The organism is Psychrobacter pacificensis (assembly GCF_900101915.1).
In the GTDB taxonomy this organism is placed as follows: Bacteria; Pseudomonadota; Gammaproteobacteria; order Pseudomonadales; family Moraxellaceae; genus Psychrobacter; species Psychrobacter pacificensis.
In genome coordinates, this window is record NZ_FNAL01000006.1 from 115,344 (window position 1) to 164,525 (window position 49,182).

44 protein-coding genes (1 of these 44 cut by a window edge) are annotated in these 49,182 nt (G+C 44.1%); 31 read left to right on the forward strand and 13 right to left on the reverse strand.

Annotated elements, in window-relative coordinates:
• Nucleotides 1-65: the end of a nitroreductase family protein gene (locus BLR43_RS05375; protein ID WP_071003022.1), read on the forward strand. It extends 547 nt beyond the left edge of the window; only the last 65 of its 612 coding nucleotides appear in the window; the start codon falls outside the window, past its left edge; the stop codon is at nucleotides 63-65.
• Between the two features lie 173 nt (nucleotides 66-238).
• Here the strand turns inward: BLR43_RS05375 and BLR43_RS05380 are convergent, their stop codons facing one another.
• The 3 genes from BLR43_RS05380 to nadR form a co-directional block, all read right to left on the reverse strand.
• Entirely contained in the window at nucleotides 239-673 is a 435-nt protein-coding gene (locus BLR43_RS05380; RefSeq protein WP_071003023.1) for an Mpo1 family 2-hydroxy fatty acid dioxygenase, read from the reverse strand.
• A 212-nt stretch (nucleotides 674-885) separates the two neighbouring features.
• On the reverse strand, nucleotides 886-1,617 hold the full coding sequence (gene pnuC, locus BLR43_RS05385; protein WP_071003024.1) for a nicotinamide riboside transporter PnuC: 732 nt from the start codon (nucleotides 1,615-1,617) through the stop codon (nucleotides 886-888).
• Between the two features lie 115 nt (nucleotides 1,618-1,732).
• On the reverse strand, nucleotides 1,733-2,800 hold the full coding sequence (gene nadR / locus BLR43_RS05390) for a multifunctional transcriptional regulator/nicotinamide-nucleotide adenylyltransferase/ribosylnicotinamide kinase NadR (RefSeq protein WP_093069367.1): 1,068 nt from the start codon (nucleotides 2,798-2,800) through the stop codon (nucleotides 1,733-1,735).
• A gap of 581 nt (nucleotides 2,801-3,381) precedes the next feature.
• Here nadR and BLR43_RS05395 point away from each other — a divergent pair.
• The 4 genes from BLR43_RS05395 to BLR43_RS05410 all read left to right on the forward strand — a co-directional run bounded on the left by BLR43_RS05395 (nucleotide 3,382) and on the right by BLR43_RS05410 (nucleotide 7,696).
• Nucleotides 3,382-3,594 (forward strand): PspC domain-containing protein, encoded by a 213-nt coding sequence (locus BLR43_RS05395; protein WP_093069369.1) that lies wholly within the window; start codon nucleotides 3,382-3,384, stop codon nucleotides 3,592-3,594.
• A 451-nt stretch (nucleotides 3,595-4,045) separates the two neighbouring features.
• Nucleotides 4,046-5,047, forward strand: a complete 1,002-nt coding sequence (glyQ, locus tag BLR43_RS05400) for a glycine--tRNA ligase subunit alpha (protein WP_227674152.1) — start codon at nucleotides 4,046-4,048, stop codon at nucleotides 5,045-5,047.
• A gap of 9 nt (nucleotides 5,048-5,056) precedes the next feature.
• Nucleotides 5,057-7,150 carry a glycine--tRNA ligase subunit beta gene (glyS, locus tag BLR43_RS05405; RefSeq protein ID WP_093069372.1) on the forward strand — a complete coding sequence of 698 codons (2,094 nt, stop codon included), beginning with the start codon at nucleotides 5,057-5,059 and terminating at the stop codon, nucleotides 7,148-7,150.
• A 249-nt stretch (nucleotides 7,151-7,399) separates the two neighbouring features.
• Nucleotides 7,400-7,696: a hypothetical protein gene (locus BLR43_RS05410; RefSeq protein ID WP_227674130.1), complete on the forward strand. Its 297-nt coding sequence runs from the start codon at nucleotides 7,400-7,402 to the stop codon at nucleotides 7,694-7,696.
• Between the two features lie 146 nt (nucleotides 7,697-7,842).
• Here BLR43_RS05410 and BLR43_RS05415 read toward each other — a convergent pair whose 3' ends face one another.
• Nucleotides 7,843-8,295, reverse strand: coding sequence for a cell division protein ZapA (locus BLR43_RS05415; RefSeq protein WP_093069374.1), 453 nt, complete (start codon nucleotides 8,293-8,295; stop codon nucleotides 7,843-7,845).
• 107 nt (nucleotides 8,296-8,402) lie between these two features.
• Nucleotides 8,403-8,843 (reverse strand): hypothetical protein, encoded by a 441-nt coding sequence (locus BLR43_RS05420; RefSeq protein WP_093069376.1) that lies wholly within the window; start codon nucleotides 8,841-8,843, stop codon nucleotides 8,403-8,405.
• Nucleotides 8,844-9,055: 212 nt separating this feature from the next.
• Between BLR43_RS05420 and BLR43_RS05425 the strand changes: the two genes are divergently transcribed.
• The 5 genes from BLR43_RS05425 to BLR43_RS05445 all read left to right on the forward strand — a co-directional run bounded on the left by BLR43_RS05425 (nucleotide 9,056) and on the right by BLR43_RS05445 (nucleotide 14,394).
• Nucleotides 9,056-9,709 (forward strand): UPF0149 family protein, encoded by a 654-nt coding sequence (locus tag BLR43_RS05425; protein ID WP_093069378.1) that lies wholly within the window; start codon nucleotides 9,056-9,058, stop codon nucleotides 9,707-9,709.
• Between the two features lie 105 nt (nucleotides 9,710-9,814).
• Complete coding sequence (gene argE, locus BLR43_RS05430; RefSeq protein ID WP_093069381.1) at nucleotides 9,815-11,053, forward strand: acetylornithine deacetylase; 1,239 nt, start codon at nucleotides 9,815-9,817, stop codon at nucleotides 11,051-11,053.
• 154 nt (nucleotides 11,054-11,207) lie between these two features.
• Nucleotides 11,208-11,936: a LysE family translocator gene (locus BLR43_RS05435; RefSeq protein ID WP_093069383.1), complete on the forward strand. Its 729-nt coding sequence runs from the start codon at nucleotides 11,208-11,210 to the stop codon at nucleotides 11,934-11,936.
• Between the two features lie 874 nt (nucleotides 11,937-12,810).
• Nucleotides 12,811-14,025 (forward strand): RtcB family protein, encoded by a 1,215-nt coding sequence (locus BLR43_RS05440; RefSeq protein ID WP_093069386.1) that lies wholly within the window; start codon nucleotides 12,811-12,813, stop codon nucleotides 14,023-14,025.
• A gap of 132 nt (nucleotides 14,026-14,157) precedes the next feature.
• Nucleotides 14,158-14,394, forward strand: a complete 237-nt coding sequence (locus BLR43_RS05445) for a hypothetical protein (RefSeq protein ID WP_167669384.1) — start codon at nucleotides 14,158-14,160, stop codon at nucleotides 14,392-14,394.
• Nucleotides 14,395-14,495: 101 nt separating this feature from the next.
• On the opposite strand, the gene miaB is transcribed toward BLR43_RS05445, so the two are convergent.
• Nucleotides 14,496-15,989 (reverse strand): tRNA (N6-isopentenyl adenosine(37)-C2)-methylthiotransferase MiaB, encoded by a 1,494-nt coding sequence (gene miaB / locus BLR43_RS05450; protein ID WP_093069388.1) that lies wholly within the window; start codon nucleotides 15,987-15,989, stop codon nucleotides 14,496-14,498.
• Nucleotides 15,990-16,336: 347 nt separating this feature from the next.
• Between miaB and BLR43_RS05455 the strand changes: the two genes are divergently transcribed.
• From BLR43_RS05455 to BLR43_RS05470, 4 genes are all read left to right on the forward strand, one after another.
• Entirely contained in the window at nucleotides 16,337-18,469 is a 2,133-nt protein-coding gene (locus BLR43_RS05455; RefSeq protein ID WP_093069391.1) for a lytic transglycosylase domain-containing protein, read from the forward strand.
• A gap of 464 nt (nucleotides 18,470-18,933) precedes the next feature.
• Entirely contained in the window at nucleotides 18,934-19,575 is a 642-nt protein-coding gene (locus BLR43_RS05460) for a T2 family ribonuclease (RefSeq protein ID WP_058025029.1), read from the forward strand.
• Between the two features lie 406 nt (nucleotides 19,576-19,981).
• Nucleotides 19,982-20,971 (forward strand): malate dehydrogenase, encoded by a 990-nt coding sequence (locus tag BLR43_RS05465; RefSeq protein WP_178379285.1) that lies wholly within the window; start codon nucleotides 19,982-19,984, stop codon nucleotides 20,969-20,971.
• A gap of 298 nt (nucleotides 20,972-21,269) precedes the next feature.
• Nucleotides 21,270-21,509, forward strand: coding sequence for a DUF2789 domain-containing protein (locus tag BLR43_RS05470; RefSeq protein ID WP_093069393.1), 240 nt, complete (start codon nucleotides 21,270-21,272; stop codon nucleotides 21,507-21,509).
• 186 nt (nucleotides 21,510-21,695) lie between these two features.
• Here the strand turns inward: BLR43_RS05470 and ribF are convergent, their stop codons facing one another.
• Nucleotides 21,696-22,763: a riboflavin biosynthesis protein RibF gene (ribF, locus tag BLR43_RS05480; RefSeq protein ID WP_093069396.1), complete on the reverse strand. Its 1,068-nt coding sequence runs from the start codon at nucleotides 22,761-22,763 to the stop codon at nucleotides 21,696-21,698.
• Nucleotides 22,764-23,008: 245 nt separating this feature from the next.
• On the opposite strand from ribF, the gene BLR43_RS05485 reads away from it, so the two are divergent.
• Nucleotides 23,009-23,620 carry a GNAT family N-acetyltransferase gene (locus tag BLR43_RS05485; protein ID WP_071003037.1) on the forward strand — a complete coding sequence of 204 codons (612 nt, stop codon included), beginning with the start codon at nucleotides 23,009-23,011 and terminating at the stop codon, nucleotides 23,618-23,620.
• 11 nt (nucleotides 23,621-23,631) lie between these two features.
• Here the strand turns inward: BLR43_RS05485 and BLR43_RS05490 are convergent, their stop codons facing one another.
• The 3 genes from BLR43_RS05490 to ampD all read right to left on the reverse strand — a co-directional run bounded on the left by BLR43_RS05490 (nucleotide 23,632) and on the right by ampD (nucleotide 26,674).
• A complete protein-coding gene (locus tag BLR43_RS05490) occupies nucleotides 23,632-24,246 on the reverse strand; it encodes a hypothetical protein (protein WP_071003038.1) in 615 nt (204 codons plus the stop codon).
• A gap of 129 nt (nucleotides 24,247-24,375) precedes the next feature.
• The gene (gene murJ / locus BLR43_RS05495; protein WP_093069399.1) at nucleotides 24,376-25,926 is read right to left on the reverse strand and encodes a murein biosynthesis integral membrane protein MurJ; all 1,551 of its coding nucleotides are present in this window, start codon (nucleotides 25,924-25,926) and stop codon (nucleotides 24,376-24,378) included.
• Nucleotides 25,927-26,050: 124 nt separating this feature from the next.
• On the reverse strand, nucleotides 26,051-26,674 hold the full coding sequence (ampD, locus tag BLR43_RS05500; RefSeq protein ID WP_093069401.1) for a 1,6-anhydro-N-acetylmuramyl-L-alanine amidase AmpD: 624 nt from the start codon (nucleotides 26,672-26,674) through the stop codon (nucleotides 26,051-26,053).
• Nucleotides 26,675-26,831: 157 nt separating this feature from the next.
• Between ampD and BLR43_RS05505 the strand changes: the two genes are divergently transcribed.
• From BLR43_RS05505 to lpxC, 12 genes are all read left to right on the forward strand, one after another.
• Complete coding sequence (locus tag BLR43_RS05505; RefSeq protein ID WP_093069404.1) at nucleotides 26,832-28,988, forward strand: Lnb N-terminal periplasmic domain-containing protein; 2,157 nt, start codon at nucleotides 26,832-26,834, stop codon at nucleotides 28,986-28,988.
• A gap of 60 nt (nucleotides 28,989-29,048) precedes the next feature.
• Nucleotides 29,049-29,888: an SDR family oxidoreductase gene (locus tag BLR43_RS05510; protein ID WP_093069406.1), complete on the forward strand. Its 840-nt coding sequence runs from the start codon at nucleotides 29,049-29,051 to the stop codon at nucleotides 29,886-29,888.
• 73 nt (nucleotides 29,889-29,961) lie between these two features.
• Entirely contained in the window at nucleotides 29,962-30,960 is a 999-nt protein-coding gene (locus BLR43_RS05515) for a hypothetical protein (RefSeq protein ID WP_071003041.1), read from the forward strand.
• Nucleotides 30,961-31,022: 62 nt separating this feature from the next.
• Entirely contained in the window at nucleotides 31,023-31,739 is a 717-nt protein-coding gene (pyrE, locus tag BLR43_RS05520; RefSeq protein WP_071003042.1) for an orotate phosphoribosyltransferase, read from the forward strand.
• 64 nt (nucleotides 31,740-31,803) lie between these two features.
• Complete coding sequence (gshB, locus tag BLR43_RS05525) at nucleotides 31,804-32,775, forward strand: glutathione synthase (protein WP_093069408.1); 972 nt, start codon at nucleotides 31,804-31,806, stop codon at nucleotides 32,773-32,775.
• Between the two features lie 277 nt (nucleotides 32,776-33,052).
• A complete protein-coding gene (murG, locus tag BLR43_RS05530) occupies nucleotides 33,053-34,138 on the forward strand; it encodes an undecaprenyldiphospho-muramoylpentapeptide beta-N-acetylglucosaminyltransferase (RefSeq protein WP_093069410.1) in 1,086 nt (361 codons plus the stop codon).
• A gap of 86 nt (nucleotides 34,139-34,224) precedes the next feature.
• Complete coding sequence (gene murC / locus BLR43_RS05535) at nucleotides 34,225-35,664, forward strand: UDP-N-acetylmuramate--L-alanine ligase (protein ID WP_093069412.1); 1,440 nt, start codon at nucleotides 34,225-34,227, stop codon at nucleotides 35,662-35,664.
• 23 nt (nucleotides 35,665-35,687) lie between these two features.
• Nucleotides 35,688-36,788 (forward strand): D-alanine--D-alanine ligase, encoded by a 1,101-nt coding sequence (locus BLR43_RS05540; protein WP_379542898.1) that lies wholly within the window; start codon nucleotides 35,688-35,690, stop codon nucleotides 36,786-36,788.
• 513 nt (nucleotides 36,789-37,301) lie between these two features.
• Nucleotides 37,302-38,096, forward strand: coding sequence for a cell division protein FtsQ/DivIB (locus tag BLR43_RS05545; RefSeq protein WP_071003045.1), 795 nt, complete (start codon nucleotides 37,302-37,304; stop codon nucleotides 38,094-38,096).
• A 112-nt stretch (nucleotides 38,097-38,208) separates the two neighbouring features.
• On the forward strand, nucleotides 38,209-39,546 hold the full coding sequence (gene ftsA, locus BLR43_RS05550; RefSeq protein ID WP_058024576.1) for a cell division protein FtsA: 1,338 nt from the start codon (nucleotides 38,209-38,211) through the stop codon (nucleotides 39,544-39,546).
• Between the two features lie 270 nt (nucleotides 39,547-39,816).
• Complete coding sequence (gene ftsZ / locus BLR43_RS05555; RefSeq protein WP_071003768.1) at nucleotides 39,817-41,022, forward strand: cell division protein FtsZ; 1,206 nt, start codon at nucleotides 39,817-39,819, stop codon at nucleotides 41,020-41,022.
• A 317-nt stretch (nucleotides 41,023-41,339) separates the two neighbouring features.
• Nucleotides 41,340-42,257 carry a UDP-3-O-acyl-N-acetylglucosamine deacetylase gene (gene lpxC / locus BLR43_RS05560; protein WP_071003046.1) on the forward strand — a complete coding sequence of 306 codons (918 nt, stop codon included), beginning with the start codon at nucleotides 41,340-41,342 and terminating at the stop codon, nucleotides 42,255-42,257.
• Between the two features lie 245 nt (nucleotides 42,258-42,502).
• On the opposite strand, the gene BLR43_RS05565 is transcribed toward lpxC, so the two are convergent.
• Nucleotides 42,503-43,018 (reverse strand): hypothetical protein, encoded by a 516-nt coding sequence (locus BLR43_RS05565; protein ID WP_071003047.1) that lies wholly within the window; start codon nucleotides 43,016-43,018, stop codon nucleotides 42,503-42,505.
• A gap of 244 nt (nucleotides 43,019-43,262) precedes the next feature.
• Here BLR43_RS05565 and BLR43_RS05570 point away from each other — a divergent pair, with 244 nt between their 5' ends.
• Nucleotides 43,263-43,991, forward strand: a complete 729-nt coding sequence (locus tag BLR43_RS05570) for a CHAP domain-containing protein (RefSeq protein ID WP_071003048.1) — start codon at nucleotides 43,263-43,265, stop codon at nucleotides 43,989-43,991.
• 136 nt (nucleotides 43,992-44,127) lie between these two features.
• Here BLR43_RS05570 and BLR43_RS05575 read toward each other — a convergent pair whose 3' ends face one another.
• Both BLR43_RS05575 and BLR43_RS05580 read right to left on the reverse strand, forming a co-directional pair.
• Nucleotides 44,128-44,853, reverse strand: coding sequence for a DOMON domain-containing protein (locus BLR43_RS05575; RefSeq protein ID WP_071003049.1), 726 nt, complete (start codon nucleotides 44,851-44,853; stop codon nucleotides 44,128-44,130).
• 259 nt (nucleotides 44,854-45,112) lie between these two features.
• Nucleotides 45,113-45,424, reverse strand: coding sequence for a YhbY family RNA-binding protein (locus BLR43_RS05580; protein ID WP_071003050.1), 312 nt, complete (start codon nucleotides 45,422-45,424; stop codon nucleotides 45,113-45,115).
• Nucleotides 45,425-45,758: 334 nt separating this feature from the next.
• Between BLR43_RS05580 and BLR43_RS05585 the strand changes: the two genes are divergently transcribed.
• The 3 genes from BLR43_RS05585 to BLR43_RS14020 form a co-directional block, all read left to right on the forward strand.
• The gene (locus BLR43_RS05585) at nucleotides 45,759-46,391 is read left to right on the forward strand and encodes an RlmE family RNA methyltransferase (RefSeq protein ID WP_058024583.1); all 633 of its coding nucleotides are present in this window, start codon (nucleotides 45,759-45,761) and stop codon (nucleotides 46,389-46,391) included.
• A 401-nt stretch (nucleotides 46,392-46,792) separates the two neighbouring features.
• Nucleotides 46,793-48,688: an ATP-dependent zinc metalloprotease FtsH gene (gene ftsH, locus BLR43_RS05590; protein WP_093069415.1), complete on the forward strand. Its 1,896-nt coding sequence runs from the start codon at nucleotides 46,793-46,795 to the stop codon at nucleotides 48,686-48,688.
• Between the two features lie 248 nt (nucleotides 48,689-48,936).
• Nucleotides 48,937-49,182: helix-turn-helix domain-containing protein (locus tag BLR43_RS14020; protein WP_143007413.1), on the forward strand; the 246-nt coding region annotated here is incomplete at its 3' end.

Consider the following 49,182-nt stretch of genomic DNA (forward strand, 5'->3'; position numbering starts at 1 on the left):
AGCAGCCAGCAGGCGACAAAGAATTCAAGCCACTTGATGAGCGTATGAAAGTGTTTGGTGCTTAATGTTGTTGTTTGAGAATAGACAACCTATGGCCTTGCTTAGGAAGTTTGCTAAATAAACTACAGAGCACGTAAAAAACGCCACCCAAGCATCGGGTGGCGTTTTTTTATGAATAAAGGGTAAAGACAGTACAGCTACATTGGATATTTGCAGAACTGATGCGACAATTTAATGATTATTTACGTTGCATCAAACTGTTGGCGACCCATGCTGGACCGATTAATAAAAACTGTAAATCTTCAAAAAACGAGGGTTTTTTGCCTTCGATTTTATGACCAATAAACTGACCAATCCAAGCAACAACAAATACTGCCGCCCACGCTTTGAATCCCCATGGCATAGCCGCCATAACCGACAGACAAATCAGAATAAACAGCCCCATTGCCAAAAATAGCGGGGTCGATAAGCGTATATAAAATAATAAGACTAATGCGCTCAGTACGAGAGTAAACCATACAGACAGCGACATTCCCATCCCCAACAAACTCACAAAAATCGTCGGCACACATAGCCAATGGATTTTCTTATTAATCAGGTTTTGGTGACTGACCGCATACTCACTGAGCCACTGCTCAAGCGTGCGTTTGGACATTTTGGGTTGACGAGACATACTAACCTCCTTGTTAGTAAATGAAATAAGACGCCGACATGCGCTATCAATTTAAATATTAACATGCGCAATTAGTACCAGTTGTAGCACTAATTGCGCGTGTCCACCATGTTATCTGTTAGACGGCACAGTCAATTTCGCTCGTATTGCCAATGCGATATTGGTAAGACTTATCTCAATATCTCAAACGCTTTTTTCTACAGATGTTGCTATTAACCTCGTTCGCTGCGATGCCACTCATAGAGACCGACAAAGGCGTTTACCTGATACACCATGGTTTGAATCGCAAAAATATAGTTGCCAGACATGAGATTGACGATCAGCCAGACAAAGTTGACGATGATCCATAACCACCAGTTAAAGGAATAACGCAGAATCATGGCTGCCTGAGCGGTAATAGACAGCACAAAGGCAATGACGTTGATCCAAAAGAAAGAGATAAATCCCAAAAACAGACTATTATCATCCTCGACGACCGCATAACCGTAGCTCGCCAGTAGATCATTGACGGTTGGGAAAAGGGCAAGACCGATGATGATAAATGCGGCAGTGATCAACCACACCGCTTTGCTCGCTGATTTTGGGATCATGTCGCCATCAGGGTCGGTGTGTTTTGACCAATAAAAAATGCCATAGACATGGGTAAAAAAGTTAAATAGAGGCGCGAGCATCAGACCTACGGCGCCAGATGTGGCCTGTACAATGACTTCTCCTGCGGTTGCGCCCATACCAAAGCCATTGCCCATGACGTTTTTTCGAAAAGATAGTGACACCACACAAATCAGACCAATAAACGAGACAGCCAAGTAAAACCAATCAAGCGTGGTATGGTCGGTTGTGAGCCAAAAACCTGCGGACAGAGCAATGACCCCGCAAATAAACCAAACGATGATCCATTGCATTGACCATTCTCCGGTGATGTTATCCAGTAGCTGAATACGCATAAATTTTTCCTCTAAAATTGATACTGATTTCAATATAGTGCTAACGACAACATAATGTTAACTGCAACGCGCTAGCTGAATAAATGATGATAAATAGGGCACTCTTTGATGCCTCTTATAATGTTTTGCCATAGATATGCTGATCGATAAATTGCAGTGCTTGCTGATAACGAGCATCGTAATCGGGCTGGTCAATCATATACGGCGCGATATCGTGACGAGCAAAAATGTCTAGCAAGCGCTGCTCGAACCGTCCACGTGCTTCAGGCGTACCTAAAGAGCGCATGCCGTCATCAACCCATGGCGTATTGTTATCGAGCATGATGGTGTGGTCTAAGCGAAACTCATCAACGCAAGCAGCGACAAAAGGATGCGTGCGACCTTCGTACTCTTCACAAAACGCTTGCGTGGTCACAAAATCCGTATCAACGATCGTAACCGGAGCCGTTGCATTGGCTTTAGCATCGCGTATCGCTTGCGCATGGTCGAGGCAAATAGGGGCGTAATCGCTGTACTGTAGCCCAACTTCGCTACCGCCCAAATCTGTGCCCACATACAGACGTCCCATCTCCAGCGCAAAGCTGGCACCATAGTAATTAGCCAGCTTATGCACCAGTGTTGTCTTGCCAGAGCTTTCACCGCCGACGATCGCAACGGTCTTGGTATAGTTAGCGCGGGCCTCTGGATGGATTGCTGACCAATGGGCGACTGGGTCGCGAGCAATGGCGTACGAGTCGAACTCAGGCTGTAGCGTAGTAGTGACCACTTGTAGGATAAGTTGCTCTTGTACATCACTCTGCGTCAGTGGGTGGTTCTCCGCCATAAACAATGCTGTCTCTGCAGGGAGTGCTAATGCCTTTATCAAGCGCTGCAATTTGGCATTACTAGTCGCCACATCGATCCTGACATTTTCGCTACTATCATTACTATCATAAAGATGCTCATGAAGCGGTAACTCGATCTCATCAGTAGTATGAATATGAATAAATGGCAAATCCGCACAGGCCATCTGTAGCCAACGCGCTTTGTCTTGTAAGGTGATCGTAAAATCTGGATGCGGTGATGGATGCGTCATAATGACGATATGCAGGGTCTTTGCTTGTCCTGCTGCTTCTAGTATGCTGCGCATTTGCCCCAAATGTAAGGGCTCAAAGTGTCCAATCATCAATCCGTTGTCGTACATAGCCATCCTTATTCTGTTTTGGGCTTATATTTGTTTCAGGTTTAAGGATAAATTCTCTAAAACCTGAGTTACTTATGAGCATGGTATAAAGGTTTTGGAGGATTTACAGGTAGGTTATTGTAAATCTGACTTATATTTGACTCTTACGCAGATTATTATGTTTTTCATCAGCGGTTTTTGTGTGAATCTAAAAATAAAAAGCGAGTGATGATTTTTTGACAATTGAAGATTTGAGCATTCATTACCACTATCAAGTCGCTATAAAAACACCACTTATCTCTTTGATTCATTTAAAAAATAATGAACTGTGTAAATAGCTAAAGCAAGGTTTTAGCAACAAAGTAAATTCTGAAACATTTTGAAATAACTATTTAAAATCAGGGGCTTGCGTGGTGATATGACAGGTTAGGGCAAGCTTACGTATCATAAACTCACAAAGTACGTCTATACCTTCAACAGATAAATTCTCAAGAATCGATATACTTATTTATAAGTTGGCAAGGCAAGGTAGCCTTGAGACTAAAAAAGCAAGAAAAAATAAAAAATACATTATAAAAATAGATAACAGAGAGGTATTTAGTTTGGCTAAATTAGCAAAATTACATCGCTCACAAAGTAATCGCATGATAGCGGGCGTGATGGGCGGTATTGCAGAATATGTCGGCTGGTCACCTACGTGGGTCAGATTACTATTTGTAATTGTTTCGTCGCTAAGCGCTGCTGTACCGGGTATTTTGATCTATATCGTATTATGGATAGTCATGCCAAAAGCCAATAGCGATTCCTATCAGTAACCAAGCTTGATATTTAGGCATTAATACCCGTTAAAAGAAATAAATCTGTACCACAAGCAGTTGTCCAACAAGCAGTCTCCAAAAATAAAAAGCCTGAATCATCAGGATGCCCAAGATACAATTTTCCTCCTGCCCGAATGCTCACGCATTTGGGTATTTTTTTGTTTTCAAGATCAGTCGCCGGTCAGGCTTCTTTTATGATAGTTCGGTCGTAAATCAGGGATATAGTCGCGTGTTTTTATCGACAACGCAAATTTAGTTAACGTAAATATGGATAAAATAGTCAATTTTTAGTAAGGTGAGCAGGCAAATAGCGTCGTTGCCAAATAGGTGATGAGTACTATCAGAGATTTATTTAATCATACCCATTTCACAGTGACTTACTATGAAAACCCAAACTATGACATCCGAAGCGACAACCCCGATGACACAAGACCAAACTCCTCAACCGATGACTTTTCAGGACTTAATCCTAACCTTACAGAATTATTGGGCTGACAAAGGCTGCGTGGTATTGCAACCTTACGATATGGAAGTCGGCGCGGGCACGTTTCATACCGCCACGTTTTTGCGCTCGTTAGGTCCTGAGCGTTGGAACGCTGCGTATGTACAGCCATCGCGTCGCCCGACTGATGGTCGCTACGGTGACAATCCAAACCGTTTACAACACTACTATCAGTTCCAAGTCGTACTAAAGCCGAACCCACCTAACATTCAAGAGCTATATCTGGACTCGCTACGCGCTATTGGTATCGATCCATTGGTGCATGATGTACGTTTTGTGGAAGACAACTGGGAATCACCAACGCTTGGCGCGTGGGGACTTGGCTGGGAGATTTGGCTCAACGGTATGGAAGTGACCCAGTTTACCTATTTCCAGCAAGTCGGCGGTATTGAGTGCTTCCCAGTCACTGGCGAGATCACTTACGGTCTTGAGCGCTTGGCGATGTATGTGCAGGGCGTTGATAGCGTCTATGACTTGGTCTGGGCAGATGGCGAGTTTGGCCGCGTCACCTATGGCGATGTGTTCCATCAAAACGAAGTTGAGCAATCGACCTATAACTTTGAGCACGCTGATGTGCCAATGATGGGTGAGATGTTTGATTTTTATGAGCAGCAAGCAGATAAGTTGGTTGAAGCAGGCCTGCCATTGCCAGCCTATGAGATGGTATTAAAAGCCTCTCATGCGTTTAACTTGCTTGATGCCCGCGGTGCGATTTCGGTCACTGAGCGTCAACGCTTTATTCTGCGTGTACGTACGCTTGCGCGTAAGGTTGCGTTTGGTTATGTCGAAGCTCGTGCCAAGTTAGGCTTCCCATTGGCTGATGACGCGCACCGTGCCGAAGCTCTTGAGAAGTATTTGCCAAAAGAAGACGCGGCAACAGAAGGCTCATCAACAGACAGCTTAGCAAAAGAAACCACTGACAACAATCAACCGACGAACAAGCAATAGGAGCATCCCATGAGTACTATTCTATTTGAACTGGGGTGTGAAGAGCTACCTCCAAAAAGCCTAAAACCATTGCGTGATGCGCTGCAAACTAGTGTCACTGAGCAATTATCTGCAGCTGAGATCACCTTTGATAGCATCAAAGCCTTTGCCACACCGCGCCGTTTGGCGATTCAAATTGAAGGCATTAGCGATAAGCAGCCTGACCGCACTGAGCAAAAACGCGGACCAGCTATCAAAGCGGCATTTGATAGCGATGGCAATCCAACCCGCGCGGCGATGGGTTTTGCTAAAGGCTTAGGTATCGAAGCGAGCGAGCTTACGACCATTAACACCGATAAAGGTGACTATGTCGGCTTTGAGCAAACGATCAGTGGTCAAGCGACTACCGAGCTACTGCCAGCTATTTTTCAAACAGCGTTAGATAGCCTACCGATTGCCAAACGTATGCGCTCAGGTGCCAGTCGCAACGAGTTTGTTCGTCCCGTCCAGTGGGTAGTATTGATGCAGGATGACACTGTTATTGATGCCACTATCCAAGGGCATGAGACAGGCTCGCAAACTCGTGGGCACCGTTTCCACAGCCCTGACTACCATGATATTGCTCATGCCAATGACTATGAGCAACTGTTAGATGGTCTAAAAGTCGTGGCAGATTTTGATAAGCGCCAAATGCTGATCAAAAACCAAGTCAAAGCATTGGCAGATGAAGTTAATTCTGATGCTATCGTACCGCAGGATTTGTTGGACGAAGTTACCGCATTGGTTGATTTCCCCATTGCGCTACGAGCAAGCTTTGAAGCACGCTTTTTACAAGTGCCACAAGAAGCGCTTATCTCGACCATGCAAGCGGATCAAAAGTATTTTTGCTTGACGGATAAAACGGGCAAATTGCAGCCGTACTTTATCTTTATCACCAATATTGAGTCTAAAGACCCCAATCAGATTATTGAAGGTAATGAAAAAGTTGTGCGTCCACGTTTGGCTGATGCCGAGTTTTTCTTCTTACAAGATCAAAAGCAGCCGTTATTTGCACTCACAGAGAGCCTAAAAACTCGTGTATTCCAAGACAAATTGGGTACGATTTGGGAGAAGTCTGAGCGTATTGCTAAGCTTGCCGCGTTTATTGCTACCCTAATGCAGCAGCAAGGCCACGATATCGACGTCGATGACACCGTACGTGCGGGTATTTTATCCAAAGCAGATTTGGCCAGCTCGCTCGTTGGTGAGTATCCTGAATTGCAAGGTATCGCGGGTACGTATTATGCACGTTTGAATGAGGAACCTGAGGCAGTTGCGGCAAGCTTAGAAGAGCAATACCTGCCCAAGTTCAGTGGTGATGTATTACCGCAAACACCAGTTGGTATTTGCTTAGCGTTAGCTGATCGCCTAGATACGCTCGTTGGTATTTTTGCGATTGACCAAGCACCGACGGGGTCAAAGGATCCGTTTAGCCTACGTCGTTCTGCCATTGGTATTTTGCGCATTTTGATTGAAAAGAAGTTACCGATTAATCTGGTAGCGCTCGTTGAGCAAGCGATTAAAGGCTATAGCGATGCTGAAGGTAGCAAAATTGCCAAAATGGGTGACACTTTTACCCAAGTCATGGCGTTCTTAAACTCGCGCTATCGTGCGATGTATACCGAGCAGGGTGTCAGCGTCGATACGATTCAGGCCGTACAAGCGATTAACCCGCATATGCCGCTTGATTTTGATCAGCGTATTCGTGCCGTACAAGCATTTAGTGAGCTGTCACAAGCGTCAATGCTCGCGGATTCAAACAAACGCGTTGCTAATATATTGGCCAAGTCAGAAGTGAGCGTTGCTGATACGGTTGATGAGACGCTACTATCTGAGATTGCTGAGCAAAATTTATATGCAAATGTGCAGCAAGCACAGACAGTGGTACAGCCATTACTTGAGCAAGCGGACTATACGCAAGTATTGCAAACGCTGGCGAGCTTAGATGAGCCATTGACACAATTCTTTGATAACGTGATGGTCAACAGCGACGATGCAGCGCTCAAAAATAACCGCTTAGCCTTGCTCAAGCAGGTACGCGCCTTGTTCTTGACTGTGGCAGATATCAGCGAGCTACAGCTATAACTGCTAGCCTTTAATCTTAGGTTTTGATACAAAAACTGGCTCACTGTGGCCAGTTTTTTGTTGCTATAGCACTTGGGTATTCGTCAGAGCCATGCATGACAACCCAGCATCATCGACAATTAACCGTAAAGGCATTGTGCCATTGCCATTATTGACGGTAAAATTTAGGCATTCGAGCGTCTTGGATCATGGTAAGTGTCATCACTCTTGTTATTCATTACGTTTATTTGTCGTTGAAGGAGCGCTGCCGTGTTTGCCGTTATTACTGTCATTCTTATTATCTGGGCTTCCATGTGGGCTTTTTACAAGTTTATGTACCCACGTCCACCCAAAAGCATGATGCCAAAAGAGGGCGATGTCACCACACCGCGTCAGTGCAATTTTTGTGGTAACCGTTTGGCGGAATATCGCGGTGTCCTTGAAACTAAGCCTAGCTTAGCGACAACCAGTGATGGTAATACTGAATCAGCCCAAGAATTATTCTTTTGCAATTATGAGCATCAGGCAGACTTTCACGCAGGCAAGACTTACAAACCTTATGCGTAAGCAGGTAGATAAAAACGAGTGACCATAAAAAAGCGCTTAGCTTTAGTAGGCTAAGCGCTAATAGATTTGATGCTTTTTCATCATATCGCACACTATTAGATCATGCATGTTTTGAACGATCTGTCTGCTGAGACAACACCGCACTATTACAAAATAGAGTGGGCGTCTTTCATGATTTTATTTAGCAATGCCTGTGATTGCTTATCTTTTTGCAAGCGGTCTTCATCACTTCTTTGGTTGGCATGGATTTTTTCGTATAAATTCAAGCAGCACAGCACCAGTATGCTTTCTTGACTGAGGCTTGGTGCATCTCGCTTTAGATCAAGCGCATAGTTATTGATATAAGAGACCGCCGATAGTAGCTCTTCTTGCTCATGAACGGGACAAAAAATTGGATAAGTCACGCCAGCAATCGCGATATCGACTTTTTTGATCTGGGGCTCAGCCGCTTTACCATTGTCTTGAGACGATGTGCTGGATGTGCTCGCCCCCGATTGAGTGGATTTTTGTACGGCTACGTCTTTATTCGGTGCTTGAGTATTTTGTGATGGGTTATTTTTTGGCTGTTTTTCTATAGCGTTGCTTTGGTTGTCGGTCATGATACATCCTACAATGTCTGGTCAGTGAAATGAGTGATATCAGGTTTTACAAATAGCGTTGGGCGGTTTAATAAGTAGCATATTTTGCTATCTATTACAGGAATGCGTTAGCTTTCTGCTTGATCGATGCGGGTTAAGCGTTGCAAGACGACTTGCGTACGCTCTGCTGCCAACTGATTCTTCTTTTGCAGTTCACTGTTTTGTTGTTTGATATTGCTATACTGCTGCTTTAATTCATTATTGTGCTTTTGCAACTCGCTATTTTGTTGTTGTAATTGGCTGATTTGTTTTTGTAGTTTGTCTTGTTCTTCACCAATCATATGGTGCGCTTCAGCAAGGCTTTGATAGCGCTTGTCGAGATCGTTCAGTTGCTTTTTGGCACCGTCACGCTCGCTGTGGCTGGTATCAAGCTTGTTTTTTAGAGCAGAGACTTCTTTTGCATCGCTAACAGGGTGTTGTTTTAGGCTGCTAAGTTCAGCACTGACAAGCTGATACTGTTTTTTGATGTCGAGTACCATTTTTTCTAATATTCTAAGTTGATCATACATAGTCAGTTTTTATCCTTAACAAGTAAGCGTGAATGAATTTTGTTCGCTGCATTTAATAATGCCATAGGTGACCGCATAATATCTATATCAACAAAGTAATTACAAGTACGAGGCTTTGTCTTTTTACTTTTATCTATCGATGATTTGTCCCAGACATTTTGTCGTGACTATTTTTATTTTTTGAACAGTAATTAACTACTAGGACCTCTATTATGAATGATAATATCTCTGGCTGGAATACTTGGCTGACTGCGTTTGATGATTGGACGGACGTGTCTATCAGTGAGGTGCACGGCCTGATGACAGGGCTGATGACGGCGTGTAACGCGCCTGATGAGGCCACATGGGCAAAGGTGTTTGAAGAGCTGAGCTTTGCACCGCTACCAGAGGCGGCATTGACGTTGCTGACAGAAGAAGCAGAAGACACGGTGTTTCAGTTAAAAGATAAAGATGATGCCTACGCTTATATGCCGCTGATCCCTGATGATGAACATGGTTTATACGAGCGCGTGATGGCATTGAAACAGTGGTCAAACGGCTTTATGACGGGTTTTGGTATTACTGATTGTAATTTGAGTAGCGAAGAGAATGAGATGCTCTCAGATTTGGCTAAAATTGGTGGCATTCGGTTAGAAGAAGAAGAGGATTTTGAGGGGGGAGAGGAGTCTTATCTTTATATCTACGAGTTTGCTCGTATGGTGCCTGTGAGTTTTGCGACGCGTAAGCGCAAGCCTGTAAAAGACATCGCCCTGATTGCTGGACTATCTATCAATGCCAAAACCACCAAAGAGCTACAAGCAGAAGGCAAGTTGCCAAAACCGATGCCACCCGTGCTTGACGTGATGAATCAGAATAATCCATCATAAGACAAATCTGATACCTCGTAGTTTTTAAGAAATGGCTTTTAAGAAATGACTTTTAAGAAATGACTTTTAAGACATAATTCTTAAAAATCATAATAGGGATATTTTATGATCCAAGATACTAATGACAATGCTAGCAATGACCAACAGTTAAACCCTGCTACGCATCCGAGTAATAGCCTTGATTGGCTGTCTAGGCTTATCGCTTTCGATACGGTCAGTCGACACTCCAATCTAGCATTGATTCATGATGTGAGAGCGTATTGTGAGCAGCTTGGTCTGACGGTAGATTTGTCCTTTAACGAGGCAAAGACCAAGGCCAACTTGTTTGTGACCGTACCCGCTGGCGAAAACGCTGACCAAATTAATAACGGTTTGGTGCTCTCAGGTCATACTGATGTCGTGCCTGTCGATGGTCAAGACTGGACATCAGAGCCGTTCACCGCGACGATACGTGGTGACAAGCTATACGGACGCGGTGCGTGCGATATGAAGGGTTTTATCGCGTGTGCGCTGACAATATTGCCACAAGCTGTACAGCTATCAAATAGCGGTCAGCTGCGTCGCCCATTGCACCTCGCGCTGTCGTTCGATGAAGAGGTTGGCTGTTTGGGTGCGCCATTGATTTTGGCGGATTTAAAAGCGCGCGGTATCACCCCTGATTATTGCATCGTCGGTGAGCCAACCAATATGGCGATGGTGGTTGCACACAAAGGCATCGCGGTGTATCGTTGCCGTGTCCATGGTAAATCGGCGCATTCTTCATTGATTGGACAAGGGGTCAATGCGATCAGCTATGCAAGCAAATTGGTGGGCTATGTCGACACGCTTGCTGAAGAACTGAGCACTCGTGATGACAATGATGCATTGTTTACCGTGCCTTATTCGACATTGTCAGTAGGGACTATACACGGCGGTACAGCCACCAATATCGTGCCCAATCTGTGTGAGTTCACTTTTGACTATCGCAACCTGCCGCACATGACCCAAGACGATATACTAGCGCCCATTCAAGCAAAAGTTGCTGAGTTAAATGCGCAAATGCAAGCGCGTGCGCCTGAGACGGGTATCGAGCTGATGCAGGAAGAGAGTGTTCCTGCCATGACGGATAATAACAGCGCTGAGCTACAATCATTAATAGCAGCTCTGACAGGGGATGATGAGCGTCATAAAGTCGCTTACGCAACGGAAGGTGGTCAGTTTACCAATGCAGGCATCCCTACGATCATCTGTGGCCCTGGTAGTATTGAGCAGGCACACAAAGCGGATGAATATGTAGAACTGATCGAAATCGAACGTTGTGACGGCTTTTTGCAAAAACTATTAGACAGTTGTACTGCCAAGTAGCTTATAGAGGTGTCGATACGCTATAAAAGTGGCAAACATATGTATATAATGTGAGAAGTATCAATAATACCGCCTGAATGGCGGTATTTCTTTTTTTGGCGATGTGGCTGTTCGTATAAGAAGCATTTATATATAACAAAGTAGGGGTTAGCTGATGTCTTGGCATCTGTTTGCAGTATTTTTCGCAAGTACGTTTTTGATTTCCGCAACACCAGGTCCCAACATGTTGTTGGCATTCCAGTATGGCATGAACTATGGTGTGAAGCGCACATTATGGACGCTGGCAGGTTTGAGCCTTGGGCTATTTATCTTGCTGCTATCGACTTTGCTTGGGCTGGATGTGATCAGTCGCCAGTCGCCATGGCTGCTCACAATTATCAAAGCCGTGGGCGCGGCATACTTGGTATATTTGGGCATCAGCTCATGGCGTGATGCGGGTGATGGTAGCTTGATGAGCGATGCCAAGGAGTTAAGTGCTGAGGTTGAGGCCGACTATGGGGCTTTTGAAGGTCAAGCTATTACACCGCAGCCGCGCTCGCTGTCGAGTGCTGCGGTCAAGACAAGTCCGAGCAATCTCACTTTATTCCGTACAGGGGTTTGGGTATCTTTATCTAATCCAAAAGCGATATTATTTTTCGCAGCGTTCTTTCCTAAGTTTATTAATTTTAGTGTGCCACTATGGCCGCAATATATCTTATTGACCATTGGGCTATTCATGAGCGAAACCATTTGGCAGATTGTCTATACGCTAGGCGGAAAAAAGCTGGCAAGTTGGCTCGATGTTGGTAATCGTTTAGCATGGCTTAATCGTGGTTGCGGCATTATCTTTATCATCATTGCAGCGGCTTTGTTTGCTGAAGTAATTAATAGTTTTATGCTATAAAAAGTTATTAGTTATTATTTGAAATAATCACTTTATTAAATGAATCGCTATAGTATTGCGTTTTTTGTTATTCAAAAATTAATAGTTGACAATATTTTTTAAATCGTTATTATTATCTCACTGATTTATAGTCTTGCTATAAATGCTTTTAATAAACTTGCTATTGTCGCCCTGACATTAGCCACAACCTATGGAGGAATCATCGTGTCCTATATAACTGTTAAGACGTTTTTAAAGATTGAATGTATGAAAAGCATGACAACAATGAAGACTTCGAAAAGGTTTGGCTAAATTTATATATAGCTATTGAGTGATATTCTATCTATTCATATCAATGAATAGCCTCCTATAGTCAATCAATATTAAAAGTGGTACAAGGCAGACGAGTGCAAGTACTACAGTAGCAGGCTAAACGAGTCTAACGCTGTAACACTTTAATAGTGGTTCGACTATATATGTACTCGCTCCATCCTTCCTCTAAATCTACTTTGTTAAAATAGCGATGCGATAGTGCTAAGTAGTTTTGTGCTTGCTGTTATCTGTTTATCCAACATTCTGCTGTATCTTTATTACCAAAAAATCATTCACGCTAACACTTAGCAATTGTCTACCTGCGCGCATAATATTTACGCCCTTATTTTTGGTATGAAAGATTCTTCTTTAAAACGTCCATAATAAAGCAGCCATGAATTTTTATTGATTTTTAATTAATAAAAATACGGATTTTTATTGCCTATAATTTCTTAGATAATAATTTTTTTTCTTATTAAACCATTATGTTTAATTGAGAAAGATAAGTAATGTCTAAAAAATATAAATAAGCGAATTGAAAAAAATGCATGGCTTTAAGAATAAAAAAACGGAAAATTAAATAATGAGCATTCAATTAACGTTAAATAAAAGTGGCAAACATGGCGTGCCTGTCAAGATTTACACCTCTGATATCGAGCAAGGCGCGATGCAGCAGCTACGCAACTTGGCTCAGCTAGAGTTTGTACATTCGCACATTGCGGTTATGCCTGATGTACACGTTGGCAAAGGCGCGACCGTTGGCAGCGTGATTCCGACCAAGTCTGCCATCATTCCTGCGGCGGTCGGCGTAGATATCGGCTGCGGTATGAACGCCGTGCGCTTATCCCTAACCGCAAGTGATCTGCCTGATAGCTTAAAAGCGCTGCGCTTGGTGGTCGAGCAGCAAGTGCCGGTGGGTTTTAATATGCACAAGCAAATCCAAGCAAAAAGCTCCACGCTTGATCCGCTCGGCAAACGCCTAAAACCGATTACCGATAAGCACCCAGGCTTACTCAAAATGCTTAAAGGTTTTGAGCGTACGTGGGCCAAACAGCTGGGCACACTTGGCGGTGGCAATCATTTCATCGAGCTGTGCTTGGATGAAAACCAAGATGTCTGGGTGATGCTGCATTCTGGTAGTCGCGGTATTGGTAATTGTATCGGGCGCTATTTTATCAATCTGGCCAAAAAAGAGCGTCAATCACGCTTTGGTCATGTGCCTGATCGTGATTTGTCTTACTTTGCCGAAGGGTCTGACAGCTTTGCCGATTATGTTGAGGCAGTTGGTTGGGCGCAGGATTACGCGCTAGAGAATCGCCGCGAGATGATGCGTTTGGTGATTAAGGCGCTGCAATCGCCGCAAGCAGGATTGCCACGATTTGCCCTGACCAAAGAAGCCATCAATTGCCATCACAACTATGTCAATGAAGAGGTGCATTTCGGCGAGCAGGTTTACGTGACGCGTAAAGGCGCAATCAGTGCTTATGCCGGTGAGCTTGGCATTATCCCCGGCTCGATGGGTACAAAATCCTTTATCGTCCGTGGTCTGGGTGCGACAGAGTCGTTTTGTTCTTGCTCACATGGGGCAGGGCGACAGATGAGCCGTGGTAAAGCGATACGCGCGTTCACCATTGATGATCTAAAAGCGCAAACCGATGGTGTTGAATGTCGTAAAGACAAAGGCGTTATCGATGAAATCCCTGGCGCATATAAAGACATTGATGAAGTGATGGCCAATCAAAAAGACTTGGTTGAAGTGGTGCATACGCTGAAGCAGGTCATGTGTATTAAGGGCTAATACCAAACCTGCAAATCCTCTTAGCGTCGTCAAACTTGCTTAATGTACTGGATATACAATTTGCGCTCGTTTTCCTCGCTAAGATGATTTTCGGCGTTGGTATCTAAAAAGGATTAAAGAATAGGTAACTATATGAGCTTAAAACAAACGTTAAAAAAGGCTAAACAAATTGAGAGACAGTTAGACAAGCAGACTGAATCAGGTGCACAGCACTCGCTAGGCGCAGTGAAACCGCGTAATTATTTGGCGCTTGATCCCCTGTTAAGAAAAGGCGGTATTCATGAAAAAGAAGATATCGATATTGTCCGCAAGAAACGTCGCCGTGAGACCAAGCAGCAGCTACGGAAGACAGATTGGTTATCAGAATAGTGATGGTTAACATTCACCCGCAAAAAAGCCGTTCGCTATTATAGTGAACGGCTTTTTTATTCTTATTCAAACTTATAATTTAACCATTGTTACCTTAACCACTATGCTAATACTTCGATTAGCTCGCCTTTCACCATATGCGGGCTGACAAAATCGGTGACACGTACGCTGACAATTTTACCAAGCAGCTCATCACTGCGCTCAGGATCGTAAGGGAACATCACCGTACGGGTGTTGTCCGCTGTACCGATTAGGCAATCTGGATGGCGATTCGCGACTTGTTCAACCAAGACGCGAGTCGTTGTACCGACCATCTCATGCGTTTTGGCCAATGTCGAGTCAACGATCACTTTTTGGAACTCAGCCAAACGCGCTTTTTTGGTGGTGAAGCTGACATCATCTGGTAACTCAGCAGCTGGCGTGCCCGGACGCTTGGAGTAGATAAAGCTGTACGAGTGATCGAAGTTCAATTCTTTTGCTAAGTTTAGCGTGTCTTGGAAATCCTCATCAGTCTCACCAGGAAAGCCAATGATAAAGTCGCTCGACAAGTGAATGTCTGGGCGGATGGCTTTGAGCTTATTGATCTGATCGATATACACATCGATGGTATGGTTGCGTTTCATCGCCGCCAAAATCGCGTTTGAGCCACTTTGTACAGGTAGATGCAGATGCGATACCAGCTCTGGCAATTGTGCATAAGCGTCAATGATATCATCGGTAAACTCAAGCGGATGGCTGGTGGTATAACGAATACGTTCCACACCATCGACGTGCGAGACATAATGCAGCAGCTCAGCGAAACGGCAAATACTGCCATCGTCTTTTTCGCCGCGATAGCCGTTGACGTTTTGACCAAGTAGGTTGATTTCGCGGATACCTTGCGCGGCAAGGCTATCAATCTCGGCCAGCACATCGTCAAGTGGACGCGACAATTCTTCACCGCGTGTATAAGGAACGACGCAGAATGAGCAATATTTTGAGCAGCCTTCCATGATTGAGACAAAGGCTTTGTAGCCTTCTACTCTTGGCTCAGGCAAAAAGTCAAACTTTTCAATACTGGGGAAGGATACGTCAATCGTACCGATACGGTTTTTAGGCGCGATATCACGCTGCTCATGTGATTGGTCATACAGCTCAGGCAGACGGTGCAAGGTTTGCGGGCCAAACACCATATCCACATAAGGTGCGCGTTTTTGGATATTGTCGCCTTCTTGTGAGGCCACGCAGCCGCCAACGCCAATCACGAGATCAGGACGTTTTTCTTTGAGTTTGCGCCAGCGCCCAAGCTCTGAAAACACCTTTTCTTGCGCTTTTTCGCGGATAGAGCAGGTATTCATCAACAGCACGTCGGCTTCATCAATGTTGTGCGTCACTTGCATGCCGTGCGAGTCACCGAGCACATCGAGCATTTTGTCTGAATCATAGACATTCATCTGACAGCCTTGGGTGGTGATGAATACCTTCTTGGTTGCGGCTTTTTCGACGGGCGCTTGGGCTGAACTTTGCTCCTTGAGTGCAGTGACAGCACGTGCGGTGACAGTCGTCTCAGCAGCAGCATCGTCATCGATGCGGGGATTGAATACAGTAACACTCATAAGGGGAAGTCCATGATTGACCAAAAATATAACGAAGTAGCCGATTAACAGGTGGCGTATTTTATCACAACCCTGTACTAATGTGAAAAATTAGCATAGGCGATGGGTTGTCAATATGATAAATAATTCATAGCAGTATCAATTATTTACTGTGATTAATATTACCATTTATAAAAACTGAGGCTCGTTATCATTTCTATGTTACACCGTGCTCTCCTATTTATTAACAAAAGGTAAAGGAGATAGTTGAAAGCACAATGAGTATAGTATGATGATTGCGATACCCTTGGCGGTACTTAGCGAACCGTTATTCATATATTTATAGAAACATCATAAAGAGAGTCAGTATGACAAAGTTGCGTGTTGCTCATAGCATCAAGGATGAAGAATTTACCAGTCAAAAGCAGACGTCGAAACGACTCACAGTAGGCTCGTTGTGGATAAGCGCATTGAGTGTGGCAACCGCTATAAGCGCGCTTGGTATGTCACAAGTGGCTTGTGCAGAGCTGACGTGGGGTGATGAGGAGAGCTATCAACAAGAGGGTAACTATCAGCAAAATTATCAGCAAGACCGTAGTATTGACTCATTTATGGCAGCGGCTATCGCAGCGGATCGCGGCGATGTGGGGGCGCTCTATAATTATGAGCAAATCATGAGCGGCGGTCTATTTGCCATGTATCCAACCTATTGGCGGATGAATCTAGACCTCAATTCACAAAGTTCAGCGGCCGTATCACAGTTTGTGCGTCAGTATCCAGATACGGTCATGGCCGAGAAATTGGTGGCTGATTTTGCGGAGACCAAAGCGGGGTCGAATGACTACGCCTCTGTCAGACAAGTGGCGAATCTGATTACCAATGCTGATGCCAGTGAGCGCTGCGCTATCGCCCTTGGGTTCAATAATGGCGGTGATACCATGCGTGCCATGGCTGCCAAATCTGATGTTTGGCTAACCACCAAAAAGCAGCCTGCCTTGTGTGAGCAGCTAGCGATGGAGATGAATAACAACGCGCTCATTAGCAATCAGGATCGCGCTGCTCGTCTCAAGCGGATGCTGCGTGTCGGTAAGACAGGCGACATCATGGCATTATCATCGCGCTTAGGGACACCGATTGCCTATTCGGCGCTTAGTGAAATTCAGCTCAATCCCTCGTCGTTTTTTAGCCGCTTTGGCCGCGAGCCCGCCAGTCAAACCAATCAATACCTATACCTATATGCTATTGGCCGTGTCGCAGATAAATCCTATCGAGAAGCGGCCCTGCAATTAGACTTTGATATCAAGCAAGACAATCAGCGCGCTATAAAGTTATTGAATGACGAAACGCGTCGTTACGCCTATCGTACGCTTGGCGTTAAGCGCATGAACCACAATACCGATGACGGTTTTAATGCTGAAGCAGTAGACTGGTTCCGCCATAGTTTAGATGATGACTTTAACTTTGAAGAAGCTGAAGACTATGCCATGGCGGCAATCCGCTTTGGCCGCTGGGATGATGTGGTTGAAGCTATTTCAAAAATGGATGGTGAAATTCAGAAGGATGGTCAGTGGCAATACTGGCTGGCACGCGCCTATGAACAATCAAGCAATAGCAGTAAGCGCAATACCGCCAAAAAAATGTATCAAAACCTAGCGAAAAATAATGACTACTATGGCTTGATGGCAAAAGACAGGATCGGTCAGCGCTTTGATGCCAGCCGCTTAGGTGGTAGCAATTTGCCTAATGTCAGTACCGCTGACCGCGCGCGCGTGATGCAAAACCCACACTTTGCCCGTGCATTTGCACTATACAACTCTGACGCGAGTCGCGGCTACGCCAACCGCGAGTGGAACTGGGCTGTGAAGCAAGCACGCGATAACCGTGATGACAATCTCATTATCGCGGCGGCGCGTCAAGCGTATGACATGGGCTGGCTCGATCGGGCGATTTATGCCGTCGATAATACCGATAGAGTTAATAGCTTGGCACTTTCGCACCCTATGCCACACCAAGAGTCAGTGGTGCGTTATAGTCAATCAGCAGGCATTGATCCAGCGTGGGCTTATGGCATCATGCGTCAAGAGAGCCGTTTTGTGTCTTCTGCGCGCTCAAATGTAGGCGCCAGTGGGTTGATGCAAATCATGCCTGATACGGCAAAATATATCGCGCGTAACTTAGGTGAGACTTATAGTGCGAGCCGTGCCAATAGTGGCGATACCAACATTCGTTATGGTACATGGTATATGGGTGATATCTTAAGTAAACTGAACTATCAGCCAGTATTGGCAACCGCAGGCTATAACGCGGGTCCTAATAATGCCAAACGCTGGCAACCAACCTATGGCGCAATCGCCGCAGATCAATATGTCGAATCGATTGCCTTTCCTGAAACGCGTAACTATGTCAAACACGTGATGGAAAACGCTACTATCTATAGCAGTCTGCTGGGTCGTGGTCAGCCAATCAGTCAACGTATGGGTACAGTACCTGCTGCTTTTTAATCAGTGAATTCGTATTTAATAGACCACTAGCTTTTATAGTTAACGGTCTGTTTTTTATGGGCTAAATGGCAGCAAGTCTTAGTACTTTATACAATAAATACTGAACCTAATTTTGCAATTATTGACGAGCACGACAACGTTTACGTTTTTGCTATAGATTAAAAAAGACATTTTGTTACCATTGCTTTAATTGACGTGTATGTTCTTCAGTCTTGTTCTTAGATCGCTATGTGTTTAATGCTGTTAGCACAATGATTTAAGTGATAGCCCATGTTTTATCATTGCTAATTGCTCCCAGCCCTATGATCAAAAAATACTTCAAACTGCCTGTATTATCGAAAACTCGGCAACCGTTACTGATTCAGGTGCCCCGGTCATCTAATACGAAAGCAGAAACAAGCTCAAAATTTAAGACATCCAGTTTCTTGGTGCAGTTCCGTGGAAGTTTGAAAAATAGGCATCATATGGGTAAAGTTAATAAAACGACGAGTTTTGGTGCTTTGTTAATCATACAAGGTCTTATGCTGACGCCAGCATATGCGGCGAGCACGGTCAAAGCTGGCCAGCGCGTATTGATGGTCGAGATGACCCCCGCGCTATGTAGCATGCAGCCGACAAGAGCCCGCATGCGTCAATGTCTAGAAGGCTATTCGTTAACAGTTTCAGGCTTAGACATGGGCTACGGCGAACGCTGTGGTCGTGGTAGCGAGCCACGTTTGACACCACTACAACTAAAGGTTGTCAATCGCATCATGCCTGATACGACAGTACGTAGCCAAACGTGGCAGCGCTATGGTGCTTGTAGCCCACTGAGTGCCAGTCGCTACTTCCGACAAATCACTAACTACGCTGGTGAACTAAAGCTTCCTAACGAGCTGAATACGGGCAACAGTTATACAGTCTCTAAATCTCGATTTATTAGTCAAATGACGCGCCTAAATAGTGGTATGTCATCAAATAGTGTCGATCTCATTTGCCAAGAAGGCAGTCGTCGTCAATCGATACTGACGGATATCCATGTGTGCTATGAGGGTAGCAGTTTTGGCACTTGTCACAATGTTGTAGATAACTGCGGCAGCCAATTCATCATTTCAGGTGGTAGATAGCTTTTATTTAACTATTTTTTAGATAGTCTACCGTTCTTTTTCTACATCCTTTTCGGTACTGTTTTTAATAAAATCTGAGTAAACTTGCCCGTATTACATTGTCATTTTTATGCTCTTATTTACTCGTCTCATAGCGATAAAACATACTATGGGCCGTATCTAAAAATTATACAGCCCTTTATTTATAGGCTCTGAGCTTATAGATATTCTTTTCGTATAAAATGTAACAATATAATCAGTGAGAATCCGCGGCAAGCCTCTGATTGTCTCTAGACGATTTGCCAAACGAAGTGCTACACTAGCTCTCGGTTTAGCGCTGCCTTTGTGCAGCAAACAAGTCGATATCTAAAAAGATAATCATCTATTACAATCATGAATGATCTAATCATCAATTAGGGAGTATTCAATGTCAATGAAACAGCCTTTACGTGTTGCCGTCACTGGTGCCGCTGGTAATATCAGCTACGCGATGCTATTTCGTATTGCATCTGGCGAGATGCTAGGTAAAGATCAGCCAGTTATTTTGCAATTGCTTGAAATCACACCAGCGCTTGATGCCCTAAAGGGTGTGGTCATGGAACTAGAAGACTGCGCATTCCCATTGCTTGCTGGTATTGTCCAAACTGATGATGCAAATGTGGCATTCAAAGATGCTGACTACGCGTTACTCGTCGGTGCCCGTCCACGTGGTCCAGGTATGGAGCGTAAGGACTTACTAGAAGCCAACGCTGCGATTTTCTCAGCACAAGGCAAAGCATTAAACGAAGTCGCTAGCCGTGATGTAAAAGTATTGGTCGTCGGTAACCCTGCCAACACCAACGCGCTAATCGCTCAGCGTAACGCACCAGACCTAGATCCACGTAACTTTACTGCCATGACTCGCCTAGATCATAACCGTGCGATGGCACAGCTAGCCGAAAAAACTGACAGCACTGTTAATGACATCAAAAACATGACCATCTGGGGCAACCACTCATCGACCCAGTATCCAGACCTAACGGCTGCGACTGTCAATGGCAAACCAGCGCTAGAGTTGGTTGATCGTGATTGGTACGAAAACACGTATATCCCAGAAGTACAGCAGCGCGGCGCGGCCATCATTAAAGCTCGCGGCGCCTCATCTGCAGCTTCTGCTGCCAACGCTGCTATCGCCCATATGCGCACGTGGGCACTCGGTACTGACGAGAACGACTGGGTCTCTATGGGTGTTTATTCAAATGGGGAATATGGTATCGCTGAAGGCCTTATCTACTCATTCCCATGCACATGCAAAAACGGCGACTGGTCTATCGTAGACGGCGTTGATGTGTCATCAGAATTCTCAAAAGAGAAAATGGCCGCCACTGAGCAAGAGCTGAGCGAAGAGCGTGATGCAGTAGCACACCTACTACCATAAGCTAATAAGCTAAGCAGTTATATAGCTGTCTTAACTTAAGTAATGAGTGAAAAAAAGCCCTCTTAATCTTAATATAGGAGGGCTTTTTTATGTCTATAAGTTTCTTTATCCAAAAGATATGATGAAATAAAAAGTAATCTATCGCATCTCTTGAAATGGCAATATCTGTTTGCTGCCTATACAATTGATAACGTTAGATAAACGTTGATTAACAGCTATTAGCACAAAGCTTGCTACAATAAATGGGTTAATTTGAATAATAAGCACAATTACCACTACACCATTTAAGGAGAAAAGTATGTTGGGTGAGCCAGAATATAATATGAATGAGCTATTTGCTCAGTTAGGTCTAGATAGCTCTGATGAAGCAATTGATAAGTTTATCGCAGACAACCAGTTATCAAGTGAAGAGAAATTGATAGAAGCTAATTTCTGGACCGATAGCCAGCGTATGTTCTTGCAAGAAGAATGGCAAAACGATGCAGCATGGGTAGAGACGATTGATGAGTTAAATGTACGAATGCATCCTGATGCCTAAAAGCTGATATAAAAAACCTAATATATTGAACTGACCCCCATAAGTTGGACACAACTTATGGGGTATTTTTATGCGTTACGATCTAGACTTTAAGATCAAAGTCATCACATACTATCGTCAAGGACATACCGGAATCGCAACAGCAAAAAAGTTTGGACTTGATAAAATGTAAGATACGTCTGACTGCTAAACTTGATTATCACGCCATTCTAGTAGGTCAGTGACATCTTGATGAATACCCGCTTTCAAGGCGTCCAAACCATCGTAGCGACGCTCACCATGCAAAAAGTGCAAGAAGCGCACTTCTAGATTCAACCCGTACAAATCTGCTTTTAGTTTGGGAAAGTGTACTTCCAATCGCCAGTCATCACCTTTATCAACAGAGGGTCTTTTGCCAATGTTAGCGGTACCGAACAAACTATGTGGACGCAAACCTGCGACGCCTATATTATTATCAGTAGCCAGCTTTATTAAACCATCAGGTATGACCTCTCCATTCTCATCTAAGCTGACGACATCAACGGCAAAAATACCGTGCAAAGCGGGTTTTATTCGCTGCAAATCAATATTGGCAGTAGGAAAGTCCATAGTGCGACCAATTTGATCGCCACGGACGACCGACCCCGTAATGGCGTAGTCGCGGTCCAGCAGTATATTGGCAGCATGAATATCACCTGCCAATAGCAAGTCACGGATGCGAGTAGAGCTAATACGTGCAGCCTCATTATTGACATCATTCAAGTGGTCGTTGTCAATATTGCTATCAGTGATGGTATGTAGGTTAGTCACATCCAAACCATAATCGCGCAAAAACTGACTATCGCCAGTACGATCATGACCGAAGCGGAAGTCGTCACCTAGTACCAGCGCTTTTACATTTAAGCGCTTGGCTAATATATCGGCAAAGGCTTGTGCTGATAATGAGCGAAAGTCCTCATCAAAACCTGCCACCACTAAGGTTTTAACCCCATGTTGTGCTAGGAGTGCCTGCTTTTCTGCTAGATTGGTCAAACGCGCAGGGGCTTTAGCTGGCTCAAAAAACTCACGTGGTTGTGGCTCAAATATCATGACCGCAGCGTCCAAGTTTTGGGTATGCGCAATATCACGAACTTGTGCCAGCATTGCCTGATGACCAAGGTGTACGCCATCAAAATTGCCAATAGTGAGCACACAAGGCGCTAACTCTACTGGGTCATTAGTAGTAGACGCGGCATTTGATGATGCAATCAGTTGCTCAAGAAAATAGGTTTTCATAAGTTTTCAGCTATGATGAGACCAGATAAAAAACGAAAAAACACATCTATGGTCAAAATTGATGTGTCGAAAATTAGCCATTATAAAGTAAAATAGCCACACTAACATCCTATAGTCTACGGATAATGCAAGTATGAATGACGCTCTATGAATTTCATGGTTTGTACATACGTCTATTATCAGTATGACGATTTTTTACTATCATCATGAATACCAATAATAATGCCAATTAATATGGAGACTCTATGTCCGATGTTGCCTTAGATGTCATAGCAACTGCCCCGTTGACACATCAGCTGACCCAGCAGTTTATGGTACAACGTGCCAGTAAAGAAGACTTGGCAGAAGTCTTGGCGATTTATAACCAAAGTATTCCTGGCAAACAAGCAACGGCAAATTTGGCATTAGTAACGCTCGAAGAACGTACAGCTTGGTTCGATGAGCATTTAGACAGTCCAACGAGACCTATTTATGTAGTCAAAGCATTACTAGAAGGTGATGCCGATAGACAGAGTACAAAACTACCAATTGTTGCATGGGGCAGTTTCAGTGATTTATATGCGCGTACCGCTTATCATATCAGCACTGAAATCAGCATCTATCTGAACCAAGATTATCAGAGTAAAGGGTTGGGCAGTCTGTTGACACGCTGGATGTTGACGCAAGCGCCCAGTTTAGGAATCAGAAATATCGTTGCCCTTATCTTTGCCCACAATCAGCCAAGTTTGGGACTGTTCCGTAAACTTGGCTTTGAGCAGTGGGGGTATATGCCAGAAGTTTGTGATATGGACGGGTTTATCGCTGATGTTGTGATGCTTGGTAAAGCCGTGGCATCGGACAACATTGCAGATGATTAGAGCAAAATGCCTTAACCCAAAATTTTCCATTGACCATCTATTTTCTGTAGTTGATAGGTCAATGGTGCAGGGTCGCTTTGTCCTTTGAGCATCAACTCGCCAGTGATGGTGGCACGCGTTTTGTCATCATTGTACGTTGTATCAGTAATCGTCACGCCATCGACCGTTTGTTGAAACGCCGATTGAGTGTTGGCAAGCTCTTGCTCAAAATTTGCCATATCTACTTGATAGTAGCCTGCCGCATCCTTCACATCACCATAATACAAGGTATTTAGTGCTTTTTTGACCGTATCCTCTGGCGTACCCGCTTCGGTCGGATTGGTCACTAGGCTTTTTTGGTTAATCGGAGCAGTGACTGGATTGATATTGTCATTATCAACGGTCGTTGTATTCTCAGTATCATCTGTGACCTGAGTCGTTTCACTTGTGCTATCTGCTGTCTCTTTTTGCTCAGCTGTGTCTGTATCTGAAGTATCAACGACAGCTGCAACTTCTTCATTGTTGGTAGCAGTTTCAGTGACTGCAGACTCATTGTTGCTGCAACCGCTCAGCAGTAGTCCAGTACCGAGTACACCTGTTGCAAGGAGAAGCGGTAAGCGCTGGAAGAGTGGCTGTTTCGTTGTCATATCGAACCTCAAATGTCAGTTATTCATTAATAGGTCATTATGACAACGATTGGTGGCAAGCATTGTCAATTCTGATGATAGGCTTGTTTTGGTTTCGTAAGCCAAGCTCATGCCTATATCTACGTTGGCTTAACCGTGTTTGAGCTGGCGAGGACGGACACCTGTCGCTAGCAATACCACGCCATAAACGAGCGCTCCGGCGACACACATAATCATGAGTGCGATGATGCGTTGCCACTGGGCTTCATCAGTAGGAAAGTAGGGTAACATGAGATAAAGTACGCCGATCATGGAGCCAGTTGAAATGGCAAACTGTGTGAATAGTTTGTTCCAATGGGGGCCAAAACGGAAAATATCGCGCTTGTGTAAGAAGTAATAGAGCAAGCCTGCGTTTACGAACGCTGCGCCCGTCGTTGCCAAGGCTAGGCCACCATGTAATGGCATTTCTAAGAAATAAAATATCCCGATAAAAATGACACTAAATACCATGTTGGCAATAACAGAAATGATGCCGATTTTGACAGGTGTTCTGGTGTCTTGACGCGCAAAAAATGCAGGGGCAAAGATCTTGATCAGCATGAATCCTAAGATACCACCTGCCATACTACGCAATGCCAGTGCACTCATCTGGGCATCACGAAGGGTGAACTCACCACGTAAGAACAGGGCTTGCATCAGCACATCTGCGAGTACAAAGAGCGCAGCCGAGGCAGGCACACCGACCAAAATGATAAGGCGCGCGGCCCAGTCGATGGTCTTTTTGAAACTAACATCGTCTTTTTGCGCTTCACTTTTTGACAGACTTGGTAATATGACCGTACCAATCGCCACACCAATTAGCCCTAGTGGTAGCTCGCTCATACGCTCAGCCGCGTAGAGCCAAGACACCGAACCACCAATCATCAATGAGGCAAAAACGGTGTTCAGCAATAAGTTAATCTGAGTGACAGACACACCAAAGATAGCCGGCAGCATTAATTTTAGAATGCGGCGAACGCCCTCGTGCTGAAAGTCAATCTTGGGCGCGACCAGTAGTTTTTGTTGCCATAGCTGAGGCAGTTGTATTAAGAATTGCAATAGTCCTGCGATCGCCACGGCATAGCCAAGCGCCATAATAGGCGTATCAAACATCGGCGCCAAAATCAGCGCACCACCAATCATACATAAATTCAATAGGACTGGGGCAAAGGCGGGCGCAGCAAAACGGCCATAACTTTGCAAAATACCACTGGCAAAAGCCGTCATAGAAATAAACAGCAAATAAGGGAAGGTAAGGCGGAGTAATTCAGCGGTAATGGCAAATTTGTCAGGTTGATCGGCAAACCCGGGGGCAAACAACGTCACTACCCAAGGCGCGATTAAGATAACAACAACTGTCAGCATCGACAATACCAGCAAGAGTGCGCCCGAGGTGCGACTGACTAAAATCTGTACTTGCTGTAAGCTGTACTTTTCCTTGTACTCGGACAGCACAGGAACGAATGCTTGGCTAAACGCCCCTTCAGCAAACAGTCGTCGCAAAAAGTTTGGGATTTTGAAGGCGACCAAAAAGGCGTCCATCAAACCGCCAGCCCCAAAAACCCCTAGCAATACGACATCGCGTACCAAACCTAAAATACGCGATAACATGGTCATACTGCTGACCACCATGGTTGAACGAAATAACCGACTTTTTGCCATGAGAACCTATCTTGCTAAGTTGTGTACAGGGTTGTGTAAGAGCTAGTGTGCTGATTTGCTGTTGCAAAAAAACTGACGAATTATAGCACTTTCATCACGGAGATAAATGGATTGGATGTGGAAATCATTTTTGCAGTGATAAAGAGTTATTTCGTAATAACCCTGCAACTAGCTCCCGCAACCTTGCCCATTCAAAATAATCACCAGGATCCGTCTTACGCCCTGGCGCAATATCACTGTGCCCTGTCAAATGTCGCTGCGTTTTCGGGTACGCTTCATAAATAGCCGCGATTACCGCTGCGAGCTTCTCATATTGAGCGGAAGTGAAGGACACAAAATCTGACCCTTCAAGCTCAATGCCAATGCTATAATCATTACATTCAGGTCGGCCTAAGTAGCTAGAGCGTCCAGCGTGCCAAGCGCGTTCGTTAAAATTGACAAACTGAGTGATAGCCCCGTCACGCTCAATAAACAGGTGCGCTGACACTTCTGCACCTTTGATTGTCTGAAAATAAGGGTGCGCATCCCAATCTAATTGATTAGTGAATAATGCTTTTACATAATGCGTGCCGCTAGAGTCGCACGCACCAAACTCATTGGGTGGTAGGCTAATATTATGAATAATGATGGCATCAATACTTAGACCTTCTGGCCTGATATTATAGTTTGGTGAGGCCAGCCAAGTAGCGGCTGACAGCAAACCATCTGTGATTGTCATTGGCAATGTAGATAATGATGAATCGGGCATAAAGCTCTCTTTTTATAACAGTATTGGTGATGTTGTGATAGAAAGTTTATCAAAGTAGTTAGATGGTCGCAGCTTGCTTATATCATTTGAGTCTCTAGCAGAATAAACCTTCACAGCGCGAATAGCGTATAAATAATAACGTGTGAGAGCCCGCCTCATGTCTATAAAACCGATGTCTTCGTCTGGAACTTATACTCTAATAACCATTGGTCAGCGAGCGCGACTGCCATTGGCGATAGCGGCGCTATTGTTTTCTGCAAACACGCAGGCATTTTTACCGACGCCTTTATTGGTCACCGAAGGAGCGCTCTCATCTGAATTATCAGATAGTACGTCACCTAGTGACGCTGAAGATGCTGTTCGCATTGAGACATCTACTCTCAGTAATACTGGAAACAATACTCAAAATAATACTGCGTCTGGGTCAGATATGGCGACAGAACAGTTACTGGCAACATGGCGTCGACAGGCAAAAACTGACAATCTAGCACAGCATACAATATGGCGACGCTTATTGTATTTTTACGATGATCAAAGCAGCATTTTATCTAAAAAGAAAACGGAGAGTTTGGTCGATGATCCACGCTTTTTTTTGAGTGATAACGGTCAGCAGGATTCAGCCGCAGAATTAGACGCGACACTAGTCGCACTGGCAAAAGAATTCACATCGCAGACAACTGGTAACAACCAAGCAAACATTCATATAAAAACTCAAGCCAATAATAATTCCGTTCTGTGCCGTTTCCCAGCACGAGTGGCATGGCTAAAAGAAAAGTTAGCTATCGATGATGCGAGTCTGACAAATGAGTGTCCAGAGCTGGATGACTGGATGGCGACATTGGCGCCTGAGCAGTTATCTATTGTGTTTGCTGAGGAGTATTTGGACAACCCACTCTCTGCCTTTGGTCATACGTTATTGCGCATTGATTCAAAATCGAGCGTAGCAGATCCCAATCAAATCAGTCAGGCGTATGCGCTCAATTATACGGTGGACGGTGATCCAAACGATAGCTTTCCAATCTATGCGACCAAATCCATGATTGGCAGTTATGACAGTGCTATCGAGATTGATCCTTATCCCCAAAAGCTCGCAAAATATCTACAAGACGATGAGCGTGATACGTGGACGTATCAGTTGAATCTGACATCTAGTGAAGTACAGCAGGTTATGCGCCATGTTTGGGAGACCAAAGCGCTAAAAATGCCGTATTACTTCACCACGGATAATTGTGCTTCTGAGATTCTGCGCCTGATTGACGTTATTCGTCCTCAGCAGAATTTATTGAAGCAACTGGCTTATGTGGTCGTGCCCTCTGATGTCATTCAGTTATTAAACAGTCAAAATCTTTTGGCAAATGCCACTTATACCCCAGCCGACAATACGTTGCGTCAAGCTCAGCTTAATGACGCTAAACAACAACGCGCGCAGTTGGGTTATCATAACAGCGCCAAACAAACCTTAAATGAGATAAAATCGGCACAGATCAATCCCGTATCAAGCCTATCAGATGATGGACAATGGTTACGCAAACGTCAAATCGAGGTATCGGATAATAACCCAATAGATAGGCATCCACTACAGTTGGGAGTGATAGCTATCGGTCAGCGCGGTGACAATGATTATATCGATATTGGGTTTAGAGCAGGGTTTCATGATACGCTTGACCACGCGTCAGGGTATTCACAGTTTTTTAATTTAGAAGGGGTAGCTGCGACCTTACGTCTATATGACACAGATGATGATAAGCCCAATCAACCAGACAGCGTGGTCTTGCAAAATGCGACTTTGATTCGTGGACGCTCTTTTAATCCTATCAATGCTGGCAACAAAGGCAAAACGTGGGGCGCAAGCATTGAGGCGACGCGAGTGAATGATGGCTCACAAGAGGGCGGGCGAGATCATCTGGTGGGTAGTGTGGGTTATGAGACGGGCTGGTCGTGGGCATTTGGTACGCCAAGCAGTGGTACGGGTCAGATGTCGCCGCAACTATGCTATACGTTTTTGGCCGGGACCGCGCAAGCAGGGCGCGCTATCAATAAAGGCTTTCGGGTAGGGGCAGGCGTTAATGCCGGCTGTCGTTATCAGATTAACAATCAGTTACGCGCGCAAGCTGAATTGCAATTGCCATATTGGTATCATGGCAGCAGCGATGAGTCCAACGTTCGTGGTCATTATTGGCAACCGATCTCAAGCCTCGGTTTACAATACGATATTGATAAAAAACAAGCACTACGGATCAATGCCAGCTACGACTGGCAAGAGCGCGTCGATGCGAATGAGGATATACAGCTGTCATACAGACGGTATTTTTAAGTAGAGTTATCTTTTAGCGCTGTAATCGTTGTATAAGTGGTATAAAAGGAAAGATGCTTTATGAATACACCAAATATACTCATTATCGGGCAAGGTGATATCGGCTTGCCTGTTACCAATAAGCTGGCACAAGACGGCTTTTCGGTGACAGGGCTGGCTCGTAGTGAGCGTCATCATTATGCTTTAGTGGATAGCGCCCATTTTTTGCAGGCTGATGCGCTGACTCTGACGAGCGAGCAGCTGCAATCATTTACCTATATTGCGATTATCGTCACCCCTGATGAGTATTCGACCAGCGGTTATCATGACAGTTACTTAGCGATCAGCCAGCATTTGGCAACGCTTTCTGCTAATCTGGCGAACCTGCAGCGCGTCGTGTTTATTTCTTCTACTGGTGTTTACGGTCAAGACAATGGCGAATGGATCGATGAGCATACTGAACCTATGACGCCTGAGCGTGACGCATCAAAGGTTATATTACAAGCCGAACAAGCACTGCAGCAAAGCTTTGGTGATAAAGCCATCATCATTCGACCTAGCGGCATTTATGGACGTGAGCGCCTTATGCGCGTGCGTAAAGCGCGCGAGCCACAAAAAGAGCCAGTAGCCGCCGAGCATTGGAGCAATCGTATTATGGATCGCGACTTGGTCACTATCATTGCCAATGTGTTGACGACAGCCGCACCAAAGCCACTCTATCTTGCGACAGACTACAGACCTGTGACCACTTTTGAGCTTGGTGTTTGGTTGAGTGAACAAATCGGCGAAGCCGCGCCTACTATCGATGAAAAAAAGACATCAGTGACAGGAAAGCGTTTACATAGCAACATTCCTTTAGCTTGGCTTGAGTACGCTGATTGGCAGACAGGCTATCGTGATATTTTAGACCATCAAGCGTAGTTTTTAGCGTTAAGATCATTGTTCGGTTTGAACGTTTTTGTTCGTTTTATATGTGATAGTTTATGGAGATTTCATGACTCAGCCGTTTACTTCTGATGACCATTTGTCTCATGCCAGTCTGGCAGCAGAAGGTAGCAAGCTCACAAAAGGCGATGCTGGGCAGTCTTTTATGCTAGCTGATTCACAGCAACCTGCGATCGTACATCCGAACTTTGATCCCAAACGATCCCCCCTTGATCCCGCCAGACCATTGAGTGATATTCCTGAGCCTGCTCGTCTCCTAGATGGTCAGCTGCGCCGGCTTTATGGTAATTCGACGCGGTTCTATCAGCCTAATGCAGATAGCTTATCAAAATGGTCGCTGATTGCGTCAGAAGCCTTGGCGGAGCATCTATCGTTACTCAAGGCGGCACAGCTTGTCGAATTGCCTGATAGCTTTTATCAAAATCACAGTGATCAGCCCTTATTATCGCCATTATCAAAGATGACATTATTAGATATGTCAGATATCCAGCAGGCGATTCGTACCTATCCAAAACTCAATCGTTATGGGTTTGGCTCTGCTGATAGCGACGAGATGGCTGAGCCAAATAACAATGACAAAGTTAACGAGTCTTTAGCCTCTCTGCGCGCATTGATCAAACGCTATAATCCTGATGAACTGCTGAGTAGCCTGTATGCCGATGATTGGCAAGTGATTTTGCAACCGCAGCAATTTGAGACAGGCGAGGGCAGTTTGGCGACAGATATTATGGCCTGTAGCGCTGCTGTCCATGCGCTAAAGCAATGTAGTACTCGTAAAAGTATCAATCATAGCTATAGTGCCGCGCAAATTTGCCAGCACGTACGTAGTTATTTGCTCAGTCAGATTGTCTGTGAGCCTACGCAGCGCCACGCATATCGTCAGATCCGGATATTTGCTGGTCACATCATTGTTGCTGCGTATCATTTAGGCTGGGAGATACAAGTGCGGGCAGATGGACAGAGTTATTTTAATATCTCGTCGCGTAGTGGTTTGTTGACTCGCTATGCCAATATGCAGGATTACGAGATCAACGGTTGGTCAAGCTGATCAATAATGCGTACAATAATGCAAATTTTTTCGCCCCTCTTTTTGCCCATAGGAATGTCATCATGTCTCACGTATCGCGCCTGCAAGACCCAACGTTTTCATCTCATCAATTTATTCAACTGGCTTTAGATAACCAAGTACTTAAATTCGGCGAGTTTGTCCTCAAGTCTGGTCGTATCAGTCCATATTTTTTTAATGCAGGTCTGCTTGCAACGGGTGAGATGTTATCACTGCTAGCACGTGGTTATGCAGATGCCTTAGCTGAACAGATAATTGCGGCAAATAATGACGGTAATGAGCAAGAGCTAGTCATCTTTGGTGCGGCTTATAAAGGTATTCCTTTTGTCGCAGCGACCGCCCAAGCGTTATGGCTACATCATGGCATCAATGCAAAATGGGGTTACAATCGTAAAGAAGCCAAAACCCACGGTGAAGGGGGCAATTTGGTCGGTGCTGACGTAAGTGGAAAGGCTGTTTGGGTGCTTGACGATGTCATCACAGCAGGCACAGCGATGCGTGAAGTGGTCGAGATTTTAGAGCAAGCAGGAGCAAGCGTTGCGGGTATTATCGTCGCGCTTGATCGCAAAGAAAAAGGCCAAGCTGAGCACTCTGCTATTCAAGAGCTTGCTGCCACATTAGCAGTGCCAGTACGGGCATTGGTTGATATTGACGATTTAATCAGTTATCTGGCAGATGACCATGGTGCACAAAACGGCCAACATAAAGACGCGACCCAGTTAGCCAAAATGCAACATTACCGTGAGCAGTACGGTGTATAGTTAGGCACTGAGCCTGTTTTATACTAATAATATAACGTAAGTGAGCCCTACCATGAGTCAAACAATGAGCCAACAAAACCAAGAAAAATCGCTAAAAATACTCGTCATTATGGATCCTATCGAGCGGGTCAATTATAAAAAAGACACCAGTCTCGCTATGATGTGGGCCGCTCAAGACCGTGGTCATCAGCTTGGTTACTGTCAGATTCATGACTTGTGGTTGGATCGTGGACAATTAATGGTCGATACTCAGCCGCTTACGGTGAAGCGTGATCCTGCAGATTTTTATACACTGGGTGATAAAACGACAGGCTCAGTTGCTGACTATGACGTGATTTTGATGCGCAAAGACCCACCGTTTGATATGCGCTTTATTTATGCCACTTATATGCTTGATCATGCCAAAGCAGCAGGCGTGCTCGTGGTCAACGATCCGCAAGCCATCCGTGATTGTAATGAGAAATTATTTGCGACGTGGTTTAGTGAGTATATGAGCCCAACGATTGTGACCAGCAAACAGGCTCACATTCGCAAGTTTATCGCTGAGCATCAAGATGTCATCGTTAAGCCGCTAGATGGTATGGGCGGTACGGGTATCTTCCGTCTGACTGCTGATAGTCCAAATATTGGCGTGACGATTGAGGTGCTGACTGAGCTTGAGACTTTACCAATCATGGCGCAGCGTTATTTGCCAGAGATTAAAGCAGGTGATAAACGCGTACTTATTGTAGATGGCGTTGTGGTCGACTATAGCTTGGCGCGTATCCCAAGCAAAGGCGAGACCCGTGGCAATCTTGCCGCAGGTGGTAGCGGTGTGGCGATGCCATTAACCGATATTGAGCGTCAAGTGGCAGAAGTTGTGGCGCCGATTGTCAAAGAAAAAGGTCTGATGTTCGTGGGTTTGGACTTGATCGGTGGACGTATTACTGAGATTAATGTCACCAGCCCAACGTGCGTACGTGAGATTGATGATCAGTGCGGTACCGATATCGCGACCGACTTTATCATGGCAATCGAAAATAAATTTACGGTATAGTTTTAGACAGTCTAAGACAGATGTCCATTAAAGAAAGTACGTCTTAATACCTCGTTTATCATTGCCTTGTATGGTCGTGTGTCAGTAGTACATGACGCCAAGTCATGCCAGCTCATGGCTTGGTTTTTTTGTTATTTCTACTGCATAAAGTACTGTATATAAGACAATGATTTCCTCTATACTATGCGGGCTTTTACCGTGTCATTTTTTTAGTAAATGGCATCATAGTAGTAGGACAAATCCTTCATATAAGTAAAGTAAAGATAGGCAGATCTCCATGAAAACACCGCATATATTGATGATGGCAGCTGGGACGGGCGGACATGTTTTTCCCGCGCTTGCAGTGAGCGATGAGCTGACCGGTCGCGGTGCGGTTATTCATTGGCTTGGAACGCCAAATGGTATGGAAAATGGTTTGGTTGAACCGACGGGTTATCCTTTTCATGCCATCAATATGCAGGGGCTGCGCGGTAAGGGCGTGGGTCGTTTAGTTAAGCTGCCAGTAACGTTATTGTCAGCGACGATGGCTGCGGTGAAAGTGATTCGCAGCAATCAGATTGACGTGGTCGTTGGTTTTGGTGGCTATGTGAGTGCGCCTGGTGGACTTGCTGCACGTCTGACCAATACACCGCTGGTTATCCATGAACAAAATGCCATCGCTGGCATGAGCAATCGTTATCTGTCTAAGCTGTCTACCAAAGTATTACAAGCATTCGAGAACACTTTTGCCAATAGTGAACAAGATGCCAAGCTTGAAACAGTTGGCAATCCTGTGCGTAACGCCATCACTGGTGTCGCAGAGCCAAAGGTGCGTTATGATATCAATGATAGCTCACCGCTTAAACTGCTGGTCGTGGGTGGCTCGCTTGGTGCTCAGGTATTAAATGAGACCGTGCCAAAAGCACTGGCTTTGCTAGACCAACCGTTTGAAGTCCTCCATCAATGCGGACGCAATAACGAAGCAGCCACTCAGGCGGCTTATAGTGAGCAAGATTTAAGCAAGCATCAGTTCACAGTGCAACCCTTTATCGATGATATGGCGGCGGCCTACAACTGGGCAGATATTATCGTTTGCCGCGCTGGTGCATTGACAGTGACTGAAATCCAAAATGTCGGTATTGCTGCTATTTTTGTACCGCTACCACATGCGGTTGATGATCATCAAACCGCCAATGCGCGCACATTGACCTCGCATGCTGCTGCGGTTTTATTGCCACAGTCAGAGCTAACGGCCAAACGTTTAAGCGATGAGCTTAGCGTACTCAATCGAGAGAAATGCCTTGAAATGGCCAAAAAAGGTCATGCGCTTGCCAATCGCAGTGCGAGTAAACAAGTGGCTGATATTATTTGGCAAGCCTTATAGTTTCGGCTTTTGCCACTCGTTATTTTTTACTGATCATATTTTACTGTCCTTCAATTTTTATTATCCTTTAATAAAGAGAAAATTTTATGTCTACCTCTGCCAAAGCCCTTCCTAAGCGTTTGATTGAAATACCAGAAATGCGCCGTATTCAGCATTTGCATTTTATTGGTATTGGTGGCTCAGGCATGTGCGGCATCGCTGAGGTAATGAACAATCAAGGTTATCAAGTCAGTGGTTCTGACATTGCAGAAAGCCTGGTGACGAAGCGTCTACAGCAGATTGGTATCAAAATATCGATTGGTCATGATTCCAAAAATATTGCCAACGCTGACGTGATCGTCGTGTCATCAGCGATTGATCGTAGCAATCCTGAGGTAAAAGCCGCACTTGAAGCTCGCCTGCCAGTCGTACGCCGCGCCGATATGCTTGGCGAGTTGATGCGCTATCGTCATGGTATTGCCGTTGCTGGTGCGCATGGTAAAACGACGACGACCAGTTTGCTCACCACCATGATGGCAGAGGGGCAATTGGATCCTACCTATGTGATTGGTGGTAAGCTAAATGCCTCAGGTAAAAATGCAGCACTAGGCAACAGCCGTTTCTTGGTAGCAGAAGCGGATGAGTCCGATGCGTCTTTTTTATCACTGCGCCCAATGGCAGCAATTGTGACCAATATCGATCAAGATCACATGGAAACCTATGAGAACAGCTTCGATAAATTAAAAGCCGCATACATTCAGTTTTTGCAAAACATGCCGTTTTACGGGTTGGCCGTGGTATGCGGTGATGACCCTGAGCTGTATGCAATGATTGATGACATTGGTCGCCCAGTATTGACCTTTGGCCTTGAGCCTTTTAATGACGTACAAGCTGTCGATCTGGTGGCAGAAGGTACCAAGACGCACTTTACCGTATTGCGCCGTGACCGTAAGCCATTGCGTCTGACATTAAACATACCTGGTACACATAATGTCTATAATGCACTGGCTGCTATCACCATGGCAACGGATGAAGGTGTCGATGATGCCGCGATTGAGCGTGCCCTACAGAAGTTTGCAGGGGTAGGCCGCCGATTTGAGCAGCATGCCTCAGTCGATATCGATGATGGCAATGTCCTATTGATTGATGATTACGGTCATCATCCAAAAGAAGTTGACGCAACCATCAAAGCCGCTCGCCAAAGCTTTCCTGATCGCCGTTTAGTGATGTTATTTCAACCGCATCGTTATAGCCGTACCCGTGATTGTTATGACGATTTTGTCGAAGTGCTATCAAGTGTTGATGAGCTGCTACTATTGGATGTATATTCAGCAGGTGAAAGCCCGATTATAGGCGCTGATACCAAATCGTTGGCACGCAGTATCCGTCTGCGCGGTGAAGTTGAACCGACGATTATTGACAAAGACAATCTTGCCCCTGTGATGCAGCGTTTATTAAAAGCCAATGACATGCTTATCACGCAAGGCGCGGGTAATGTGGGGCATATCGCTATTGATTTGGCTGCCAATAATCTTTACATCAAGTAAGCTAAAATTTAGGAACTATCTTCATGACGACTAATAATAAAGAAAACATGAGTACTCAGAACCTCGCTATCGATGATACCGAAGATAGATCAGCCATCACCAATCCAGAACCAGCATTGGCGGCGGCTGCACAAGCAGGACAAAGCGACGCGAGCATTTCGCCAAATGAGGAAGAGAATAAAAAATCTATCAGTACGATGACTGGTCATGTAAAAGATGCCGCTCAGTTTGGCAGGGTCGCTGTGATCTATGGTGGTAGCAGCAATGAGCGCAGCGTGTCTTTGGATAGCGGTGCGGCTGTATTGCAGGCACTGCAAAACCAAGGTGTCGACGCCACTCATTTTGATCCTAAGCATCAAGACATCACAGAATTACGTGATTACGATCGCGTGTTTAATGTCTTGCACGGTCGTGGCGGCGAAGACGGTCTACTGCAAGGTGTATTACAGTGGTTTGATATACCGCAAACGGGATCTGGCGTTTTGGCATCAGCATTAGGTATGGACAAAGTGCGTACCAAACAGCTCTGGCAAGGTTGCGGCTTATCCACAGCACCGTTTTCATTATTGACGGCTGATACCGACTGGCAGCAAGTGGTCAATATGCTAGGACTGCCGCTTATCATTAAACCCGTTCACGAAGGCTCAAGTATTGGCATGACCAAGGTCAATCATCTCGATGAATTGCCTGCGGCCTATGCTACTGCCGTACAGTGTGGTGATGCCGTGATGGCTGAGCGCTGGATCACAGGTCGTGAGTTTACGATTGTGATTATCGATGACGAAGCTTATCCTGTCATTCGACTTGAGCCTGCTGATATCACCAATTTCTATGACTTTGAGGCCAAGTATAATCGTAACGATACCAGCTACTATATTCCTTGCGGATTGAGCGCTGCTGATGAGAAGCATCTGCAAGAGTTAAGTCTGGCGGCATTCCGTGCTGTAGATGCAAAAGGTTGGGGACGTATTGACGCCATGCAGGATGAAGCAGGGAATTTCTGGTTGCTTGAGATCAATACCGTGCCCGGTATGACCAGTCATAGTTTGGTACCAATGGCAGCCAAAGCTAGAGGCATGGATTTTGACACATTGTGCTGGCACATATTATCTCAGACAGTCTAATTTTTTGATGTGGCGCTCATCATATTTATCACGATTTTTTAGCAATGAGTCTGATGACAACCATATTGAGTAAATGAGCTATGTTAAAGCATGGGCAATGAGAAATTATATAGAGGTTTATAATTTCTCAGCTTTATCACTTTTGTAGCATGGCGATTTTAGTCAAAAAAGCCGTCAATGTATCACTAGAGCTGCTATAACATAGCTTCATGTAAACTTGTGTAAATTCAAGGCTACTAGCGAGCGTTACGCTATTGTTTGCCTATAAAATACGTTAATATTGTAAGAATAGCTTTGTTTTAGTAATATTTACGTTTTTTGTAGGGATAACCTATAAGTTATTCATAACCTAAGAAAAATGTTACGTTTAAATAAGAATAATCGCTGACTATCAGTCTTTTTATTGACAGTCTTTGATAATATATTGCTTTAATAAGCTTCTGCAAAAACTTGCAGATTTACGTCAATAATTAGCATGATCAGTTTTATGCAAATATAGGGACAAAGGTCGTTATGGCTCAAACTGTCAACGAGGTAACTGACTTGATGAGTGATAAAGCCGGTCGCCCAGCATCCAAACTCCAATTACCAACCTCGGCCCGATATCTTTTTATGATATTGGTATTAGGATTATTGGTACTAATATTGATAATGGGTGGTAAAGCGTTACGTGATGCACCGCCTGCTGAGATTCATATCAGCAATCAAGGGCTCTCTACCGCTCAATACAACTCATTGCAGACAGTGATGGATCAGCAAAAGGTCAGCAGTTTTTTTACTTCTGATTTGCAAGCATTAAGAGATATTACGACAAGCCTTGCATGGGTTGATCAAGTGAGTATCTCTCGAGACTGGCAACGCGGCATTGTAGTTACTGCACTACCTAAGCAAGCAGTCGCTAATTTTGGAACAGAGCGCTTGGTTGATGCCAAAGGATCTGTGTTCGTTCCTGCTGATAGTAGCGACTTGACGCAAGAGCGCTTTGCTACTCTGCAAGGTGAAATGGCTCAAGCGCCAGTCATTATGCAGCAAATGCAGCAAGTCAATGATTGGTATGCGCCACTTGATATGCAGGTTGAAGACATTATTTTGTCACCAAGAATGACTTGGCTCATTCGTTTTGATAATGGCTTGCGCGTCATCGTCGATAATGAGAACACCGCACAAAAATTACTGAATCTAAGCCAGTTACTTGGTAATCAGTTAAGCGGACGCCGAGATGAGATGCAATCTGTAGACTTACGCTACAAGAATGGTTTTACGATTGCCTGGGATATGTCAGCGCCGCCAGTTGATGAGCCCAAATAATTGAAGTAATACTGATGAGTGGTTACTTGAGTCGAAACTGTTTGCCCAAAATGAATAATATATGTACAACATCATAGCGTATTAACAGCGCTTTTTTTAATGATTCAATAGGATGGCATTATTTGCGCTCCTATTTAGTAATAATTTGTCTGCTACCATGAAATATAACGAAAATTTGGTTGTTGTCCATCTAAGTGCCACGGCAGTGTATGTCGTAATTGGCAATGTTGTCTCTGCAAAAGACATTCGTATCTTAGGCGTAGGGCAAGTTAAAAATAGCGATTTTTATCAAGGCCAAATTAAGCATCGTGAACGCCTACAAGGTGCTATCAAGCAAGCCATCCAAGAAGCAGAGGATACTGCCAATTGCCGCGTGCATAGCGTGTGGTTGACGCTCGCAACACCTGAGCTATCTAGTAAAAACAGTGCTGGAGAGGTGAGGGTTGAGGACGAGTTCGTACGTGCCAAAGATATGGTACAGGCCTTGTCTAATGCCAAGTCGCGCGATCTGCCATCCGATTACTATCTCATGCATTGCTGCCAGCAAGGTATCTATGTTGATGATCAAGACTTCATGGTCGACGATGTAATTGAGATGATGGCACATAATATCACTGTGATGTATCACATGATGATGATGCCTGTCGCTAGCCGCCAAAATATTCAAAAACTACTACAAAGCTGCGATGTCGGTATTGACCATATCGTATTTGATGCAGTGACCAGTGCTGAATACAGTTTAATGACCGAAGAGCGTCAGCAAGGGGTTTGCTTGGTAGATATCGGTGCCAGTACGACCAGTATTTGTGTTTACAAAGAAAATAAATTGATTTTTACGCATTGTATTGCTACTGGCAGCCATGAAGTAACAATGGATATTTCAGCTGATTTTGGTATATCGATGATTGAAGCTGAGAAACTGAAAAAGTCTCATGGTACGGCTGATGCCAATAGTGTCGACCCAAGCTCATTCTTTTTGTTTAAACCGCAAGGATCGAGCGATGAAATCAACATCGGTATCTATAATTTAGCACGTATCATTGAAGCGCGTTATGTGCAGATATTCACTGAAGTCGCTCGTCAACTGCATGAAGCAGGTTTAATAGGCTATATTGACAAAGGTATCGTGCTGACAGGCGGCGGTAGTACGATTAAAGGAATGATACCGTTTGCTAAACGGCTGCTCAAAATGCCAGTGGTATTGACCAATACGCATCCTGCTATTAGTGCTTACAATCATTTTGATAACGATGAGTCATTTAAACAGCTTAATAGTCAGGTCAATGACCGGGCTTACCAAACAGCTTTTGGCACACTATTATATAGTCAAAGTGAGCAGTTTCGCCGCAGTGAAAAAAGCGAACCTGATACGATTCAAAAAAATCGAGTCACAGGGGTCTTTCAAAGCGCAGGCAAACGTTTTGCTGATGTGTTGAAAAAAATACTATAGACATACTTACCAAACATGTAGAGCATAAGCGCTTTTGTAGGATGCTCTTAAATAAAGTAAGTAAAAATTGAAGTCATATTGAAAGTAATACGCTAAGCAGTAACAGTAATACCTTAAGCGATGATGACCTATTATGGTCCGCGCTGAACTATTTGATCCATAGCCCTGTTTTATTTAAATACATTTATATATAGTATGTCGATAGCGCGCCATATGAGTGCGTTACTACGTATCGACCTACACGCTATCTGCAACTGGAGAATCTTTTTTATGTCAAAATACACCATGCCAGATGATAACCAGCTTCAAAATAACGGCCAAGCGAGCTTCACTGTATTCGGTGTTGGCGGCGGCGGCGGTAATGCGGTTGAACATATGGTACAACAAGGGATTAGAGGTGTAACGTTCGTCTGTGCTAATACAGATAAGCAAGCGCTAGATCGTCTGACTGCACCGCACAAACTACAACTTGGTGCAAAAACGAACCGTGGTCTAGGTGCAGGTGCAAATCCAGAAGTTGGTCGTGAAGCAGCAGAAAGCGAAGAAGAAGCTATCCGTGCATTGCTTGAAAACTCAGATATGGTATTTATCACTGCTGGTATGGGTGGTGGTACAGGTACAGGTGCAGCACCCGTGGTTGCACGTATTGCCAAAGAAATGGAGGTGTTGACGGTTGCGGTTGTGACCACACCATTTAAATTTGAAGGTGGCAAACGTATTAAAGCTGCGAAAGCAGGTATCGAGCAGTTGACTAATTTCGTGGACTCGATTATCACGATTCCAAACGACAAGCTTATGAGCGTATACGGTAACATCTCTATGCAAGACGCTTTCAAAAAAGCGGACGATGTTTTGCTACATGCGGTTCAAGGTATTGCAGAGACTATCGCCAGCGAAGGTATGATCAATATTGACTTTAACGATATCCGTACGGCAATGACGGCTAAAGGTCATGCAATGATGGGTATTGGCCGTGCAAGTGGCGATGATCGTGCACGTCAAGCCACCGAAAAAGCCATCAGATCACCACTACTTGATGATTTACGTCTAGAAAATGCGAAAGGTCTATTGGTCAACGTGATTTCTTCTGAGTCATTATCACTGGACGAGATGAGCAAAATCAGCATTATAGTCGAAGAGATTACTGATATCGACGATGCTCATATTTTCTACGGCTCTGTAATCGATGAAAAAATGGGTGATGACTTGCATGTAACGGTTATTGCAACAGGTCTGACCTTAGATGAAAACGCAGGGCAAGAGCCAGAAGTGGTTGAGCAACCTGTTCCTTCTGTCAATAGTACACAACCCGTTGATCCTAATGTACATACCAGTGCATTAAATAGTCAGAAGAAATCACAAGCTCAACTGCATCAAGATAACGTTAATACTGCACGTCCAAGCGCGCCTCAAGAGCAGACAAAAACTAAAACCAATAGCATCCAAGACTATCTGAAGCGTCAACAGAACAAATAGTTTTTTAGTATTAAATTAAAAAAAGCCAGCGCTCAAACGCTGGCTTTTTTGTGTCTACATACAAAAGACTGGCCTATAAAAGGAGAGTAACACAATCAGGAGTATCGCAAAATGTTTCTGATCGAAAAAATATATCCAGAATCTAGTGTTTCGAAGCCTTCAACAGGGCATAAAACTGTGAAAATATATGATGAGATAATGACGATAAGTGTTATCAATCAAAGAGATAAGGAAATTAACCCTTTTTATTTGTAGCGGATATGGGGAAGGTAGTGGTACACTATGTCAATTGTAACAAAATATGTGAGAAGACAGCCATGAACCAAAGAACCATAAAGACAGCGATAGCCGTTACAGGTACTGGTCTCCATAGTGGTCAGCCTGTTGACTTGGAGTTTCATCCACAGCCGGTTGATACTGGTATTGTTTTCGAGCGCTCTGATATTGTAGGCAGCGAGCCTATTCCAGCAAGTGCTTTTTTGGTGCAAGACACCATGATGTCATCAAACTTAGTATTTGGTGGTACGCGTGTAGGTACGGTTGAGCATTTGCTAAGTGCGATCGCTGGGCTTGGGGTAGATAATCTATTGATTCGTGTTTCTGCTTCAGAAATACCGATTATGGATGGTAGTGCCGCTCCTTTTGTTGCTTTGCTACTTGATGCAGGATTCTGTGAACAAGATGCTTTAAAGAAGTTCATTAAGATTGTACGACCAGTACGCGTCAAAGTAGATGATAAATGGGCAGAGCTACGCCCTTACGATGGATTTGAATTGAATTTTGAGATTGACTTTGATCACCCTGCCATCGACAGAAATTTTCAACATGCTCAACTGCAATTCTCTACCCAAAACTTTATTGAGCAGCTAAGCGAAGCACGTACTTTTGGCTTTTTGCGTGACATAGAACAATTGCGTCAGAATAATCTGGCCTTGGGCGGCAGTATGGAAAATGCCATCGTCATCGATGATGCCAATATTCTTAACGAAGAAGGCCTACGCTTTAATGATGAATTTGTTCGCCATAAAATTTTAGATGCGCTCGGGGATTTATATCTGATTGGTTATCCTATCGTCGGTCGTTTCAATGCCTACAAATCTGGTCATGCATTAAATAATTTGTTAGTGCGTGAAATACTCTCTGATAAAAATAACTTTGAAATTGTAACTTTTGATGACAATGTAACATGCCCGATCGAATATTCACCGCTAAATGGTTTAGCAGTTGAAGGATAAATACAGGAATATACACGAAGTATCGAAACATTTACGCAATATTACATAGCAACGCTATAATTACATTTATATAATATGCAATATTTTAAATATAAAGTTTATAGCATTTTGTGAATTTTATTCTAAGGCAGAGTGCGTAAAAGCTGTAGATGATTTTTTTTGTTTAAGACATTACAAAAAAGCAGCGTTATCAATCTCACTTTATGGTTTTATTTACATAACTTTACATTGTAATATCTGTATTTTTAATGATTTGCTAAGCGTAGGAGGGCTTTTTTTAGATTTTCATCAGTGGTGACATGCTCTGCAGCCTGTGATATAGTCCGTTTTGTGTTTTGGCTAAGAGCCTGATTTTCATTGGCTTTACTAGGTTTGGGCAAGGCTGCTAATAACGCTGATGATTGTCTAGATGAATAATTATCAGCAAATGTTTTAGCTACTACAACGCGAATTTGCTTGAGTTGTTTAAATGTAATTGACTGCTCTGTTAATACTTGCAAATACGCATTCTGTAAATAACGAATATGATTAGCAGCTGTCGTCGAACCCACACTGAGTATTAACTGCTCAGAGGTTAAACCTACGACCCAACAAGTATTGAGGATTTCCTCAGGTAGACAGTCTACCAGCAGCTCTTTTACCTCATTGGTCGCTTCTATATATAGCCGCATGTTATTAGCAAGAGGTTGAGGTAGCGCGCTACCAGCAAAGGCTTGATGATCTATAAGCTGGGCAAGCCGATTAGGCTGTTTTTTTGACATCGTGATGACTCATCTATTAGGTGACAAACTCGATATGTAGAATAGACATGCTAAAAGCGATATATAGCAAAATTTTATGAGGTAGTTGACTAAACGGGTGGTGATACTGGTGTTAGTCACTATAAAAGAACGAGCTGTTGTGATAAGGATTTTATCATGTTTTTTAATGATTATATCCTCTAAATTAATTGATGTTTCGTCACGGATGACGAGCAGACTTGTATTAACAATAGGTAGTAAATTTATGAAACAAGCTTTATTAATTTTGTCAGTATTGGGAATGGGTATCGCACAGACGAGTGGTGCTGCCGAAATAACCTTTCAACCAAATAATACCTTGAGTCATACCATCACAAATATCTCTACTTCTGCGAACTATGGTTCTAGTCGCAACATCTATAGCACTAACAGTGGTGCTCATGTATATAGCAACGATGAGATCAGTCAAGCCATTGACAATCTAAGCGCTCATGCTAAGCAAAAAGAATATCAGCTTGCGTCACTCACTAGCCGTTTGTCATATGAGCAGCATCAACAGCAAGCAAGTCGTGTTCCTGATCGCAACTCTGCTCCTGCTATCGCAGCGGCAAATGCCTCACGAGTTGCACTATCTAGAAGTTCTGGCTACTGTGCTCGCTATGTACGTAAAGCGCTACAGTCAGCAGGTTACAAATTTACGCCTAATCCTTCAGCTTATCAATATGCCTCTCGTGGCACACTAGCCCAAGCAGGCTTTACCAAAATTAGTAACGATATGGAACCTCAAGTTGGTGACGTCGTTGTCTATAACCGCACCTCAAGCCGTCCACATGGTCATATCCAGATTTTTGATGGCAATGACTGGGTATCTGATTTCCGTCAAAATAGCATCAGCCCATATAGCGGTACTTACAGCTATACCACATGGCGTGATTCGCAGTATGTTGATGATGCATCAGACCGTGGTATCTACCTTGCGATGGCTGACAAATAAGTATCAGTTAAACGAATTAAAAGTTTTCTCCAAACTCAGTAATGCTCTTTATGACATTGCTGGGTTTTTTTTTGTGCTTTAAATAATGATATCTAATAATAACTGTATCTAAGTGAGTGCAGATCATAGAAGTAAATCAAAGTGCAAATTTTGGCCAATAGTCTTGATTATGAAAATCAGGAGGGGAGGCGTGCTGAGAGGCAAAATATAAAGCGGTCTTACCGAGCTGTAAAATAACACAAGGATGTATCTGCTCAATAATCGTATTTGCAATGGCGTATTTTTGATTAGGAAGTTCGACCAGAGGAACGTTAAAGCCTCGCTCATAGCGATGAATGGAATACGCTGCTGGTGATTTGTCAAATAACGATTTCTGTATTATGTCCTGTGTATTTATATTATACGTCCACTCAATAGAGGCACGTGTGTGTCCATCAGTCTCGTATAAAGGTGTTGGTGGCAATGTGGCAGGATGGCGATAGCTTTTAAACTCATAGAGTGCATAGCGGCCATCAGGGTTGGCGTTAATCTCAATGTAAGGTTTAGCGTCTTGAATCTCAGTAGCAGCCTCATCACTTAGAGTGTTACCCGTGATAAAGCATTCAAGGCAAGTCTCTTCCCACAGATAATCAGCAAATCCTACTCGGGCTTGCTGCCAAGTTGGCCAAACCAATTGATTGGCTAATATTTGACTGGGTAAAGTAATTTGATAGGTTAACTGTAATTGTAATACTGGCTGTCGAACGATCTTAGCGTTCACCTTGACACGAATACGCTGTAATGCTTCTACCGTCACGTCCAGTTGCTGTGCGTCGTTTTCTAGCGTCTCGGCGGCTATAACAAGATTAAAAAATTGGTTCATTATTTATCAAACTCTATAATACTTTTAAAAATTAATGGTAAAAGATTAAACCGAATAACTAGGGTGCACCCCGAATTCAAACGTTTATCACCATTTTTAAATAGGGATATGCCCTAGGCTGATACGACACACTAAGCAGATCCAAAACCAGCAGACAAGACAAAAGCCGCGAGCAAGATGCATCGCGGCTTTTATAGTTACCGTCATTATTTAAGCTGATGCGGCCTACTGTTATTCAAGCAAAGCTTGTCATGACATATTACTGCGCGTGACGTGCTAGGTTAGACAGTTTAGGGTTGGCATTTGGGTTTTGGCGTAGCAATAATGCCATACGTCCAATAGAATGGACCAAAGACGCATTAGCTGCTTTAGCAAGTTCAGCACCAATGATGTCGCGCTCTTCTTTGGTGCCAGCAGGCAGTTTTACTTTGATAAGCTCATGATCTGTTAGGGCGCGATCAATCTCTTCGGTAATGGTTGGGGTAATACCTTTGTTGCCGATCATAACGATAGGCTTTAGCTCGTGACCGATGCCTTTTAGACGTTTGATGGTAGCGTTATCGAGTTGCATAGAATTCCTAGGTGTTGGTAAAAATAAAAATGGTACTGTCAAAAACAGTTATGGATCATTATAGATAATCTGTGACCATCTTGCATGAGATCAGCAGGATTTTGCACGATTTTACGTGACGAAAATGTTAAACTGAATGTTTGGTACATTATAAACGCTACTGCCTTATAAAACAGTCATTTAACCAATAGAATTTGGTCAGTTTGCGACCAACCATGAATAAAAAATCTGATTAACACCGTATTTAGAATAATCCGCAACGGATTAGTATCAGTTTGTAAGCGATAGCGCAATTAAAGCAGCTAGATTTAGTAAAGCAATAGGAGCAGGTATTTTGGCCACGCGTATCGAAAACAAAAAACTATCAAAGAGCAGCAGTGCTTGGATGAAAGAGCACATTGACGATCATTATGTACAAAAGGCTCAAAAAGATGGCTACCGTGCCCGTGCCGCTTATAAATTATTAGAGATTAACGAAAAAACCAACCTGATTAAAAAAGGCATGACGGTGGTAGATTTGGGTAGTGCGCCTGGCAGTTGGTCTCAAGTAGCGGGACAGTTGGTTGGTGACGACGGTATCTTGATTGCCTCTGATATTCTGGCGATGGATGCTTTGCCTAATGTTACCTTTATTCAAGGTGATTTTCGTGAAGCTGAAGTGTTTGACGCCATTATGGCAGAAGTAGGCGATAGGCAAGTCGACGTGGTATTGTCTGATATGGCACCCAATACGGCGGGGAATAGCGCTATCGATCAGCCGCGTATGATGTACTTATGCGAGCTGGCAGTGGACTTTGCTTTATCAACCTTACCAAAAGGTGGCGCACTTATTATGAAAGTGTTTCAGGGCGAGGGTACACAAGAATTACGCAAGCAGATGCAGCAGGATTTTAGTAAGATTCGTAGTATAAAACCAGGTGCGTCACGTCCGCGCTCAAAAGAGATGTTTTGGGTGGCGATTAAATAGTTTTAACATCAATGAGTTGCTACTATTGTAAGCGAGTTAATCAGTCACCATAAACTATCATTATGGTCGTATAAAAAGCGCTACATTCATTAACTGAATAATCGTGAAACCTGCTTGAATTATGCAGGTTAGCGCCATATATCATGGTATATTACCTTTGTTTTTAGCATACGTTTTAGACAAAGTCGTCTGATAATAAGCGTTTTACAAGCTCAATGATCGTATATCTATGTTTATCTCATACTGATTATTTATAAAAGCAATTTTTATGCTACCTGTAAATCATATAAATTTAATTTAGCAGCTTTTTATTATCGGGATACTCGTTAAAAATGAGCAATACGTTTATAGACGTCACGTGTTTAGTAAACACACCAATAAGTAAGGGATGGGAATAACTAGTGAGCGACATGGTAAAAAATACCTTATTGTGGCTGGTGGTAATCGGCGTTTTAGTGCTGGTGTTTAGCGGCTTTGATCAATCATCTGAGCCAGATAACCTTAACTACTCTGAGTTTGTGACCGCTGTGTCAGAAAACCAAGTAGCCAGTGTCGAAATTGACGGCGAACAGATCACCGGCGAAAAGAAAAATGGCTCATCTTTTGAGACCATTAGACCGGCTGTGTCAGATGACCAGTTGATGCCAATGCTACGTGAGAACCAAGTCGAAGTCCAAGGGACCGCACCAAAGCGCCAAAGCGTATTGATGCAACTACTGATAGCCAGTTTCCCAATTTTACTGATTATTGGTCTGTTTTTATTCTTTATGCGTAATATGCAGGGCGGTGCAGGCGGTAAAGGCGGCGGCCCAATGAGCTTTGGTAAGTCAAAAGCCAAAATGCTGACGGAAGACCAAATCAAGGTGAACTTCGAAGATGTGGCTGGTTGTGAAGAAGCCAAAGAAGAAGTCGTTGAAGTGGTTGACTTTTTACGTGATCCGGATAAATTTACCAAACTTGGTGCCACGATTCCTCGTGGTATCTTGATGGTAGGTCCACCGGGTACGGGTAAGACATTGCTAGCAAGAGCCATTGCTGGTGAAGCTAAAGTGCCATTCTTCTCAATTTCAGGTTCTGATTTTGTTGAGATGTTTGTTGGTGTTGGTGCATCACGTGTACGCGACATGTTTGAGCAGGCGAAAAAGAGCGCCCCTTGTATTATCTTTATTGATGAGATTGATGCAGTCGGTCGTCATCGTGGCTCTGGCATGGGCGGCGGTAACGACGAGCGTGAGCAGACATTGAACCAATTATTGGTTGAGATGGATGGTTTTGAAGGCAATGAAGGTGTTATCGTTATTGCTGCAACCAACCGTGCTGACGTGCTTGATAAAGCATTGTTGCGTCCAGGTCGTTTTGACCGTCAGGTTCAAGTGGGCTTGCCAGATATCAAAGGCCGTGAGCAAATCTTAAAAGTACACTTAAGAAAGTTGCCGAACACCATCAGTGTCGATGCAGGTTCTCTTGCTCGTGGTACGCCAGGGTTCAGTGGTGCACAGCTTGCTAACCTTGTAAACGAAGCAGCCTTGTTTGCCGCGCGTCGTAACAAGACCAGTGTCGACATGAATGATTTTGAAGATGCAAAAGACAAGCTATACATGGGTCCTGAGCGCAAATCTATGGTGATACGCGAAGAAGAGCGCCGTGCGACCGCGTATCACGAAGCGGGTCATGCGCTAGTAGCTGAACTACTGCCAGGTACAGATCCGGTGCATAAGGTCACTATCATGCCTCGTGGTTTTGCGCTTGGTGTTACTTGGCAGCTGCCTGAGCACGATCAAACCAGCATGTATAAATCTAAGATGTTAAACGACATTGCGATTTTGTTCGGTGGTCGTATTGCTGAAGAAGTCTTTATTAATCAGATGTCAACAGGTGCTTCAAATGATTTTGAACGTGCAACCAAAATGGCACGAGCGATGGTCACTAAGTATGGTATGTCTGATGCACTAGGTATCATGGTGTATGAAGATGATGACAGCTCGCAAGGATACTTTGGCGGTGGTGGTCGTACGATTTCAGAAGCCACGCAGCAAAAGGTTGATGAAGAAGTGCGCCGTATGCTAGAAGAGCAGTACGATATCGCTCGCGAATTGATTGAAGCCAATCAAGATAAAATGCATGCAATGGTTGAAGCGCTCATGAATTGGGAAACCATCGACCGTGACCAGCTGCAAGATATTCTAGCAGGTGAAGAACCGCGTCCACCAAGAGTCTATCAACATAACGAAGTCAACTTGTCAAAAAATGACATTAAGACGACTACTTCTACACCGCCACCATTACCGGCGATGTAAGGCAGTTCTGATTGAAGTTTAATAAAAGGCCCTTTATCATAAAGGGCCTTTTTATTGTCATCATTCTTTTAAGGGCTTAGGACGTCATAAGATTTACTGGTATCATAAGCACAGATAACGAACTCTCGAGCTATTTTATACAACCTTAGATTAACACATGAAGTGCAATACCAAATGCAAGGTGAAAAAAAGACCTAGATGCGCTAGCATCAAAGTTTTTATCCACCGACCAAAGTGAGATTGCAACCATGAGCTATACACATCTAAGCCTAGGTGAACGATACCAGATTTATGCCCTTAAAGGGGCAAAACATAGTATTAATTTTATAGCGAGGGTGTTAAACAGAAGTCCCAGTACCATATCAAGAGAGCTTAGGCGTAATAAAAGCCTACGAGGTTACCGAGCAAAGCATGCTAATAACAAGGCTTGTGACAGACGGGCTAACAACGCCACAACTATTGTGACTGACCTCTGGGCATGGGTGACAGACAAG

What these genes read in the sequence shown, in the direction of transcription:
- BLR43_RS05380 (WP_071003023.1), bottom strand. Translation starts at nt 673, where the DNA reads ATGTCTCGTCAACCCAAAATGTCCAAACGCACGCTTGAGCAGTGGCTC.
- pnuC (WP_071003024.1), bottom strand. Translation starts at nt 1,617, where the DNA reads ATGCGTATTCAGCTACTGGATAACATCACCGGAGAATGGTCAATGCAA.
- nadR (WP_093069367.1), bottom strand. Translation starts at nt 2,800, where the DNA reads ATGTACGACAACGGATTGATGATTGGACACTTTGAGCCCTTACATTTG.
- glyQ (WP_227674152.1), top strand. Translation starts at nt 4,046, where the DNA reads ATGACTTTTCAGGACTTAATCCTAACCTTACAGAATTATTGGGCTGAC.
- glyS (WP_093069372.1), top strand. Translation starts at nt 5,057, where the DNA reads ATGAGTACTATTCTATTTGAACTGGGGTGTGAAGAGCTACCTCCAAAA.
- BLR43_RS05415 (WP_093069374.1), bottom strand. Translation starts at nt 8,295, where the DNA reads ATGACCGACAACCAAAGCAACGCTATAGAAAAACAGCCAAAAAATAAC.
- BLR43_RS05420 (WP_093069376.1), bottom strand. Translation starts at nt 8,843, where the DNA reads ATGTATGATCAACTTAGAATATTAGAAAAAATGGTACTCGACATCAAA.
- BLR43_RS05425 (WP_093069378.1), top strand. Translation starts at nt 9,056, where the DNA reads ATGAATGATAATATCTCTGGCTGGAATACTTGGCTGACTGCGTTTGAT.
- argE (WP_093069381.1), top strand. Translation starts at nt 9,815, where the DNA reads ATGATCCAAGATACTAATGACAATGCTAGCAATGACCAACAGTTAAAC.
- BLR43_RS05435 (WP_093069383.1), top strand. Translation starts at nt 11,208, where the DNA reads ATGTCTTGGCATCTGTTTGCAGTATTTTTCGCAAGTACGTTTTTGATT.
- BLR43_RS05440 (WP_093069386.1), top strand. Translation starts at nt 12,811, where the DNA reads ATGAGCATTCAATTAACGTTAAATAAAAGTGGCAAACATGGCGTGCCT.
- BLR43_RS05445 (WP_167669384.1), top strand. Translation starts at nt 14,158, where the DNA reads ATGAGCTTAAAACAAACGTTAAAAAAGGCTAAACAAATTGAGAGACAG.
- miaB (WP_093069388.1), bottom strand. Translation starts at nt 15,989, where the DNA reads ATGAGTGTTACTGTATTCAATCCCCGCATCGATGACGATGCTGCTGCT.
- BLR43_RS05455 (WP_093069391.1), top strand. Translation starts at nt 16,337, where the DNA reads ATGACAAAGTTGCGTGTTGCTCATAGCATCAAGGATGAAGAATTTACC.
- BLR43_RS05460 (WP_058025029.1), top strand. Translation starts at nt 18,934, where the DNA reads ATGGGTAAAGTTAATAAAACGACGAGTTTTGGTGCTTTGTTAATCATA.
- BLR43_RS05465 (WP_178379285.1), top strand. Translation starts at nt 19,982, where the DNA reads ATGTCAATGAAACAGCCTTTACGTGTTGCCGTCACTGGTGCCGCTGGT.
- BLR43_RS05470 (WP_093069393.1), top strand. Translation starts at nt 21,270, where the DNA reads ATGTTGGGTGAGCCAGAATATAATATGAATGAGCTATTTGCTCAGTTA.
- ribF (WP_093069396.1), bottom strand. Translation starts at nt 22,763, where the DNA reads ATGAAAACCTATTTTCTTGAGCAACTGATTGCATCATCAAATGCCGCG.
- BLR43_RS05485 (WP_071003037.1), top strand. Translation starts at nt 23,009, where the DNA reads ATGTCCGATGTTGCCTTAGATGTCATAGCAACTGCCCCGTTGACACAT.
- BLR43_RS05490 (WP_071003038.1), bottom strand. Translation starts at nt 24,246, where the DNA reads ATGACAACGAAACAGCCACTCTTCCAGCGCTTACCGCTTCTCCTTGCA.
- murJ (WP_093069399.1), bottom strand. Translation starts at nt 25,926, where the DNA reads ATGGCAAAAAGTCGGTTATTTCGTTCAACCATGGTGGTCAGCAGTATG.
- ampD (WP_093069401.1), bottom strand. Translation starts at nt 26,674, where the DNA reads ATGCCCGATTCATCATTATCTACATTGCCAATGACAATCACAGATGGT.
- BLR43_RS05505 (WP_093069404.1), top strand. Translation starts at nt 26,832, where the DNA reads ATGTCTATAAAACCGATGTCTTCGTCTGGAACTTATACTCTAATAACC.
- BLR43_RS05510 (WP_093069406.1), top strand. Translation starts at nt 29,049, where the DNA reads ATGAATACACCAAATATACTCATTATCGGGCAAGGTGATATCGGCTTG.
- BLR43_RS05515 (WP_071003041.1), top strand. Translation starts at nt 29,962, where the DNA reads ATGACTCAGCCGTTTACTTCTGATGACCATTTGTCTCATGCCAGTCTG.
- pyrE (WP_071003042.1), top strand. Translation starts at nt 31,023, where the DNA reads ATGTCTCACGTATCGCGCCTGCAAGACCCAACGTTTTCATCTCATCAA.
- gshB (WP_093069408.1), top strand. Translation starts at nt 31,804, where the DNA reads ATGAGCCAACAAAACCAAGAAAAATCGCTAAAAATACTCGTCATTATG.
- murG (WP_093069410.1), top strand. Translation starts at nt 33,053, where the DNA reads ATGAAAACACCGCATATATTGATGATGGCAGCTGGGACGGGCGGACAT.
- murC (WP_093069412.1), top strand. Translation starts at nt 34,225, where the DNA reads ATGTCTACCTCTGCCAAAGCCCTTCCTAAGCGTTTGATTGAAATACCA.
- BLR43_RS05540 (WP_379542898.1), top strand. Translation starts at nt 35,688, where the DNA reads ATGACGACTAATAATAAAGAAAACATGAGTACTCAGAACCTCGCTATC.
- BLR43_RS05545 (WP_071003045.1), top strand. Translation starts at nt 37,302, where the DNA reads ATGGCTCAAACTGTCAACGAGGTAACTGACTTGATGAGTGATAAAGCC.
- ftsA (WP_058024576.1), top strand. Translation starts at nt 38,209, where the DNA reads ATGGCATTATTTGCGCTCCTATTTAGTAATAATTTGTCTGCTACCATG.
- ftsZ (WP_071003768.1), top strand. Translation starts at nt 39,817, where the DNA reads ATGTCAAAATACACCATGCCAGATGATAACCAGCTTCAAAATAACGGC.
- lpxC (WP_071003046.1), top strand. Translation starts at nt 41,340, where the DNA reads ATGAACCAAAGAACCATAAAGACAGCGATAGCCGTTACAGGTACTGGT.
- BLR43_RS05565 (WP_071003047.1), bottom strand. Translation starts at nt 43,018, where the DNA reads ATGTCAAAAAAACAGCCTAATCGGCTTGCCCAGCTTATAGATCATCAA.
- BLR43_RS05570 (WP_071003048.1), top strand. Translation starts at nt 43,263, where the DNA reads ATGAAACAAGCTTTATTAATTTTGTCAGTATTGGGAATGGGTATCGCA.
- BLR43_RS05575 (WP_071003049.1), bottom strand. Translation starts at nt 44,853, where the DNA reads ATGAACCAATTTTTTAATCTTGTTATAGCCGCCGAGACGCTAGAAAAC.
- BLR43_RS05580 (WP_071003050.1), bottom strand. Translation starts at nt 45,424, where the DNA reads ATGCAACTCGATAACGCTACCATCAAACGTCTAAAAGGCATCGGTCAC.